Origin of the sequence: Stenotrophomonas sp. STM01 (assembly GCF_014852135.1) — a bacterium.
GTDB classification, from domain to species: Bacteria; Pseudomonadota; Gammaproteobacteria; order Xanthomonadales; family Xanthomonadaceae; genus Stenotrophomonas; species Stenotrophomonas capsici.
In genome coordinates, this window is sequence record NZ_JACVBA010000001.1 from 1,932,192 (window position 1) to 1,989,104 (window position 56,913).

At 68.9% G+C, this 56,913-nt stretch carries 49 protein-coding genes (2 of these 49 running past the window's edge); 17 read left to right on the plus strand and 32 right to left on the minus strand.

Translation table 11 applies throughout. The features are described 5' to 3' along the window. Nucleotides 1–81, minus strand: partial view of a class I SAM-dependent methyltransferase gene (locus IB227_RS08985; protein WP_192287061.1) — the start only. It extends 777 nt beyond the left edge of the window; 81 of the gene's 858 nt are visible here — the first part of the coding sequence; the start codon lies at nucleotides 79–81; the stop codon falls past the left edge of the window. Between the two features lie 186 nt (nucleotides 82–267). On the opposite strand from IB227_RS08985, the gene IB227_RS08990 reads away from it, so the two are divergent. Together IB227_RS08990 and IB227_RS08995 are read left to right on the plus strand one after the other, a co-directional pair. Continuing rightward, a complete protein-coding gene (locus tag IB227_RS08990) occupies nucleotides 268–1,227 on the plus strand; it encodes an aldo/keto reductase (protein WP_192287062.1) in 960 nt (319 codons plus the stop codon). 81 nt (nucleotides 1,228–1,308) lie between these two features. After that, the gene (locus IB227_RS08995; RefSeq protein ID WP_132863803.1) at nucleotides 1,309–1,596 is read left to right on the plus strand and encodes a hypothetical protein; all 288 of its coding nucleotides are present in this window, start codon (nucleotides 1,309–1,311) and stop codon (nucleotides 1,594–1,596) included. 57 nt (nucleotides 1,597–1,653) lie between these two features. On the opposite strand, the gene IB227_RS09000 is transcribed toward IB227_RS08995, so the two are convergent. Further along, entirely contained in the window at nucleotides 1,654–2,556 is a 903-nt protein-coding gene (locus IB227_RS09000; protein WP_132863805.1) for a LysR family transcriptional regulator, read from the minus strand. 123 nt (nucleotides 2,557–2,679) lie between these two features. On the opposite strand from IB227_RS09000, the gene IB227_RS09005 reads away from it, so the two are divergent. Continuing rightward, a complete protein-coding gene (locus tag IB227_RS09005; RefSeq protein WP_192287063.1) occupies nucleotides 2,680–3,894 on the plus strand; it encodes an MFS transporter in 1,215 nt (404 codons plus the stop codon). 63 nt (nucleotides 3,895–3,957) lie between these two features. Next, on the plus strand, nucleotides 3,958–4,761 hold the full coding sequence (dkgB, locus tag IB227_RS09010; protein ID WP_192287064.1) for a 2,5-didehydrogluconate reductase DkgB: 804 nt from the start codon (nucleotides 3,958–3,960) through the stop codon (nucleotides 4,759–4,761). 211 nt (nucleotides 4,762–4,972) lie between these two features. On the opposite strand, the gene IB227_RS09015 is transcribed toward dkgB, so the two are convergent. The 3 genes from IB227_RS09015 to mgtE form a co-directional block, all read right to left on the minus strand. Further along, the gene (locus IB227_RS09015) at nucleotides 4,973–5,671 is read right to left on the minus strand and encodes an alpha/beta fold hydrolase (RefSeq protein WP_192287065.1); all 699 of its coding nucleotides are present in this window, start codon (nucleotides 5,669–5,671) and stop codon (nucleotides 4,973–4,975) included. A 73-nt stretch (nucleotides 5,672–5,744) separates the two neighbouring features. Further along, nucleotides 5,745–8,444 (minus strand): bifunctional acetate--CoA ligase family protein/GNAT family N-acetyltransferase, encoded by a 2,700-nt coding sequence (locus tag IB227_RS09020; RefSeq protein WP_192287066.1) that lies wholly within the window; start codon nucleotides 8,442–8,444, stop codon nucleotides 5,745–5,747. A gap of 145 nt (nucleotides 8,445–8,589) precedes the next feature. After that, nucleotides 8,590–9,960, minus strand: a complete 1,371-nt coding sequence (mgtE, locus tag IB227_RS09025) for a magnesium transporter (RefSeq protein WP_192287067.1) — start codon at nucleotides 9,958–9,960, stop codon at nucleotides 8,590–8,592. 322 nt (nucleotides 9,961–10,282) lie between these two features. Between mgtE and IB227_RS09030 the strand changes: the two genes are divergently transcribed. Further along, on the plus strand, nucleotides 10,283–12,091 hold the full coding sequence (locus IB227_RS09030; RefSeq protein WP_192287068.1) for a monovalent cation:proton antiporter-2 (CPA2) family protein: 1,809 nt from the start codon (nucleotides 10,283–10,285) through the stop codon (nucleotides 12,089–12,091). Nucleotides 12,092–12,352: 261 nt separating this feature from the next. On the opposite strand, the gene IB227_RS09035 is transcribed toward IB227_RS09030, so the two are convergent. Then, entirely contained in the window at nucleotides 12,353–15,691 is a 3,339-nt protein-coding gene (locus IB227_RS09035) for an ankyrin repeat domain-containing protein (protein WP_192287069.1), read from the minus strand. Continuing rightward, nucleotides 15,684–15,959, minus strand: coding sequence for a YcgL domain-containing protein (locus IB227_RS09040; protein WP_132863820.1), 276 nt, complete (start codon nucleotides 15,957–15,959; stop codon nucleotides 15,684–15,686). Before IB227_RS09040 ends, IB227_RS09035 begins: the two co-directional genes overlap by 8 nt. Before the next feature lie 243 nt (nucleotides 15,960–16,202). On the opposite strand from IB227_RS09040, the gene IB227_RS09045 reads away from it, so the two are divergent. From IB227_RS09045 to IB227_RS09055, 3 genes are read left to right on the plus strand one after another with little or no spacing between them, the layout of a single operon-like run. Next, entirely contained in the window at nucleotides 16,203–17,405 is a 1,203-nt protein-coding gene (locus tag IB227_RS09045; protein WP_192287326.1) for a beta-ketoacyl-[acyl-carrier-protein] synthase family protein, read from the plus strand. Continuing rightward, a complete protein-coding gene (locus IB227_RS09050) occupies nucleotides 17,405–18,208 on the plus strand; it encodes a beta-ketoacyl synthase chain length factor (RefSeq protein WP_192287070.1) in 804 nt (267 codons plus the stop codon). The genes IB227_RS09045 and IB227_RS09050 overlap by 1 nt, the downstream gene beginning before the upstream one ends. Beyond that, entirely contained in the window at nucleotides 18,201–18,989 is a 789-nt protein-coding gene (locus tag IB227_RS09055; protein ID WP_192287071.1) for a glycosyltransferase family 2 protein, read from the plus strand. The genes IB227_RS09050 and IB227_RS09055 overlap by 8 nt, the downstream gene beginning before the upstream one ends. Before the next feature lie 11 nt (nucleotides 18,990–19,000). On the opposite strand, the gene fabG is transcribed toward IB227_RS09055, so the two are convergent. The 8 genes from fabG to IB227_RS09095 are packed head-to-tail and all read right to left on the minus strand — an operon-like array spanning nucleotide 19,001 to nucleotide 25,389. After that, nucleotides 19,001–19,726 carry a 3-oxoacyl-ACP reductase FabG gene (fabG, locus tag IB227_RS09060; protein ID WP_192287072.1) on the minus strand — a complete coding sequence of 242 codons (726 nt, stop codon included), beginning with the start codon at nucleotides 19,724–19,726 and terminating at the stop codon, nucleotides 19,001–19,003. A gap of 34 nt (nucleotides 19,727–19,760) precedes the next feature. Continuing rightward, entirely contained in the window at nucleotides 19,761–20,192 is a 432-nt protein-coding gene (locus IB227_RS09065; RefSeq protein ID WP_192287073.1) for a phosphotransferase, read from the minus strand. After that, complete coding sequence (locus tag IB227_RS09070) at nucleotides 20,179–22,539, minus strand: MMPL family transporter (RefSeq protein WP_318639531.1); 2,361 nt, start codon at nucleotides 22,537–22,539, stop codon at nucleotides 20,179–20,181. Before IB227_RS09070 ends, IB227_RS09065 begins: the two co-directional genes overlap by 14 nt. Then, the gene (locus IB227_RS09075) at nucleotides 22,515–23,168 is read right to left on the minus strand and encodes a LolA-related protein (protein WP_225591637.1); all 654 of its coding nucleotides are present in this window, start codon (nucleotides 23,166–23,168) and stop codon (nucleotides 22,515–22,517) included. Before IB227_RS09075 ends, IB227_RS09070 begins: the two co-directional genes overlap by 25 nt. Then, nucleotides 23,080–24,048 carry an acyltransferase gene (locus tag IB227_RS09080; RefSeq protein WP_192287074.1) on the minus strand — a complete coding sequence of 323 codons (969 nt, stop codon included), beginning with the start codon at nucleotides 24,046–24,048 and terminating at the stop codon, nucleotides 23,080–23,082. Before IB227_RS09080 ends, IB227_RS09075 begins: the two co-directional genes overlap by 89 nt. Next, nucleotides 24,045–24,341 (minus strand): beta-hydroxyacyl-ACP dehydratase, encoded by a 297-nt coding sequence (locus IB227_RS09085; RefSeq protein ID WP_192287075.1) that lies wholly within the window; start codon nucleotides 24,339–24,341, stop codon nucleotides 24,045–24,047. The genes IB227_RS09080 and IB227_RS09085 overlap by 4 nt, the downstream gene beginning before the upstream one ends. 50 nt (nucleotides 24,342–24,391) lie before the next feature. Next, entirely contained in the window at nucleotides 24,392–25,114 is a 723-nt protein-coding gene (locus IB227_RS09090) for a ketosynthase (RefSeq protein WP_192287076.1), read from the minus strand. Between the two features lie 5 nt (nucleotides 25,115–25,119). Further along, the gene (locus IB227_RS09095) at nucleotides 25,120–25,389 is read right to left on the minus strand and encodes a phosphopantetheine-binding protein (RefSeq protein ID WP_192287077.1); all 270 of its coding nucleotides are present in this window, start codon (nucleotides 25,387–25,389) and stop codon (nucleotides 25,120–25,122) included. A 199-nt stretch (nucleotides 25,390–25,588) separates the two neighbouring features. Between IB227_RS09095 and IB227_RS09100 the strand changes: the two genes are divergently transcribed. Next, entirely contained in the window at nucleotides 25,589–26,599 is a 1,011-nt protein-coding gene (locus IB227_RS09100) for a pteridine-dependent deoxygenase (protein ID WP_165931144.1), read from the plus strand. Nucleotides 26,600–26,624: 25 nt separating this feature from the next. On the opposite strand, the gene IB227_RS09105 is transcribed toward IB227_RS09100, so the two are convergent. The 3 genes from IB227_RS09105 to IB227_RS09115 all read right to left on the minus strand — a co-directional run bounded on the left by IB227_RS09105 (nucleotide 26,625) and on the right by IB227_RS09115 (nucleotide 30,463). Continuing rightward, nucleotides 26,625–27,965, minus strand: coding sequence for an AMP-binding protein (locus IB227_RS09105; RefSeq protein ID WP_192287078.1), 1,341 nt, complete (start codon nucleotides 27,963–27,965; stop codon nucleotides 26,625–26,627). A 94-nt stretch (nucleotides 27,966–28,059) separates the two neighbouring features. Beyond that, nucleotides 28,060–29,073 (minus strand): cytochrome d ubiquinol oxidase subunit II, encoded by a 1,014-nt coding sequence (gene cydB, locus IB227_RS09110; RefSeq protein WP_192287079.1) that lies wholly within the window; start codon nucleotides 29,071–29,073, stop codon nucleotides 28,060–28,062. A 1-nt stretch (nucleotide 29,074) separates the two neighbouring features. Then, on the minus strand, nucleotides 29,075–30,463 hold the full coding sequence (locus IB227_RS09115) for a cytochrome ubiquinol oxidase subunit I (RefSeq protein WP_192287080.1): 1,389 nt from the start codon (nucleotides 30,461–30,463) through the stop codon (nucleotides 29,075–29,077). 727 nt (nucleotides 30,464–31,190) lie between these two features. Between IB227_RS09115 and IB227_RS09120 the strand changes: the two genes are divergently transcribed. The 5 genes from IB227_RS09120 (at nucleotide 31,191) to hemF (ending at nucleotide 37,188) form a co-directional block, all read left to right on the plus strand. Continuing rightward, nucleotides 31,191–33,557: a S9 family peptidase gene (locus tag IB227_RS09120; protein WP_192287081.1), complete on the plus strand. Its 2,367-nt coding sequence runs from the start codon at nucleotides 31,191–31,193 to the stop codon at nucleotides 33,555–33,557. 72 nt (nucleotides 33,558–33,629) lie between these two features. Next, on the plus strand, nucleotides 33,630–34,052 hold the full coding sequence (locus IB227_RS09125) for an NUDIX domain-containing protein (RefSeq protein WP_132863844.1): 423 nt from the start codon (nucleotides 33,630–33,632) through the stop codon (nucleotides 34,050–34,052). 37 nt (nucleotides 34,053–34,089) lie between these two features. After that, nucleotides 34,090–34,668 (plus strand): hypothetical protein, encoded by a 579-nt coding sequence (locus IB227_RS09130; protein ID WP_192287082.1) that lies wholly within the window; start codon nucleotides 34,090–34,092, stop codon nucleotides 34,666–34,668. Between the two features lie 16 nt (nucleotides 34,669–34,684). Beyond that, nucleotides 34,685–36,241, plus strand: coding sequence for a hypothetical protein (locus IB227_RS09135; RefSeq protein WP_192287083.1), 1,557 nt, complete (start codon nucleotides 34,685–34,687; stop codon nucleotides 36,239–36,241). Nucleotides 36,242–36,285: 44 nt separating this feature from the next. Next, nucleotides 36,286–37,188 (plus strand): oxygen-dependent coproporphyrinogen oxidase, encoded by a 903-nt coding sequence (gene hemF, locus IB227_RS09140; RefSeq protein ID WP_192287084.1) that lies wholly within the window; start codon nucleotides 36,286–36,288, stop codon nucleotides 37,186–37,188. Between the two features lie 203 nt (nucleotides 37,189–37,391). On the opposite strand, the gene IB227_RS09145 is transcribed toward hemF, so the two are convergent. Together IB227_RS09145 and polA are read right to left on the minus strand one after the other, a co-directional pair. After that, nucleotides 37,392–37,865 carry a YetF domain-containing protein gene (locus tag IB227_RS09145; protein WP_192287085.1) on the minus strand — a complete coding sequence of 158 codons (474 nt, stop codon included), beginning with the start codon at nucleotides 37,863–37,865 and terminating at the stop codon, nucleotides 37,392–37,394. A 394-nt stretch (nucleotides 37,866–38,259) separates the two neighbouring features. Beyond that, complete coding sequence (gene polA, locus IB227_RS09150) at nucleotides 38,260–41,028, minus strand: DNA polymerase I (protein WP_192287086.1); 2,769 nt, start codon at nucleotides 41,026–41,028, stop codon at nucleotides 38,260–38,262. Nucleotides 41,029–41,106: 78 nt separating this feature from the next. Between polA and IB227_RS09155 the strand changes: the two genes are divergently transcribed. Then, entirely contained in the window at nucleotides 41,107–41,388 is a 282-nt protein-coding gene (locus IB227_RS09155) for a DUF2782 domain-containing protein (RefSeq protein WP_132863855.1), read from the plus strand. Between the two features lie 253 nt (nucleotides 41,389–41,641). Here the strand turns inward: IB227_RS09155 and IB227_RS09160 are convergent, their stop codons facing one another. The 4 genes from IB227_RS09160 to IB227_RS09175 all read right to left on the minus strand — a co-directional run bounded on the left by IB227_RS09160 (nucleotide 41,642) and on the right by IB227_RS09175 (nucleotide 46,709). Continuing rightward, nucleotides 41,642–42,091 (minus strand): universal stress protein, encoded by a 450-nt coding sequence (locus IB227_RS09160; protein WP_132863856.1) that lies wholly within the window; start codon nucleotides 42,089–42,091, stop codon nucleotides 41,642–41,644. A gap of 84 nt (nucleotides 42,092–42,175) precedes the next feature. Further along, the gene (rtcA, locus tag IB227_RS09165) at nucleotides 42,176–43,192 is read right to left on the minus strand and encodes an RNA 3'-terminal phosphate cyclase (protein WP_192287087.1); all 1,017 of its coding nucleotides are present in this window, start codon (nucleotides 43,190–43,192) and stop codon (nucleotides 42,176–42,178) included. Between the two features lie 48 nt (nucleotides 43,193–43,240). Continuing rightward, nucleotides 43,241–44,467, minus strand: coding sequence for an RtcB family protein (locus IB227_RS09170; RefSeq protein WP_192287088.1), 1,227 nt, complete (start codon nucleotides 44,465–44,467; stop codon nucleotides 43,241–43,243). 694 nt (nucleotides 44,468–45,161) lie between these two features. Continuing rightward, a complete protein-coding gene (locus IB227_RS09175; RefSeq protein WP_225591638.1) occupies nucleotides 45,162–46,709 on the minus strand; it encodes an RNA-binding protein in 1,548 nt (515 codons plus the stop codon). A 186-nt stretch (nucleotides 46,710–46,895) separates the two neighbouring features. Between IB227_RS09175 and rtcR the strand changes: the two genes are divergently transcribed. Further along, a complete protein-coding gene (rtcR, locus tag IB227_RS09180) occupies nucleotides 46,896–48,497 on the plus strand; it encodes an RNA repair transcriptional activator RtcR (protein WP_192287089.1) in 1,602 nt (533 codons plus the stop codon). A gap of 170 nt (nucleotides 48,498–48,667) precedes the next feature. On the opposite strand, the gene IB227_RS09185 is transcribed toward rtcR, so the two are convergent. After that, nucleotides 48,668–48,994, minus strand: coding sequence for a low molecular weight protein tyrosine phosphatase family protein (locus IB227_RS09185; protein ID WP_192287090.1), 327 nt, complete (start codon nucleotides 48,992–48,994; stop codon nucleotides 48,668–48,670). Between the two features lie 6 nt (nucleotides 48,995–49,000). Next, nucleotides 49,001–51,193 carry a DNA helicase II gene (gene uvrD / locus IB227_RS09190; protein WP_192287091.1) on the minus strand — a complete coding sequence of 731 codons (2,193 nt, stop codon included), beginning with the start codon at nucleotides 51,191–51,193 and terminating at the stop codon, nucleotides 49,001–49,003. A gap of 261 nt (nucleotides 51,194–51,454) precedes the next feature. Here uvrD and IB227_RS09195 point away from each other — a divergent pair, with 261 nt between their 5' ends. After that, nucleotides 51,455–51,997, plus strand: a complete 543-nt coding sequence (locus tag IB227_RS09195; protein WP_192287092.1) for a hypothetical protein — start codon at nucleotides 51,455–51,457, stop codon at nucleotides 51,995–51,997. 74 nt (nucleotides 51,998–52,071) lie between these two features. Here IB227_RS09195 and IB227_RS09200 read toward each other — a convergent pair whose 3' ends face one another. The 6 genes from IB227_RS09200 to IB227_RS09225 all read right to left on the minus strand — a co-directional run. Further along, on the minus strand, nucleotides 52,072–53,448 hold the full coding sequence (locus tag IB227_RS09200) for an FAD/NAD(P)-binding protein (RefSeq protein ID WP_192287093.1): 1,377 nt from the start codon (nucleotides 53,446–53,448) through the stop codon (nucleotides 52,072–52,074). A gap of 153 nt (nucleotides 53,449–53,601) precedes the next feature. Further along, nucleotides 53,602–53,769, minus strand: coding sequence for a 50S ribosomal protein L33 (rpmG, locus tag IB227_RS09205; RefSeq protein ID WP_172675037.1), 168 nt, complete (start codon nucleotides 53,767–53,769; stop codon nucleotides 53,602–53,604). A 10-nt stretch (nucleotides 53,770–53,779) separates the two neighbouring features. Continuing rightward, complete coding sequence (rpmB, locus tag IB227_RS09210; RefSeq protein ID WP_132863867.1) at nucleotides 53,780–54,016, minus strand: 50S ribosomal protein L28; 237 nt, start codon at nucleotides 54,014–54,016, stop codon at nucleotides 53,780–53,782. Nucleotides 54,017–54,228: 212 nt separating this feature from the next. Further along, nucleotides 54,229–54,915 carry a hypothetical protein gene (locus IB227_RS18480; protein WP_225591639.1) on the minus strand — a complete coding sequence of 229 codons (687 nt, stop codon included), beginning with the start codon at nucleotides 54,913–54,915 and terminating at the stop codon, nucleotides 54,229–54,231. Between the two features lie 58 nt (nucleotides 54,916–54,973). Further along, nucleotides 54,974–55,606, minus strand: a complete 633-nt coding sequence (locus tag IB227_RS09220) for a cation transporter (RefSeq protein WP_192287094.1) — start codon at nucleotides 55,604–55,606, stop codon at nucleotides 54,974–54,976. 106 nt (nucleotides 55,607–55,712) lie between these two features. Beyond that, on the minus strand, nucleotides 55,713–56,913 hold the 3' portion of the coding sequence (locus IB227_RS09225) for an AAA family ATPase (protein ID WP_192287095.1). Its footprint extends 356 nt past the window's final position; only the last 1,201 of its 1,557 coding nucleotides appear in the window; the start codon falls outside the window, past its right edge; it ends in the stop codon at nucleotides 55,713–55,715.

A 56,913-nucleotide genomic window follows, 5' to 3' on the forward strand; every position in this document is an offset into this window, starting at 1 on the left:
CCTGGCTTCCACCGCGACACTGGACAGCAGTGCGCTCACGCCCAGCAGACAGGCACACAACAACGGGGTTGGCTTGTTCATCACGGACTCCGGCAAGGGGTGTGGCGCGAGCCTAGCACGCGCGCATTTGCATCGATGCACGCCCGGATGTTCACAATGCGTTAGCGCGTGGCCGTGCCGCGGAACGCAGTTTTCAATCCGTTGCCACGGAACCGGAACGTTCAGCCGTTATGCTGCAAGGCTCGGAGAAAAATCAGGGAGATACGCATGCCCCAGTACCGCGAACTCGGCCGTTCCGGCCTGCAGGTCGGCCCCATCGCCTTTGGCGGCAATGTCTTTGGCTGGAGCGCCGACGAGAAGACCTCCTTCGCGCTGCTCGATGCCTTCGTCGAGGCCGGCTTCAACCTGGTCGATACCGCCGACGTCTATCCGGCCTGGGTGCCGGGCAACCGTGGCGGCGAGTCGGAAACCATCATCGGCCGCTGGCTGCAGCGCAGCGGCAAGCGTGACAAGGTGGTCATCGCCACCAAGGTGGCCAAGTGGGCCGAGCACCCGGGCCTGTCGGCGGACAACATCAACGCCGCGGTCGAGGACTCGCTGCGCCGCCTGCAGACCGACGTGATCGACCTGTACCAGGCACACGAAGACGACGATGCGGTGCCGCTGGAGGAAACCCTGGGCGCGTTCGCGCGGCTGATCCAGGCCGGCAAGGTACGCGCCATTGGTGCATCCAACTACAGCGCCACGCGCCTGCGCGATGCACTGAAGGTGTCGGCCGACTACAACCTGCCGCGTTACGAGACGCTGCAGCCGGAGTACAACCTGTACGACCGCGCCGGCTACGAGGCCGAACTGGAACCGCTGGCGCGCGAGCAGTCGCTGGGCGTGATCAGTTACTACTCGCTGGCCAGCGGCTTCCTCAGCGGCAAGTACCGCAGCGCCGACGACGCCGCCAAGAGCAGCGCGCGGGGTGCCAAGGTGGTGCAGCAGTACGTCAACCCGCGCGGGCTGCGCATCCTGGCCGCGCTCGATGACCTGGCCGCCCGGCACAAGGCCACGCCGGCGCAGGTCGCGCTGGCCTGGCTGATCGCCCGCCCCGGCATCACCGCCCCGATCGTCAGTGCCACCGGCGTGGAGCAACTGCACGACGTGCTCGCCGCCGCGCGGCTGGCATTGTCGGCGCAGGAAATCACCCAGCTGGACCAGGCCAGCGCCGAACACACCTGAATGCGCAGGGCATTGGACGCCAGGGAGGGCGCCCAGTAGGATCGGCGGCACAGGGGGTAGACCGCGAATGGAGTCCTACCCATGAAGACCACATCCGCAGCCCAACGCGATTTCAACCGTGACGCCGAACTGGCCTACTGGCGCGGCGTGCACGCCATCGGCCGGCTGGGCCAACATGATTTCGACCATTACCAGCGCCTGCTGGAGATGGGTTACGACGTCTACCAGGCCTATCCGCGCGCCAACGAAGAGCAGCTCTACAAGGTGCTGCAGGACAGCTACCACCGCCACCAGCCGGCCCTGGCCGTGCCGTGGGACGAAGCCCGCTGGCTGGTCAGGCACGCCTGGCACCACGCGCAGCTGCACTGAACCGGTAGCGCCGGGCCATGCCCCGGCGCAGCCTGGCTGCGCGCTACCGGGCGCGGGTCATTGGGCGAACGGGGCGGTGCTGATCGCCTGCGCCAGGTGGTCCAGAAACGAGGTGATCCGCGCCGACACCGCGGTGTTGCGGTAGTACACCGCGTGGATGGGCTGGCCGATGCCCAGGTTCTGCCGGGGCAGCACCTCCACCAGCGTGCCCGCGTCACGGTCACGCTCGGTCATGAAATCGGACAGGCAGACGATGCCCGCGCCTTCCAGTGCCAGACGCCGCAGCGTTTCGCCGCTGGAGACCGCCAGCACCGGGCGCACGTGCAGCGGCCCGCCGTCAGCGCCGCGCACCGGCCAGTAATTGAGTGAATCCGGTTCGTTGAAGCCCAGCAGCGCGTGGGTTTCCAGCTGCGCCACGCTGCGCGGGGTACCGTGCTGCTGCAGGTAGGCCGGGCTGGCCAGCACGCGCAGCCGGCTGTGCGCCAACGGCCGCGCGTGCAGGGTGGAATCGGCCAGCGGGCCGATGCGGATGGCCACGTCGGTACGCCGTTCCAGCAGGTCGATGTAGCGCTCGCTGCTGTTGAGTTCCAGCGCGACCTCCGGGTAGCGCGCACGGTAGCTGGCCACCAGCGGTGCGATCACGTGCAGCACGAACGGCATCGCCGCATCCACCCGCAACCTGCCCGAAGGACGCTCGCGGCGCGCCGCGATCAGCTCCTCGGCCGCCTCCACCGAGGCGACGATGGCGCGGCACTGCGCCAGGAACGCCTCGCCTTCCTCGGTCAGGTGCAGGCGCCGGGTGGTGCGGGTCAGCAGCGTGGTGCCCAGCTTTTCCTCCAGCCGTGCCAGCGCCCGGCTCACCCCGGAGGTGGTCTGGTCCAGCTGCTCGGCCGCGGCGGTGATCGAACCGGCGTCGATCACCGCGATGAAGGCCTGCATCTCATCAAGGGTGGTTTTCACGAGGAATGCGGCCAGCCGGGATAATTATTGACTCTAAATCAACAATCATTGCACCGGGAAGCGGTTTTTCCGCAACAGTGTGGCGCGCAGACTGCGCAGCCTCTTCCTCCACCGGTAATTCCCATGTCCCATGGTATTCCCCTCGCCCTGTGGGCGCTGACGCTGGGTGCCTTTGCCATCGGCACCACCGAGTTCGTCATCGTCGGGCTGATCCCGACCATCGCCGCCGACCTGCAGGTCAGCCTGCCCTCGGCCGGCCTGCTGGTGTCCCTGTATGCGCTGGGCGTGGCGATCGGCGCGCCGGTGCTCACCGCACTGACCGGCCGGGTGCCGCGCAAGACCCTGCTGGTCGCGCTGATGGCGCTGTTCACCGTCGGCAACCTGATCGCCTGGATGGCACCGGGCTACGGGCCGCTGATCGTGGCGCGGGTGCTGACCGGCCTGGCGCACGGCGTGTTCTTCTCGATCGGCTCGATCATCGCCACCTCGGTGGTGCCGAAGGAGAAGGCTGCCAGTGCCATCGCCATCATGTTCACCGGGCTGACCGTGGCACTGGTGATCGGCGTGCCGCTGGGCACCCTCATCGGCCAGCACCTGGGCTGGCGCGCGACCTTCCTGGCAGTGGCGGCACTGGGCGTGATCGCCCTGCTCGGCAGCCTGCTGCTGGTGCCCAACAACCTGCCGCGCAGCGCGCCGGCCACCTTCGGCCAGCAGTTCGCGGTGCTGGCGCAGCCGCGCCTGTTGCTGGTCTACGCGATGACCGCGCTGGGCTACGGCGGCACCTTCCTGTCGTTCACCTACCTGGCCTCGATCCTGCAGGAAGTCAGCGGCTTCTCGGCCAATGCCGTGAGCCTGGTGCTGCTGGTGTACGGCGTGTCGGTGGCGATCGGCAACCTGTGGGGCGGACGCCTGGCCGACCGGCTGGGGCCGATCCCCGCGCTCAAGCGCATCTTCGCGCTGCTGGCGCTGGTGCTGCTGGTGCTCACCTTCACCGCCTACAACCCCGTGCTGGTGCTGCTGACCGTGCTGGCGATGGGCGCGGTGGCATTCGGCAACGTGCCGGGGCTGCAGGTCTACGTGGTCAAGCAGGCACAGCGCTTCGTGCCGCAGGCCACCGACGTGGCCTCGGGCCTGAACATCGCCGCCTTCAACATCGGCATCGCCATCGGTGCCTCGCTGGGCGGGCTGGTGGTGGACCACGTCGGGCTGATGCACACGCCGTGGCTGGGTGCGCTGGTGGTGGTGGGCGCCTATGGCCTGACCGCGCTGAGCGGCCGCCTGGATCGCCGCGATGGCATCGATGCACGCGCCGACGGCATCGCCGCCGCCGCGCACTGAGTGACCGACTTTCCTTCGCGCTGCACGGCATCGCCGGCAGCACCCTATTCCTGGAGATTCCTGATGAACGTTCCTTCCATTGGCCTGGGTACCTACCGCCTCACCGGCCAGGTACTGATCGACTCGGTGCACAACGCACTGGAGCTGGGCTACCGCGCCTTCGACACCGCGCAGATCTACGACAACGAAGCCGACCTCGGCCAAGCCCTGGCCGCCGGCAAGGTGGCCCGCGAGGACCTGTTCCTGACCACCAAGATCTGGATCAGCAACTTCCACCACGACGCGCTGATCGCCAGCCTGCGCGAGAGCCTGCGCAAGCTCGGCACCGACCACGTCGACCTGGCGCTGATCCACTGGCCCTCGCCGAACGATGAGGTGCCGATGCGTGAGTTCCTCGGCGCATTGGCCGAAGCCAAGCAGCTGGGCCTGACCAAGGCGATCGGCGTCTCCAACTTCACCATCGACCTGACCCGCCAGGCCATCGACATCCTCGGTGCGCAGGCCATCGCCACCAACCAAGTCGAAGTGCACCCGTACCTGCAGAACCGTGCGTTGATCGCCTACCTGCGTGCGCAGGGCATCCACGTCACCGCGTTCATGAGCCTGGCCTACGGCGCGGTGCTGAAGGACCCGGTGATCCAGGCCATCGCCGACAAGCACGGCGCCACTACCGCGCAGGTCGCCTTGGCGTGGGCGTTGCAGCAGGGCTATGCGGTGATCCCGTCCTCCACCCGCCGCGAGAACCTGGCCAGCAACCTCAAGGCTGTGGCGCTGCAGCTGGATGCGGCGGACATGGCGCAGATCGCCACGCTGGACCGTGGCGAGCGCGTGGCCAACCCACAGGGCATCGCACCGCACTGGGATTGATGCCTGTTGGTGGTCCCGGGCCATGCCTGGCGTTGGGGTGCGGGTAAAGCAGAAGCGCCCCCTCCCCAGCCCTCCCCTGCTGCGCAAGGGAGGGGGCGGCTCCGCTAGATCGGTCGGATCGCCGCACATCCGCTTCTGTCCCCTCCCTTTGGCGCAGCCAAGGGGAGGGTTGGGGAGGGGTGCCGTTGCTGTTGACGAACACCGCTCGGCGTTACGCCGACAACCACGCCCGCAGCGCGGCGCTGACCTGCTCGGGCTTCTCCAGTGGCGCCAGATGCCCGCAGTCCTCGATCACCACCAGCGTGGCCTGCGGTATCAACGCCGCCATCTGCTCGCTGACCGCCAGCGGCGTGATCGCATCATTGCGTCCGCACACGATCAGCGCCGGGCCCTGCCAGGCGCGCAGCTCGGCGCTGCCATCCACGCGCGCGATGCGGCTCTGGCGCAGGAACACCTCCACGCCCAGCCGCGAGGTCATCTCGCGCACGGTACTGACCAGGGCCTGGTCCTGCAGGCGCGAGGCGTCGATGTAGCTGCGCATGAGCCTGCCGCCAAAGCCGTGGAACGTGCCGGGCAGGCGCACGCTGTTCTGCTGCGCCACGCGCTGGGCCGCGCGTTCCGCGGAATCGGCCTTGTACGAGGTGTCCAGCAACGCCAGCCGCAGCACACGCCCGGGCGCAATGCGCAGGATTTCCTGGGCGACGTAGCCGCCCAGCGAGAAGCCGGCCAGCGCGAAGCGCTCCGGCGCCCTGGCCAAGACGTCCTCGGCGACGGCGCGCAGGTCGTCATGGCCAGTGAGGTCACCGACCTGGCAGTCGGCGATGTCGGCCAGGGCATCGAGCTGGGCACGCCAGAGCGTGGCATCGTTCAACAGGCCGGGGAGCAGCAGCAGCGGGGTTTGTTGTTCCATGGCGCTAGTGTGAACCGGCCATGGGCAATCGTGTGACAACGCGCGTCAGCGGCAGGGTGCTCCCGGCGATGCGTCAGCCTTCGTTGACCGGCAGCGTGACGTTCATGATGGTGGCATCGTCCGGGTCGGCCTTCACCTTGAAGCCCAGGCTCTGGCACATCGCCAGCATCGTGGTGTTCTCGCGCAGCACCTGGCCCTCGACCAGGTTCAGGCCCTGCCAGCGCGCGTACTCGATCATGATCTGCATCAGCTTCCAACCGATGCCGTGGCCCTTCAGGTCCGAGCGGATCAGGATGCCGTACTCGCCGCGGTTGTAGTCGGCATCGGCATGCAGGCGCACCGCACCGAGCATGTCGCCGCTCTTCGGGTCGATGGCGACCAGCGCGATCGAACGCGCATAGTCCAGCTGGGTCAGCCGGGCGATGAACTCATGGCTGAAATGCTTCACCGACTGGAAGAAGCGCAGCCGCAGGTCGTCGTCGGTCACCCGCGCGAAGAACGCGCGGAACAGCGCGTCGTCCTCCGGCCGCACCGGGCGGATGAAGGCCTTGCCGCCATCGGACAGCGCGATGGTGCGCTCCCACTCGGTGGGATACGGGAAGATCGCGAAGCGCGGATGGCCGCGGCCCTTGTGCAGGCGCTTGACCGGGGTGATGGCGATGCGCGCATCGAGCGCGATCACGCCATTGCGGTCGGCCAGCAGCGGGTTGAGGTCCAGCGTGCGCACCTCGGGGATGTCGGCGGCCAGCTGCGCCAGCTTGACCAGCACCAGCGCCACCGCGCGCTCGTCGGCGGCCGGCACGTCGCCGTAGGCCTTGAGGATGCGCGAGACGCGGGTGCGGCCGATCACTTCGTGGGCCAGGCGCAGGTCCAGCGGCGGCAGTGCCAGGGTCTTGTCGTCGATGACTTCCACCGCAGTACCGCCGCGGCCGAACACCACCACCGGGCCGAACACCGGGTCATCGGCGATGCCGGCGATCAGCTCGCGCGCCTTGGGCCGGGTCAGGCACGGCTGCACCATCACCCCGTCGATGCGCGCCTGCGGGCGCAGTTCGCGCGCACGCGCGAGGATGGCGGTGGCCGCGGCCTGCACCGCCGGCAGCGTGCTCAGGTTCAGCCGCACGCCATCGACTTCGCTCTTGTGCGGGATGTCGGGCGAGAGGATCTTCACCGCCACGCTCATGCCCTTCTCCAGCATCGGCTGGGCCAGGTCCATCGCCTCGTGCGCGTCACGCGCGACCATCACTTCCAGCGAGGGAATGCCGTAGGCCTGCAGCAACGCATGGGTGGCCACCGGGTCCAGCCATTGCTGGCCGTTGGCCAGCGCCACGTCGACCAACCGGCGCGCGGCGGCGGCATCGACCACTAGGTCGGCCGGCAGGCTGGGCGGGGTTTCCATCAGCGCCGCCTGCGCCTGCCGGTACTTCACCAGGTGCTGGAAGCCGCGCACGGCCTCGGCCTCGCTGGGATAGGTCGGCACGCGCGCGGTGTTGAGGGTGACGGTGGCGTTCTCGTCGTTGCCCAGCCACACCGCGAACACCGGTTTGTCGCGCAGCTGCCGCGAGCGCAGCCCCAGCGTCTTGGTCAATGCCTGCGCGGCGTCGGCCGAGGAGGTGAAGGCCGTGGGGACGTTGATCACCAGCACCGCATCGTTGGCATCGTCGGACAGCAGCGCCTCGATCGCCGAGGCGTAACGCTCGCCGTCGGCATCGACCACGATGTCGACCGGGTTGTCGCGCGACCAGCCTTCGGGCAGCACCTTGTCCAGCTGCGCGATGGTGGCCGGCGACAGCTCCGCCAACGCCCCGCCCAAGGCCTGCAGCTGGTCCACCGCCAACCGGCCGACGCCGCCACCATTGCTCAGGATGGCCAGGCGACTGCCGGGGAAGGTCCCCAGCCGGCCCAGCGTCTCGGCCGCGGTGAACAGTTCGTCCAGCGCATTCACGCGTAGCAACCCGGCGCGATTGAAGGCTGCGCCATAGACCGCGTCGGAGGCGGCCAGCGCCTGCGAGTGGGTGCTGTTCTCCTCGTTGCTGGCCTTGGGCTGGCGGCCCGACTTGACCACCACCACCGGCTTGGCGCGCGCGGCCGCACGCGCGGCCGACATGAACTTGCGCGCGTCGCTGATCTGGTCGACGTAGAGCAGGATGGCGCGGGTGCGGTAGTCGGTGGCGAAGTAATCGAGCAGGTCACCGAAATCGACGTCCAGCGCATCGCCCAGCGACACCACCGCCGAAAAGCCGATCGAACGCGCCACGCCCCATTCCACCAGCGCGGCGGCGATCGCGCTGGATTCGGAGATCAGCGCCAGGTCGCCGGCCTGCGGTGTATGCGCGGCGATGCTGGCATTGAGCCGCGCATGCGGGGCAATCACGCCCAGGCAGTGCGGGCCGAGCACGCGCATGCCCTTGGGCCGTGCCGCGGCCTCGACCTGCGCGGCCAGCGAACCGGGACCCTTGCCGAGCCCGGCGGTGAGGATGATGGCCGCGGCCACGCCGCGTTCGGCGGCCTGCGCCACCACCTGCGGCACGATGCTGGCCGGCGCGGTGATCACCACCAGGTCCGGGATCCAGGGCAGGTCCTTGAGCCGCTTGACCGTGCGCATGCCATCGATCTCGGCATGGCGCGGATTCACCCAGCCGATCTGCCCGGCGAAGGCCGCCGCCTTGAGGTTGCGGATGACCGCGCGCCCGGCCGAGCGCTCGCGCGGACTGCCACCGACGACGGCCACCGAACGGGGACGGAACACGGTCTGCAGGTGGTAGGTGCTCATCACGGTGCCTGTTGCGGGTACCGGGCAAAGGTACACGGCCCGGAGGTGGTCTGGCTTGCTTTGGATCAAGTGCCGATGAGCGCCAGAGCACAGCCCTGCTGCGCTCTGGCGTGAAGCCCTGCCGGGCACGGCCCGGCACTACCGGCTACAGCAGCGTGCCGCCGAGGATCATCGCCGCGATGCTGAAATAGATGACCAGGCCGGTCACGTCCACCAGCGTGGCCACGAACGGCGCCGAGGCGCTGGCCGGGTCGAAGCCCAGCCGCTTGAGCACGAACGGCAGCATCGAGCCGGACAGCGAACCAAAGGTGACGATGCCCACCAGCGCGGCGCCGATGGTCACCGCCAGTAGCACCCAGTGCGCGCCGTAGTCATGCAGGCCGGCCAGCTGCCAGACGGTGATGCGTACGATCGCCAGCACCCCGAGGATGCCGCCCAGCACCATGCCGGTCGGCAGCTCGCGCAGCGCCACCCTCCACCAGTCGCGCAGGCGCAGCTCGCGCAGGGCCAGCGAACGGATCAGCAACGAGGTCGCCTGCGAGCCGGAATTGCCTCCGGAACTCATGATCAGCGGGATGAACAGGGTCAGCACCACCGCACGCGCCAGTTCATCCTCGTAGTGCTGCATGGCGCTGGCGGTCAGCATCTCGCCGACGAACAGCACGCTCAGCCAGCCGGCGCGCTTGCGCAGCATCTCGAAGAAGCCGATCTGCATGTACGGCTTGTCCAGCGCCTCCACGCCGCCGAACTTGTGCACGTCCTCGGTGGACTCGTCGATCAATGCATCCAGGATGTCGTCGACGGTGACGATGCCCAGCATCTGCAGCTGCGCATCGACCACCGGGATCGCCAGCAGGTCGTGCCGGCGGATCAGCTGCGCGACTTCCTCCTGGTCCAGCAGCGGGCCCACCGTGACCGGCGGGTTGACCTGGGCCACGTCCAGGATCGAATCCTCCGGCGCACCGGTGATCAACCGGCGCATGGTCACCACCTGCTGCAACTGGCGGGTGAGCGGGTCCAGCACGTAGATCGCGTACACGGTCTCGCGGCTGCGCTCGACCTGTCGGATGTGCTGCAGGGTCTGGGCCACGCTCCAGTCGGCCGGCACGCCGACGAACTCGGTGGTCATCAAGGCGCCGGCGGTGTTCGGCGGGTAGCTCAGCAGCAACTGGATCGACTGCCGCGCCTCCGGCGCCAGCAGCGGAATCAGCCGTGCACGCTCGGCGGCGTCCAGCTCGTGGACGATGTCGGTGGCGCGGTCGTCGGCCATCAGCCCGAGCAGGGCCGCGGCGCGGGCCGGCGGCAGCGCGGCGATCAGCTCGCCGGCATGCTGCAGCTCGGGGGCCTCCAGCAGCTTGACCGCGCGTGGCACCGGCAATGCGGCCAAGGTGTCGGCCGCCTGCGGCAGGCCCAGGGTGTTGAGGTATTCCACCGCATCGGCGGTGTTGAAGTCGGCAAGGGGTGCACTCAGGGTGGCCGCGTCGGCCACCGGGCGCAGGAGCTGCTTCTGGTTCATGTGGATTCGCCTGTATGCATTGCGATCACGCAACGCCAGCAACGGCGAATCACCCCACTCAGGCGTTCGTCACCGCTGGCGTCGATCGAGATCGACTTCTACTGTCGCTGGACATGGGTTGGACTCCGGAAAGGTGCTGCGGGCCTGCCGCAGCGGCGCGAGTCTGTGCCTGTTGGCCGCCCGGGTCAACCCCGCGCGCGGGTACCGGCGACAGTGCATTGCGCGCGCATTCCTTTTCGTTGACGGGGCAGCCCCCATAATGAACGCAGCGGCCGGCCCACCCGGGCGGCCGGCCCGGTCTTACCTCAAGGAGCTCCACTTCATGCATGGCGGCGGTCTCGAACTCGCGCTGGTACTGCTGCTGGCCGCAGTGGTGGCGGTGCCCATCTTCAAGAAGTTCGGACTCGGTGCCGTGCTGGGCTACCTTGCGGCCGGCGTGGTGCTGGGCCCGCACGTGCTGGGCTTCGTGCAGGACGCCGACCGCATCCTCAACGCCGCCGAGATCGGCGTGGTGATGCTGCTGTTCCTGATCGGCCTGGAGCTCTCGCCCTCGCGCCTGATGGTGATGCGCAAGCCGGTGTTCGGCGGCGGCACGGTGCAGGTGCTGCTCAGCGCCAGCGTGCTCGGCGGCCTGTTGCTGATGTACCACTTCCACTGGAAGAGCGCGCTGGTGGTCGGCACCGCGCTGGCGCTGTCCTCCACCGCGGTGGGCCTGCAGCTGTTGTCCGAGCACAAGGCGCTGAACAGCGACTATGGCCGCTTCGGCTTCGCCATCCTGCTGTTCCAGGACCTGATCGCGATCCCGTTGCTGGCGGCGATCCCGCTGCTGGGCGGGGTCAAGAACGAAACCCTCACCTGGCAGGACGCGGCCATCGCGCTGGGCGTGCTGGCGGCGGTGATCGTGCTGGGCCGGCCGGTGCTGCGGCGGTTGTTCGCGGTGGTGGCGCGCACGCGCATGCCCGAGGTATTCACCGCTACCGCCCTGCTGGTGGTGCTGGGCACCGCGTGGCTGATGACCGAAGCCGGCCTGAGCGCCAGCCTGGGGGCCTTCGTCGCCGGCGTGCTGCTGGCCGACTCGGAGTTCCGCCACGAGATCGAAGCGCAGATCGAGCCGTTCAAGGGCCTGCTGTTGGGCCTGTTCTTCATCGCCGTGGGCATGGGCATCGACCTGAAGCGGGTCGCCGCCGAACCGGAGGTGATCGCCGCCGGCGTGGCCATCCTTCTAGCGGTGAAGTTCTCGATCCTGGTGGGGCTGGGCCTGGCCGCGCGCATGTCGCTGCGCAGCGCCCTGATGCTGGGCAGCGTGCTGTGGCTGGGCGGTGAATTCGCCTTCGTGGTGTTCAACGAAGCCGAGCGCGCCCTGCTGCTGGGGCGCATCAACCATGACCGGCTGGTGGCCATCGTCAGCCTGTCGATGGCGATCACGCCGCTGCTGTTGCTGGCCCTGCAGCGCGTGCTGCAGCTCAAGCCGGCGCATGCCGCGCCCGAGCGGGCCCCGGACGAAACGCTCAAGGAGGCCGGCGCACAGCGCCCGCAGGTGATGATCGCCGGCATGGGCCGCTTCGGCCAGATCGTGGCGCGCCTGCTCACCGCCCAGCGCATTCCCTACGTGGCGCTGGAGGCCGACCCGGACACGGTGGAAGACATGCGCCGTTTCGGCAGCCAGCTGTACTACGGCGACCCGACCCGGCCGGAACTGTTGCGCTCGGCCGGTGCCGAGCACATCCGCGTGTTCGTGATGGCCATGGACGACCCGGACACCAACCTGCGCGCGGTGCGGCTGGTGCGGCGCCTGTACCCCGATGCCAAGATCCTGGCCCGCGCGCGCAACCGCCAGCATGCGTGGAAGCTGATGGACATGTCGGCCGAACCGTTCCGCGAGGTATTCGGCTCCAGCCTGGAAGCCAGCGAACGCGTGCTGACCGCACTGGGCATTCCGGCGCATGTGGCCCAGGCGCACGTGCAGCGCTTCCGCGAACACGACGAGCAACTGCTCAAGGCCCAGCACCTGGTCTACGACGACGAGGCCGCGGTGATGCAGACCTCGCGCGATGCGCGTGCCGACCTGATGCACCTGTTCGAGGCGGACGTGGAGGAAGCGGAGTTCAAGCGCGAGGGGAATGGGGAGTAGCGGCAACAGCTACCCCTCCCCGGCCCTCCCCTGCTGCGCAAGGGAGGGGGCAGGAGCAACGGCAACAGCTACCCCTCCCCAACCCTCCCCTTGCCCGCGGCAAAGGGAGGGGGCGGTTCTGCCTGAACGGTCAGATCGCGGCACGCCCGCTTCTGCCCCCTCCCTTGCGCAGCAAGGGAGGGTTGGGAGGGGTCCGCTCTTCACCGCGCAAACAAAAAGCCCGGCATCACGCCGGGCTTTTTGTTCAGTTCACCACGCGCCTCAGCCGCGATCGCGCAGGAACCGCGCCATCGACGAGACGCCCGGCACCGCCGGCTCGAACTCGCCGGCCACGTCGACGAAACCGCGCATGATCGCGATGTCGCGCGGGCTGCGGTTGATCGCATCGCGCATGTCCGGATCCGCGCCGGCACGCAGCAGGCGCTGCACCAGCAGGGGCAGGCCATGCAGCGCGGCCAGGTGCAGCGGGCCGAAGCCGCGCGGGTCGCGCACGTCCAGCGCCACGTCCTCGTCGAGCAGGCGCTCGACCGCGGCCAGCACCACGTGCTCGTCGCAGGCAGTGCCCGGTTCGGCGCGCGCACCCAACAGCAGCAACAGCGGCGTGACCGTGCCGGCCGAGGCCTGGTCCGGCTCGGCGCCGGCCAGCAGCAGCGTGTCCAGCAGGGCCAGCAGGCGGGTGCGGTCGCGCGAGGTGAAGCCATACAGCGCCGCGCAGTGCAGCGGCGCCAACTGCTGGTCGTCGCCGGCATGCACGTCGGCACCGGCGGTCAGCAGCCGCGCGACGATGTCCGGCAGGCCCAGCGCGGCGGCCAGCATCAGCACCGTCACGCCACCGGGCAGGCGATGTTCCAGCTTGGCACCGGCCGCCAGCAGCGCGGTCACGATGGCGGTCTGGCGCATGCTCACCGCCGCCGACAGCGGCGTCGCGCCACTGGCCGCGGCATGCTGCGGGTCGGCCCCGCGTGCCAGCAGCAGATCGACCACCGCCGCGTGGCCACCGCCGGCCGCACGCAGCAGGCCGGTGCAGCCCTGCGCATCGACGGCGTCGACCGCGAACCCCAGGTTGATCAGGCGGCGCACGGCATCGGCATCGCCGGCCATCGCCGCGGCCGGCACGTCGGCCTCGCGCAGCGCGCGCAGCGGCAAGGCCCAGCCGCGCCAGTCCAGCCAGTCGGCCAGGTCACGGCGGCCGCTGGACAGCGCCACGCCCAGCGGGGTCTGGCCATCGGCGGCACGTGCATCCGGCGAGGCACCCTGCAGCAGCAGCTGCTTCAGCGAGGCCTCGCGGGCCAGCGCGGTGGCCAGGTGCAGGGCGGTCATGCCGTGGCTGTCACGGGCTTCACGGTCCACGCCGTTGGCCAGCAGCCACAGCTGCAGCTTCAGCCAGCCCAGGCGCACGGCCAGGGACAGCGCCGGGTCACCGGCCGGCGACGCGCCGAACGGGTCGGCACCGCGTTCCAGCAGTTCCACGGCGAATTGTTCGGTGCCACGCGAGGCGTGGTCATGCTGCACGCAGGCCGCGAGCAGGCGGGTCAGGCCACCGCGACCGGCAGGCGAGACCCCGTGCCTGAGCAGCACCTGCAGGGTCGGTACCGCGTCCACGCCGCGCGAAAGCAACGCGAACATCGGCGTGTCGCCGCAGGCGTCGAGCACGTCCGGGCGCGCACCGGCACCCAGCAGCCAATCCACCACGCGCGGTTGCAGCACCAGCTCCGGGTCATGCAGCAGGCCGCCCAGTTCGTCGGCCGAACACAGCTTGGCCAGCGGCGCCATGCCGTCGACGTTGCCGAACACCAGCGCCTCGCGCAGCAGCGCCAACGGCGCGCGGTCGTTGAGCACCGGCGACACCTCGCCCTGGCTGGCGTCGCCGGATGCGGCGGCATCGCTGACCGCGGCCGGCAACGGGTAGCCGGGGTCCAGCAGCGAGACGATGCTCCAGCGGCCGGCGGCGGCGGCGTGGTCGATGGCACGACGTCCATCATTGCCGGCCACGTCTGCGGCAATGCCCAGGTCCAGCAGGCGCCGGACCAGCGCCGCGGACACGTGTTCGGCGCGGCAGGCCAACAGCACCGCGTTGCTGCCGTCGCCATCGACCGCATTGACGTCGGGCTGGTGGGCGAGCAGGCGTTCCAGCACCCCGGCATGGCCCTGCGAGGCCGCGTCCAGCCAGGGCGTGCGGCCGTTGGCATCACGCGGCTCGACGTTGGCGCCGGCGTTGAGCAGGGTTTCGACGATATCGACATGGCCGGCCAGCGCCGACTCGTGCAGCGCGCTGCGGCGCTGGCGGTCGCGCGCGTCCAGCCGCGCCTTGTGCTTGAGCAGCAGCTGCACGCCTGCCGGGTCGTCGTCATCGGTGGCCGCGGCGGCGACCAGCACCGGCACGCCATCGACCGGCTCGACCTTGGCACCGCGCTCCAGCAGGAACTTGGCCAGGCGCCAGTTACCGGACTGGCAGGCCACCGCCAGCGGGCTGTGGCCATCGTTGTTCAACGCGTCGATCTCGGCGGCGGCATCGCGCAGCAGCGCGGCCACGCCCGGGTCCGAGCTGCGCGCGGCATGGTGCAGCGGGGTGTTGCCCTCGGCATCGGTGGCGCGCGGGTCGGCGCCGTTGGCCAACAGCGTCATCACTGCCTCGGGACGGCCGTGCCAGCTGTCGCGGGTCGCCGCCAGCAACGGGGTCATGCCGCGATGGCTCTGGTTGACGCCGACGCCGCGGCTGATCAGTGCGCGCAGCAGGCGCAGGTCCGGCAGTACCGCGGCCAGCACCACCAGGCTGCGCTGGTCGCGCGACTCGGCCGGCGGCTCGGCGTGCGGGTCGGCACCGGCATCCAGCAGCTGCAGCGCGCGGTCGACGCGGCCGCCACGGGCGGCATCGAACAGCTGCGGGACCAGCTCGTCCTGCGCGATCGGTTCCAGCGGTGCCGGCGTGGCGGCGGCCTCGGCGAACAGCTCGACGTCGGTGCGCCGTTCCACCCGTGCCTCGGCCACGGCGGCCGGCGATGCGACCTGCATGGCCTGCAGCAGGTGGTGCAGCAGCGGTGCCAGCACCGCGCTGGCGATGGCCAGCGGCCAACGCAGGGAGGTCGGCAGCAGGCCCGGCCACGCCGGCGCGACGATGGCCGCGCACAGCGCCACCAGGATCGTGGCCGCGCCCAACCCCTGCCAGGAATCCAGGCCGCGCCCGGCCAGGGCGTTCCACTGCGTGCGCAGCGAGCTGTCCTCGCGCTCCATCGCGTGCCACAACGGCCAGGTGCGCCACAGCGCCAGCACCGCCACGCTGACCGCCACGCTCAGCGCCAGCACCGCGGCCAGGCTGCCGCTGTCATGCAGCGCCGCCAGCGGCCAGGACACCAGCACCGCGACCATCGCCGCGCCACCGGCCCACAGGCCGAGCAGGCCGGGCAGTTCACGCTTGAACAGGGCCAGCGACGGCGCCACGGTGCGGCTGCGCCGCCACCAGGACACCGCCAGCGCGTAGGCCGGCTGTGCCAGCACGCCGCACAGTGCCGCGGCCATGCCACCGAAGCCGGTGAGCAGGGTCAGCACCACACCGATCGCCAGGGCGATCGCGACCGCACGGGTACGCAGGGTTTCAGTCATCGCGGCCGTCGATGCGGGCGATCTTCACCGGTGCCAGCGGTTGCGGCGGGAGCTGCAGGTGGAAACCACGCTCGGCCAGGTTGGCGCGCACGAGCGCGGCATCGACCTGGGCCAGGCGACGTTCGGGGGTCAGGGCAACCTCGAGCACGAAGGTGTACGGGGCCAGCGTTGCGCCCAGCGAGGCCGGGATCGCATCGAAATCATCACGCTTGGCCAGGTAGACGTAGGTGTCCTGCTTGCGTTGGCTTTTATAGACGTAGGCTTGCATGCCAGCGGGCTTGGCCCTGCATGGGAAGCTAATGATTGTGTCGGAAATAGGGCGCTGTTGAAAGGCGTAATCCCTGAAACGTCGGGCATTTAGCGCAACCATTGCATTCATTTTCATCAAAACGACGTGCAGGTCGGCACCGTTCCCGGCCGCCGTCGTCAGCTCGTATCCGGGCGGGCGTCTATATACTCGCGCCCCGTTGATCCCCTGGAAGCCCGCGTGCCTATCGCTGCCACCCCGCCCATCGCTGCCCTGGACATCCTGGCCTACACCGCCACCACCGCGCTGGGCGCGGGCGGGGATGCACAACGCGAGGGGCTGCGTGAACGCCGCAGCGGGCTGCGCCGCAACGACTTCGGCAACGCGCCGCTGGACTGCTGGATCGGCCGCGTCGAGGGCGTGGAGGCCGTCGCCCTGCCCGCCCACCTGGCCGAGCTGGACTGCCGCAACAACGCGCTGGCCTGGCTGGCGCTGCAGCAGGACGGCCTGCTGGACGCCGTCGCGCAGGTCGTCGGGCGCCACGGTGCCGGGCGCGTGGCGGTGGTGATGGGTACCTCCACCGCCAGCATCGGGGCCACCGAGGACGCCTATGCGCGGCTGGTCGACGATGCCGACGGCACGCCCCGTTTCCCCGAGGACCTGCGCTACCGCCGGCGCATCCATACCCCGCACTCGCTGGGTGACTTCGTGCAGACCGCCACCGGCCTGCAGGGCCCCTGCGTCACCGTGGCCACGGCCTGTTCGTCCAGCGCCAAGGTGTTTGCCCAGGCCGCGCGCCTGATCGATGCCGGGCTGGCCGACGCCGCCCTGGTCGGTGGCGTGGACACCCTGTGCGGCAGCGTGCTGTTCGGCTTCAACGCCCTGCAGCTGGTCGCGCCGACGCCGTGCCAACCATTCGATGCGCGCCGGGTCGGGCTGTCGCTGGGCGAGGCCGGCGGCTTCGCCGTGCTGGAACGGGCCGGGGCCGGCCCGGGCACCGGCCTGCAGCTGCGCGGCTACGGCGAATCCAGCGATGCGCACCACATGTCCGCGCCGCATCCGCAGGGGCTGGGCGCACGCCTGGCGATGCAGGCCGCGCTGCAGCGCGCCGGCATCGAACCGGCCGCGGTCGGCTACCTCAACCTGCATGGCACCTCGACCCCGGCCAACGACAGCGTGGAGGCCGCCGCGGTGGCCGCGCTGTTCCCGGACAGCCTGCACGCCAGCTCGACCAAGGGCTGGACCGGGCACACCCTGGGCGCGGCCGGCATCGTCGAATCGGTGTTCGCGCTGCTGGCGCTGGAGCACGGCCTGCTGCCCGGCACGCTCAACAGCGAGATCCCCGACCCGGCCTGCGGCCCGCAGATCCGTTTCGACAATGCACAGGCCGACATCCACTACGCAATGAACAATTCCTTCGGCTTCGGCGGCAACAACTGCTCGCTGGTCTTCGGCAGGGCGCACTGATGCAGGCGCTGCAGGCAACCGTGGAAGGCATCGGGTTCTGGGGCAGCGGCCTGCCCGACTGGGACAGCGCCTGCGCCTGGGTCCGCACCGGGCAGCGCCCGGACGCCCCGCCGGCACGGCCGGCCCCGCAGCTGCTGGCCGCCAACGAGCGCCGGCGCGCGCCGGGCACCGTGGTGGTGGCGCTGGAGGCGGCGCTGGCCGCCTGCCAGGCCGCCGACCGCGCGCCGGATACGCTGTCCTCGGTGTTCACCTCCACCCACGGCGAGCTGTCGATCACCGACTACATGTGCGCCACGCTGGCCGACGACCCGCGCGCGATCTCGCCCACCCGCTTCCACAACTCGGTGCACAACGCCGCGGCCGGCTACTGGACCATCGGCGCCGGCGCGCATGTCCCGGCCACCGCGATCACCGCCGGGCCGTACAGCTTTGCCCAGGGCCTGCTGGAAGCGCTGGTGCAGCTGCATGCCGGCGAGGAGGCGGTGCTGCTGGTGGCCTATGACGGCAGCGCCAGCGGCCCGCTGGCCGAACCGGCGCCCAGCGAAGGACTGCTCGGCGCGGCGCTGGTGCTCTCGCGGGTTGCCTGCGCCGGCCTGCCCTCGCTCACCGTCCAACTGGACACCTGCGCCGACGCCTCCGTCGCCGACGCCGACGCCGCGCCCGGTCCGCTCACCGCGCTGCTGCACGGCAATGCCATGCAGCCGATGCTGCCGCTGCTGGAAGCCCTGGCGATGGAAAGCGAACAGGTCCTGCTGCCGGCCGGTCGGCAGCAACAGCTGAGGATCCGCCTGGGCCATGAATGACCCCGTGCCGCTGTCCCCGAACGATGTCGCGGTACTGATCCCGGCACTCAACGAGGCGTTGCGCATCCGCGAGGTCGTGCAGGGCGCGCTGGCGCTGTTCCCGCACGTGATCGTGGTGGACGACGGCTCGGACGATGACACCACCCAGCGCATCGCCGACCTGCCGGTCATCGTGCTGCGCCACCGCCAGCGTCGCGGCAAGGGCGACGCGCTGCGCACCGGGTTCCTGGAAGCCACCCGGCGCGGCCTGCGTGGCGTGCTGACCATGGACGGCGACGGCCAGCATGCCGCCACCGACCTGCCCCGCCTGCTGGCCTGCGCCAACCGCCACCCCGGCTGCATCATCATCGGCGCACGCCTGCGCAAGCGCGCCGCGCAACCGCTGTACCGACGCCTGGCCAACGCCTTCGGCGACTGGGGCATCGCCTGGGGCACCCATTACCAGGTGGTCGACAGCCAGAGCGGGCAACGCTTCTATCCGGCTCAGGTGATCGCGCTGCGTGACATCCCCGCCGAGGGCTTCGTGTTCGAGGCGCAACTGCTGATTTCCGCCGCGCGGCAACTGGGCACGCGCTGCGTGTCGGTGCCCATCGACTCGCGTTACCGCTGCGCCGGCAGCGACGAACAGTTCCGCCCCAGCCACTTCCGGCCGCTGCAGGACCTGTACCGCATCACCCGCCACATCGTGCTGTTCGCGCTGCGCCATGGCCACGTCTGGCGCGTGTACCGCACCATCCGCGCCAACCCGCCGCTGATCGACGACGCCGACAGCCGCGCCTGAGCCGCCGGGCCTCAGCCCATGCCGCCGTTGATGCCGATCACCTGGCCGTTGATGTAGCCGGCCGCATCGCTGCACAGGAACGCCACTAGCGCGGCCACTTCCTCCGGCTTGCCGGCACGCGCGGCCGGCACCGCCTGCTTGATCATCTCCGGCGGGAACGCCTCGGCAGCCATCTCGCCTTCGATCACGCCCGGGGCGACCACGTTGGCGCTGATGCCGCGGCTGGCCATCTCGCGTGCCAGCGAACGGGTCGCGCCATGCAGGCCGGCCTTGGCCGCGGCGTAATTGCTCTGGCCGCGGTTGCCCAGCACCGCCGCCACCGAGGACACGCTGACGATGCGACCCCAGCGCGTGCGTGCCATCGGCAGCAGCAGCGGCTGGGTGACGTGGAAGAAGCCGTGCAGGCTCACGTCGACCACCCGCTTCCAGCGTTGCGCGTCCATGCCGGCCATCGGCGCATCGTCATGGATGCCGGCGTTGTTGACCACGATCTGGATCGGCCCATCGGCCAGCAGGGCCTCCAGCGCCGCCGCCACCGCCTGGCCATCGACCACGTCGAAGGCCACTGCCTGCGCGCTGCCACCATCGGCGTGGATCTGCTCCACCACCGCCTGCGCGCGCGCCAGGTTGGCGTTGGCATGGACGATGACATGCACGCCGTCGGCGGCGAGCCGGCGGCAGATCGCGCCACCGATGTCGCCGCTGCCGCCGGTTACCAGAGCACGTCGTTGGGTCATGGGTAGGGGTTCCTGCAGAAAGGTAAGAAGGGAATCACGGCAACCGCAGCATCACCGCCGCACGGCCTTCGGCCAGCAGCCGCTCGCCATGGTGCACGGTGAAGGCGTACTGCTGGCTGCCATCGGCCTCGACCAGCACCTGCGCGTGGGCCAGCAACGGGCCATCCAGATCATCGATGCGGGCCACGTGCAGCTGCACGTCACGCAGTGCCACCAGCACGCCTGGGGTCACCGCACCGCCACGCGCCTGTGCACGCAGGCCACCGTGCACGGCCATTGCCTGCGCACCGTACTCGCACAGGTGGATCGCCCCCAGCTGCCCGCCGTTGCGCAGCGGGTGGGCGGGATCGCGGTGGTTGAACGCACGCAGCCTGATCTGCTGCGAGGACCAGTCCAGCACCTCATCCCACAGGCACATCCCGCCCTGGTGCGGCACCAGTTGCAGGATCTGCTCACGCCCGATCATCGGCCTGCTCCTGCAGTGGATGGCGCGACACCAGCAGCGCCAGCACGAAATTGCACACCACGCCCAGCGCCACCGTGCTGCCGATCGCGCGCAGCACCGGGATCGAGGACAGGCCCAGCAGGCTGAACACCAGCAGCGTCATCACGCTGCACACCAGCAGGCCGTGCAGCGTGCGCAGCTGGTCGGCGTGGCTGTCGCCGGCATGCTCGAAGAACAGCCCGTAATCCAGGCCCAGCCCGGCGGCCAGGATCAACCCGATCAGGTGGAACAGGTTCAGCTCCACGCCCAGGCCACGCAGCACCGCCAGCACCAGCAGCGTGCTCAGCGCCATCGGCAGCAGTACCCGCACCACCCGGCGCGGCGTGCGCAGTGCCGCCCACACCGTGGCCGACAGCAGCAGTACCGCCACGGCCAGTGCAGCGAGCACGCGCCCGCGGTAGTCGGCCACCAGCGATTCGGAGGCGTTCTTCAGGTCCAGCAGCTCACCGCCCTGGGTGCGTGCGGCGGCGGCCAGCGCGGCGATATCGTGCAGGCCACTGAGCGAGACCAACGCGGTGCTGTGCTGTTGCCCCTGCACCAGCAGGCCGCCCACGGCGGTGGCCAGCGGCGTGCCCTGCAGGTCCTGCGGCTGCAGCGCCGGCGCGGCGCGTGCATGTGCGACATCGGCGAGGAACGGCGCGAACGCATCGCTGCGGAACGGCGTATCGGCGACCGCTTCGGCCAGCGCGGTGCGCAGCGTGGCCGCGTCCGGCAGCTGCCGTTGCCGCTGCTGCTGGGTGGCGGCGCTGGGCAGGTAACGCGCGGCCATGTCGTAGCGCTCCAGCGCACCCCTGTCGACCAGTGCATCCAGTGCCGGGCGCAGTCGCTCGCTGGCCTCCAGCGCGGCCTGCACGTCATTGCCGCGCAGAGCGATCACGTAGCGCACGTCCGGCGCGCCCAGCTCGCTGCGCAACTGGGCGTCACGCTGCAGGTCCTGCGGGTCGACCGGGGTCAGCCGGCCCAGGTCGTTCTGCCAGAACGGGCCCGGCGCCCACGACACCACCGCGCCGGCCAGCAGTGCCAGCGCCAGCAGCGACCAGCGCGGCTGTGGCAGGTGCCGGGTGTAGGCCCACACCCGCGCCAGCGGTCTGGAATCGGCGAAGTCGCGCGTGGCCGGGTCGACCAGCGCCGGCAGCACGAACCGGGTGGCCAGCGCCGCGGTGGCCAGGGCGGTGATGGTGAACACCGACAACTGCTTGAGCCCTTCCACCCCGGAGAACAGGAAGGTCAGGTAGGCGATGCAGGTGGCGATCACGCCGGTGCCCAGGGTTGGCCACAGCGCGCGCACGTTGTCCCAGGACGAGCGCCCCGGGCGCTCATGGCTGAAGAAATGGATGGGGTAGTCCTGCACCACGCCGATCAGGGTGAAGCCGAAGGCGATGGTGATGCCATGCACGCCATCAAAGCCCAGTGCCACCGCCGCCAGGCCGGCCAGGCCGGCGCTGGCCAACGGCAGGAAGCCCAGGATCGGCATCTTCCAGCTGCGGTAGGCCAGCCACAGCAGCAGGACCATGCCGATCGTGTCGAGCGTGCCGATGGTGCTGGCTTCCCTGGCGGTGCGGTTGCCGATCTTCACCGAGAACGCGCCCGGCCCGCTGAGCTCGATGCGGCTGCCGCTGGTCCCGGCCGCGTGCGTGAACGCCGCCTGGATCGCGTCCACCGCCGCCTGTTGCGCGCCCGGGTCGAAGCCGGCGGCGCGGGTCTGCACCAGCAGCAGTGCCTGGGTGCCGGTGTGGTCGAACCAGACCTCGTCGATGCGTTGCGGCGCGGTGGCCGGCTGCAGCGCTTCGGCCACGCGCAGGAGCTGCAGGGTGGGGTCGGAGGGCAGCAACGGTTCGATCAGGCCGCCGGCCGGCGAGCCCAGGTCCTGCAACCGCGCCTGCAGCTCATCGCCCAGCGTGGCACGGGAGAACGCATCGGCCGGCAGCGCGTGGATCAGGTAGCGATACGGCAACAAGTGTTCGGGGAAGGCCTCCAGCCCGGCCTGCTCGCCATTGGCGACCAGCTCGAACTGCGTGTCGGCGGCCAGCGTGGCGCGCAGTTCGCGCGACTGCGCGGCCAGCTGTGCCGGGCTGGCCCCGGACAACGCCACCAGCAGCAACCGCGCGCCCGGGCCTTCGCCCAGTTCATCGAGCAGCAGCTTCTGCGCGGGGGTGCGCGCATCGGGCATGAACTTGCGCAGGTCGCCGCTGACCTGCATGCGCGAACTGATCCAGGCCGTCAGCAAGCCCAGCAACAGCAGCCAGCCAATCGCCAGCCCGATGCGTTGCGGCGCGGTCAGCTTCAACGCGCACCACCGGCCTGGCACAGCGCGGCCAATGCGTCGGCCTGGCGCAGGTTGGCCGCCGCCGCGGCGGCACTGCCCAGCAATGTGCGCTGCAGGTCACCGCGTGCCGGCTGGGTCTCGATGCAGCGCAGCTCCTTGCCCTGGCCATGCAGCGTCACCGCGCGCACACGCCGTGCCAGCGCCTCGGCGCGCGGCGTCAGCACCAGCTGCCACTGCTGCGCGCTGCCGGAGGCCTGCAGCCGGTAGGCCTGCTCCAGCCTTGCCAAGTCGCCGGACAACAGCGCGCCGAAACTGGCCTGCAGGTCGGCCAGCTCGGGCACCCGCTGCAGCGAGAACACGCGCGGCGGCTTGCCGCTGCGGTCGATGCTGACCTGACCATTGGCGATCGTGGTGGTCTCGGCATAGGGCGCGCGCACCTGGCGGACCAGCGTGGCCGCATCCGGGCGACGGTACTGGCCTTCCACGCGCAGCGGCTCCTTCAGCAGGGCCGAACCCCGCAGCTCGACGAAGCCGGTCTGGCTCGGCGCCGGCTGCGCGAGCTGGCGCAGGATCCAGCCGGCATCAACCTCGCTGGCCAGCGCCGGTGTCGCCAGGCTCGCCAGCAGCAGGCCGAGCAGGCGGGGACGGAGTTTCGGTTTGCCAGAAATCATAGAAGTTGAACCAGTTGTAGGGAGCACCGTGCAGGTGATGCTCCAGCCTGTCGACGTAACGCTGGATAAGCGCTGTGAGGACGTCTGCGCGCTGCGCGCGCGGGATGTCCACGCGCGCATCGAACGGCTCGAAGCACAGATCGTAGCGATTGCCGCCGCGGTACAGGCCGAAGGCGAGCATCACCGGCGCCTTCAGCACGCTGGCCAGCAACCACGGTGCGGCCGGGAATGGCGCCGGGCTGCCCAGCAGCGGCACCTTGACCACGGCCTCGCCCGGACGCGCGCGGTCCACCAGCAGCGACACCATCGCCCCTTCCTGCAGCGCCTGCTGGATGGCCAGCGCGATGCTCGGCCCGTCCTGCCCGGCATCGATGATGCCGGCGGCCAGCGCCGGGTCCAGCTCGGCCAGCAGCTCGCTGATGGCCGCGTTGTGCGAGATGTCCAGCAGCACCCGCAGCTTCAGGTCCGGGCGTTGCCGCGACAGCGCGCGCAACGCGTCGAAGCTGCCCAGGTGCGAGCCGAACAGCAGCACCCCGCGACCCTGGTCGATCTGCTCCAGCAGCTGCGCGGTGCCTTCGGTACGGATGTCGAACAGCCGCGTGCGCCCGGCCAGCAGGAACACCCGGTCCAGGATGGTCGCAGCGAAGGTGTGGATGTGGCGGGCCACGTCCCAACGGTGCGCGGGCCGGCCCAGCGCCCGCTGCAGGTAGTCGCGCGAGGCGCGCCGTTCGCTGCCGCGCACGCAGAAGAAGTAGGCGGTGATCGGGTACAGGCAGGCGCGGGCGATGCCACGCCCGCCGCGCCGGGCGATCAGCCCGATCAGGCGGATGGCACGGCGCCCACCGCCTTCCGGGCGCTGCTTCCAGTCGGCGTCACTCATGCAACGGCCTCGTCAACCAGCACCAGCTCGCCACGCACCAGCACGGTGTCCTCGCGCAGCACGCGGAACTTCCAGCGCGGCGCCTGCCCGTCCAGTTCCACCCGCGCACACTCGCCCGGCAACAGCGGTGCCATGAACTTGACCTGCGGCAGCCGCAGCGCCGCCGGTGCCCGCCCGCTGTCGCGCGCGATGGCCTGCAGCACCTGTTCCAGCACCACCACGCCCGGCACCAGCGGCCGGCCCGGGAAATGGCCGGGCAGGCAGGGATGGTCGGGGGCAATCACGAACTGCATGGCGTCCAGTCGACGGGCCGGGCCGCACAGGATAACGACAGGGCCGCCACTCAGCGCAGCAGGTCGCGCCAGAACACCGGCCCCAGCTGGCCCATCTGGCGCATGAAATCCAGCGCGTTGCGGTACGGGCGCGTGGGGAACAGCCGCGAGCGCACCGCGTATTCCAGCGCGAAGAAGCCGCCGATCAGGCCCCAGTCGGCGATGTTGGCGCACCAGGACCACTGCTCGTGGGTGACCGGCCACCACGGCTGGAGGCCGAAGGCCGCCAGCAGCCCGTCGGGGACGGCGCTCATCGCCAGCCCCAGGTTGATCGCCGCCAGCAGGCTCAACACCACCGCCCAGGCCGCGGTCAGCCGCCGCGTGTAGCGCTCCAGCACCGCGGTGACCGGCATGCCGGCGCGCTGGTACAGGGCCTGCACGATGCGGCCGATCAGCGGCACCCGGCCGGGCAGCAGCGAGCGGGCAAACCCCCAGGCCACCAGCAGCGGGAACATCACCGGCGGGGCCAGCAGCAGCATCCAGGCCCAGCGCGAGGCCCCCACCCCGTACAGCAGCAGGCCGGAGGCGAACAACGCCAGCCAGGCCGATGCGCGCCGCCGCGCCAGCGGCTCCAGCAGGCACAGCAGTACCAGGCCGAACAGCGCCAACGCCGCCCAGGCCCCCTCGCTGCGCAGGCTGGCCACGTGCGAGAGCACCGGGTAGGCCAGCAGCAGGATCACGCGCAGTGCCAGCGCCACCGGCCCGTGGCCGGGTTCATGGCTGGCCGGGTTCATCGTGCTCAGGCGGCCTTGTTGGCCTGCACGTGCGCCGACAGCGCGCGCAGCGAGGCGAAGATGCGGCGGTTGTCGTCGTTGTCCGAACGCAGCTGGAAGCCGTAGCGCTTGCTGATGGCCAGCGCCAGCTCCAGTGCATCGATCGAGTCCAGCCCCAGCCCGTCGTTGAACAGGGCCGCTTCCGGGTCGATCTGCGCCGGGTCCACGTCTTCCAGGTTCAGGCTCTCCACCAGCAGCCCTGCCAGTTCGCGTTCGGCTTCGGTTTGTTGCGACATTTCCACTTCCACGACCAAATGAAGCCGCAACGATCCGGCATCGCCGCGCCCAGCGCAACCATGGCCGCAGCGGCGCGCAGGCTATCATTGGCCCCTCTGCAAGCCTGATCCACCGTGCAATGACGTCCAAGCTCCGTCCCCGCCCCGCCTTCATGTCCCACCTCCCGTCCCGCCCCGCGGGGCGACACGGCGGTGCGCGATGAACGCACGCACCACACCGGCCCAGGTGGCGGCACTGGACGTGGATTACGTCGACCCGGCGCGCCTGCCGGAGCTGCTGGCCGACGAGCACGTGCTGGCGATCTTCGGCTTCCAGGCCGGCGACACGGCACCGCCGACCGACGACCCGCGCTACCTGCAGGTCGGCCTGCAAGCGGTGGGAACGGCACTGCTGGAGGTCTGGCGCAGCCCGTACCCGGTCAGCCGCGGCCGCGATGCCGAGGGCATGGCCTGGGCCAGCGATGGCGCGCTGATGTTCGGCGCGATGCAGGTGGTCGAAGCCGCGCACGGCGGCATCCGCAACGCCGCCGAGCATGCCTACACGCACCTGCTGGCGGCCCTGCCCGCACAGGGCTACCCGCACCTGCTGCGCATCTGGAACTACATGGATGCCATCATCGAGGGCGAGGGCGACCAGGAGCGTTACCGCCAGTTCTGCGTGGGCCGCGCCCGGGGCATCGGCACGATCGATACCGGCACCCTGCCGGCCGCCACCGCCATCGGTCGCGTCGATGGCGTGCGCGTGCTGCAGGTGTACTGGCTGGCCGCGCGCGTGCCCGGCACGCCGCTGGAGAACCCGCGCCAGGTCAGCGCCTACCACTACCCGCGCCAGTACGGCCCGCAGTCCCCGAGCTTTGCCCGCGCCATGCTGGCCGCGGCCGGTAGCCGGCTGCCGCTGCTGCTGTCCGGCACCGCCAGCGTGGTCGGCCACGCGACCCTGCACGGCGACAGCACCGAGCGCCAGCTGCAGGAAACCTTCAACAACTTCGAGGCGCTGATCGGCGCGGCGCGGCGCCATCGTCCGGGCTTGCCGGAGCAGTTCGGGCACGGCAGCCGGCTCAAGGTGTACGTGCGCAACCTTGAGGAGGTTGCCGATGTGCGCCGGATGCTGGCGCAACGCCTGCCCGCCGACCTGCCCTACCTGGTGCTCAATGCGGTGGTGTGCCGGCACGACCTGCGCGTGGAGATCGACGGCGTCCACGACGCCTGAGGGTTGTCACCCGGGGCGGCGCAGGTCACTGCCCCAGCAGCGCCAGCACCGCATCGCGCGGCAGCTTGCCGGTTTCATTGCGCGGCAGCACGTCCACCCTGCGCAGCGGGCGCGGCAGGAACACCGGGTCCATCAACGCGCGCAGATCGCGCAGGATGTCCGCTTCCTCGCGCTCGGACACCACCAGCGCGGCGATGCGGCCCACCGCGTGGCCGGGTTCGGCGGCCAGTTGCACCACCACCGCGTCCCGCACGCCCGCCACTGCCTGCAGCTTGCGGGTCAGGTCGCCCAGCGAGGCGCGCTTGCCGGCGATTTCCAGCAGGTCCGCGCGCCGGCCACGCAGCACGAAACGCTGCGCCGGCAGCAGCTCCACCAGGTCGGCCAGCTGCACCGGCGTGGCCAGGTGCGCGGCCTGCACCAGGGTGCCGTCCGGTTGCGGGCTCAGCCGCACGCCCGGCAGCAGCTGCCAGGCCTCCTCCAGTGCGGTGCGGCGGCGCGCGATGATGCAGGTTTCGGTCGAGCCGAACATTTCCCGCACCTCGGTGCCGAAGCGCTGCTCGGCGGCGATGGCCAACGCCTGCGGCAGCGGTGCGGTGGCGGTGACGATGCCGGCCAGCGGCGGCAGCGACACGCCCGATTCCACCAGCGCCTTCAGGTGCACCGGGGTGGTGACCAACAGGCGCGGGGCGGCCACCCCGGCCAGCGCCTGCGCCACGTCCTGCGGGAAGAACGGCCGCCCGGCCTGCAGCGTCGCCGGTGCCAGCAACGGCATCAGCACCGCCATCTCCATGCCGTACATGTGCTGGGACGGCACCGTGGCCACGATCGACGGCTGCGCCTGGCCCCACAGGTCCTGCAGCGCGGCCAGGTTCTGCGCGGTGCCGGCCACGAATGACCCCCAGTGCTTGGGGTTGGCCGTCGGCACGCCGGTGCTGCCGGACGTGAAGCCGATCGCCACGCGCTGGTCGGCGGCCAGCGCCGGCGGCGCGCCCTCGGCCACCGGCAGCACCTCGGGCAGCATGACGCAACCCTCGGGCAGCTGCCCGGTATCGGTATCGGCCAGGCAATAGGCATCGGCGTGGCGCTGCATCACGTCCTCGACCACCGCCCGCGCCCGCGACGGCGGCAACAGGTTGACCTGCCCGCGCACGGCCACCGCGCAGAACGCGACCAGGAAGCGATAGCGGTCCTCGCACAGGTTGACCACGTGCGCGCCGGCCGGCAGCCGCGCGGCCAGGCCGCGCACCTGCGCCAGGAAGGTGTCCAGGTCCACCTGCATGCCGGCATGGGCGGCGATCAGGCGCCCGCCGTCACCCACGGCAAGCGGTAGGGACGGACGCGGAACGGACACCGGGACATGCGACATGCGACTGCGACAACCTCTGTGGTGACACGGGCGCGGTGCGCCCGGCGGGCGGCCAGCTTGGGCGCAGCCCGCCCCGCTGGCAAGCCCGCGCGGTTCAGTGGTAGCCGGTGCCGGCGGTGACCTTGCCGCGGAACACGCGATACGACCACACCGTGTAGCCCAGGATTACCGGCAGCAGCAGCACCAGCCCGACCATGCTGAAGCCCAGCGACGAGGTCGGTGCGGCGGCCTGCCACAAGGTCATCGACGGCGGCAGCAGGTAGGGCCACATGCCCAGCACCAGGCCGATGAAGCCCAGCACGAACAGCGCCAGCGTCAGCAGGAACGGCGGCAGGTCGCGGCGCGGGTGCATCACGCTGCGCCACAGCGCAACGGCCACCCCCAGGGTCAGCAACGGCACCGGCGCCAGCCACCAGAAGTTGCCATCGCTGAACCAGCGCTCCATCACCCCGGACTGCAGGAACGGCAGCCAGGTGCTGACCAGGCCCATGAACACGATCACCGCCACCGTCAGCGGCCGCGCCAGCGAGCGTGCCAATGCCTGCTCCCGGCCTTCGGTCTTGAGGATCAGCCAGGTGCTGCCGAGCAGCGCGTAGCCGGTGACCACCGCCGCGCCGGTCAGCATCGAGAACGGGCTGAACCAGCCGAACGCACCGCCAACGTAGTGGCCGTCCTCCACCGGCAGGCCCTGCACCAGCGCCCCGAGGATCACGCCCTGCGCGAACGAGGCCAGCAGCGAGCCCAACGCGAACGACACGCTCCACAAGCGCCGCGAGCGATGCGCCTTGAAGCGGAACTCGAACGCCACCCCGCGGAACACCAGCGCCACCACCAGCAGCAGCACCGGCAGGTACAGGCCGGACAGCAGCACCGCATAAGCCTTGGGGAACGCCGCCAGCAGGCCGGCGCCACCGAGCACCAGCCAGGTTTCGTTGCCGTCCCAGATCGGCGCGGCGGTGTTCATCATCACGTCGAGCTGTTGCTCGTCTTCGGCGAACGGCGCCAGCACGCCGATGCCGAGCACGAAGCCGTCCAACACCACGTACATCAGCACACCGAAGCCGATCACCGCGAACCATGCCACCGGCAGCCAGGTCGTCATGTCCATGTCAGCGGCCCTCCAGCGGTTCGTCGGCACCGGACAGCGGGCGCGCCGGCGTCGGCAGCGCCTCCTCGCCGCGCGGATGCGTGTCCGGCCCATGGCGCAGGATCTTGACCAGGTACCAGATGCCCCAGCCGAACACGAACAGGTAGCCGACCACGTAGACCGCCAGCGACAGCACCGTCATCCACACGCTCTGCGGCCCGACCGCATCGGCGGTGCGCAGCAGCCCGTACACCACCCACGGCTGCCGGCCCATCTCGGTGACGAACCAACCGGCGACCAGCGCGACGAAGCCGCTGGGCAGCATCCAGTTCCAGCCACGCACCAGCCACCTGGACTGCAACAGCCGGCCGCGCCACAACTGCAGCGCCGACAACCAGGCCACCACCAGCATCAGCGTGCCGATGCCGACCATGATGCGGAACGCGTAGAACACCGGCACCACCGGCGGCCGCTCGCTGGCCGGCACCGAGGTCAGCGGCGCGAACGTGCCATCCACGCTATGGGTCAGGATCACGCTGCCGAGCTTGGGGATGGCGACTTCGAAGTCGTTGCGTTCTTCCTTCTCGTTGGGCACGGCGAACACCACCAGCGGCACGCCTTCGCCGGGCGGGGTGTCGTGCCAGTGCCCTTCCATCGCGGCGATCTTCATCGGCTGGTGCTCGAGCGTGTTCAGCCCGTGCATGTCACCGGCCAGGATCTGCAGCGGCACCGTCAATGCGGCGAACACCACCGCCGCGGTCAGCATCTTGCGGCCGGCTTCGAGGTGCACGCCGCGGCGCAGGTACCACGCGCCCACGCCACCGATGACGAAGCAGGTGGTGATGAACGAGCCCAGCGCCATGTGCGCCAGCCGGTACGGGAAGGACGGGTTGAACACCACCTGCCACCAGTCCTGCGGATGCACGATGCCATCGACCAGCGTGTAGCCGGCCGGCGTGTGCAGCCAGCTGTTGGAGGACAGGATCCAGAACGTGGAGAACAGCGTGCCCAACGCCACCATGCAGGTGGAGAAGAAGTGCAGGCGCGGCGACACCCGGCCCCAGCCGAACAGCATCACGCCCAGGAAGCTGGCTTCCAGGAAGAACGCGGTGAGAACTTCATAGGTGAGCAGCGGGCCGATCACGGTGCCGGCCACTTCGCTCAGGCGCGGCCAATTGGTGCCGAACTGGAAGGCCATGACGATGCCGCTGACCACGCCCATGCCGAACGACACGGCGAAGATCTTCTGCCAGAAGAAGAACAGTTCACGCCACACCGTGTTGCGCGTGCGCAGCCAACGCCATTCGACGAATGCCAGCCAACTGGCGGTGCCGATGGTGAAGGCCGGGAACAGCACATGGAAACTCACGACGAACCCGAACTGGATCCGTGACAGCAATAGCGCGTCCACGCCGGCCTCTCGCTTCTGGAAACTGGTCCATTTTGGTCCTGTATTCGTGAAGACCGGATGTGACCGGTTGTCGCAGTGCGTCAATCGGTCGCAGCGAGGCCCGTTTCCACGCTCCCCTTTTTTTGCGAAGCAAATCCCGCCTCTTCCCCCCTCACTTCTGTGAAGCAACCCCGCTTCTTCCCCCTCCCTTTTGCGAAGCAAAGGGGAGGGCTGGGGAGGGGTGCTCCCCTGCGACCCGCCCCAAACAGCAACATCAAAAGCGCCCCCTCCCCAACCCTCCCCTGCTGCGCAAGGGAGGGGGCCCTTCCCCGCGATCCGAACGCCCCCGGCAAACCCCGCTTCGGCTCCCTCCCTTTTGCGAAGCAAAGGGGCGCGCCGGGGAGGGGTGCTCCCCGCGACCCGCCCCAAACAGCGACATCAAAAGCGACCCCTCCCCAACCCTCCCCTGCTGCGCAAGGGAGGGGGCCCTTCCCCGCGATCCGAACGCCTCCGGCAAACCCCGCTTCGGCCCCCTCCCTTTTGCGAAGCAAAGGGGAGGGCTGGGGAGGGGTGCTCTCCCCCGCGGCCTTCCCCTGCCGCACAAGGGAAGGCGTCATCCCGCACAACCTTGCAGACCTTGCCGATTCCGGCAGCTCCCGCGCCGGAATCCGGCCGCCATGACCTGTGGCCCAGCCCGGCAAAACCGCTGCCTGCTACGCTTGCCCGGTTTTCTCCACCGGTGCCCGCAATGCCCAGAATCCTGCCCCTGTCCCTGCTGTTGTTGACTGCTTTCGGCAGCGCCCACGCCGCGCCCACGCCGATCACCATCGAACAGGCGATGGCCGACCCGGACTGGATCGGGCCGCCGGTGGAATCGGCCTGGTGGTCGTGGAACGGCCAGCAGGTCGAATACACCCTCAAGCGCAAGGGCAGCGCGGTGCGCGATACCTTCCGCCTGCCCAGCGCCGGCGGCGTCGCCCAGCAGGTCGCCGACGACCAGCGCGGCACGCTCGATGCCGCCAGCCGCGTCTACGACAGCAGCCGCCAGCGCATGGCTTTCGTGCGCAACGGCGACGTGTTCGTGCGTGACCTGCGCAGCGGCGCGCTGACCCAGCTCACCCGCAGCAACGAACGCGCCAGCGGCGTCAACTTCGCCACCGACGGCGGCGTGATCTGGAACGTGGCCAACAACTGGTTCCATTGGGACGCCCGCAGCGGCGTCACCCGCCAGGTCGTCCAGCTCAAGGCCGACAAGAACCCGGCCGACCCGCCCAAGGCCGACACCCTGCGCGACCAGCAGATGCGTACCCTGGCCACGCTGCGCAACGACCGCGCCCAGCGCGAGGAACTGCGCGACCAGGGCGAGCGCTGGCGCCAGGCCGACCCGACCCGCGCACCGGCGCCGGTCTTCCTCGGCGGCGACGTCGAGATCGTGGACAGCGTGCTCTCGCCCGATGCCCGTCACCTGGTGGTGGCGACCAAGCCCAAGGGCTACGACGAGGGCCGCGGCGGCAAGATGCCGTTGTACGTCACCGAATCCGGCTACGAGGAAGCCGAGGACACCCGTACCCGCGTCGGCCGCGACGATCCGGCGCCGAATAGCTTCTGGCTGGTCGATGCGGCCACCGGCAAGGTCCAGCCACTCGCGCTCGACGGCCTGCCCGGCATCACCACCGACCCGCTCGCCGAGCTGCGCCGCAAGGCCGGCAAGGACGCGCTCAAGGGCAATCGCCCGGTGGAAGTGATGAGCGAGTTCATGGGCGGCGGCATCCGCTGGAACGCCGACGGCAGCCAGGCCGCGATCATGCTGCGCGCCATCGACAACAAGGACCGCTGGATCGCCACCACCAGCGCCACCAATGCCCGCCTGGAAACCCGCCACCGCCTCACCGATGGCGGCTGGATCAACTGGAGCTTCAACGATTTCGGCTGGCTGCCCGATGGCCGCACGCTGTGGCTGCTGTCCGAGGAATCGGGCTATTCGCACCTGTACACGCAGAGCGGCAGCGCCAGGCCCAGGGCGTTGACCTCGGGCAACTGGGAAACCTCGGCACCGGAGGTCAGCGCCGACGGCCGCAGCTTCTACTTCCTGTGCAACCAGAAGTGGCCCGGCGACTACGAAGTCTGCAACGTCGACGTCAACGGCGGTGCCGTGCGCGAAGTGACCGCGCTCGACGGCGTGGAGGACTTCAGCCTGTCGCCGGATGGCCAGCAGCTGCTGGTGCGCTACTCGGCCCCGTACCTGCCGGCGCAGATCGCCGTGCAGCCGGCCGCCGGCGGTGAAGCCCGCACGCTCACCGACACCCGCAGCGCCGAGTTCAAGGCACGCCAATGGATCCAGCCGCAGATGGTGCAGGTGCCCTCGCGGCACGGCGCCGCACCGGTGTGGGCCAAGTACTACGGCCCGGAAACACTGGAGCCGGGCAAGCAGTACCCCATCGCCATGTTCGTGCATGGCGCCGGTTACCTGCAGAACGTGCACGCGCGTTACTCCAACTACTTCCGAGAGCAGATGTTCCACAACCTGCTGGTGCAGCAGGGCTACATCGTGCTGGACATGGACTACCGCGGCAGCGCCGGCTACGGCCGCGACTGGCGCACGGCCATCTACCGCAACATGGGCCACCCGGAACTGGAGGACTACCTGGACGGCCTGGACTGGCTGGTCACCACCAAGCAGGGTGACCGCGCCCATGCCGGCATCTACGGCGGCTCCTACGGCGGCTTCATGACCTACATGGCGCTGTTCCGCTCGCCGGGCACGTTCAAGGCCGGCGCCGCGCTGCGCCCGGTCGGCGACTGGAACCAGTACAACCACGCCTACACCAGCAACATCCTCAACACCCCGGACATCGACCCGGAGGCCTACCGCATCTCCTCGCCGATCGAGTACGCCGAAGGCCTGCAGGACACCCTGCTGATCGCCCACGGCATGATGGACGACAACGTGTTCTTCCAGGACTCGGTCAACATGACCCAGAAGCTGATCGAGCTGCACAAGGACAACTGGTCGATCGCGCCCTACCCGCTGGAACGCCACGGCTACACCCGCGCCGACTCCTGGCTGGACCAGTACAAGCGCATCCTGAAGCTGTTCGAGCAGGAGCTGAAGTAAGCACCACGCCAAGGGCGCCGCAAGGCGCCCTTGGGGTTCTACCCCCGGCCACTCCCCGATCCCCGACCGTCCATGTCCCCCATCCAGATCGTCACCGCCATCCTCCTCGACGCCGAACAGCGCGTGCTGGTGGTCCGCAAGCACGGCTCGGACACCTTCATCCAGCCCGGCGGCAAGCGCGAGCCTGGCGAAACCTCGCTGCAGACCCTGCAACGCGAGTTGTTCGAGGAACTGGGCGTGCAGCTCGACGTCGACAGCGCGCAGCCGTTGGGCGTGTTCGAGGAGGACGCGGTCAACGAGCCCGGCCGCCGCGTGCAGGGTGAGGCGTTCCTGGTCCGCGTCAGCGGCCAACCGCAGGTGAAGGCCGAAATCGCGGAGCTGGCGTGGGTTCCGCTGCAACCGCCGCATGGCGTGACGCTGGCCCCGCTCAGCGCGCGACACCAGCTCCCGGCTGCACATGCGTGGCTGGTCAAGGCTGGGCATACCGGCACATAACGGCGATAGTGGCGCCACTTTCCAAGCGCCGCCGACCGTGAGCCCACCCGACCTGCCCACCGCCCCGCCCCGCCGTTCCAGTGCCGACCGCTTCATCGACCTCACCGCCAAGCTGTCACTGGCACTCGGGGCGCTGGGCATCGTCTGGTGCCTGTTCCAACTGCTGATGGTGGTCCTGCTCGGGCGCCTGGACATCGTCGCGCTGATGCAGCGCGACGGCCTGGTCATCCCGGACTGGATCCAGTGGACCGACGCGCATGCCTTCAGCCTGAGCGTGGCGCTGCTGCTGTTCTGCATCGCCTTCGTCGTGGTGTGCTGGGCCATGCTCAAGCGCCATGAATGGGGCCGCATCGGCTTCATCGTGTTCCTGCTGCTGGTCGCGCTGGGCAACTTCGCCTTCATCCCGGTGATGGACAGCATGTTCAACAGCATGCTGACGATCTTCCCTGCCGACTTCCTCAGCTCGCCGCAGGGCGCCGAGATGCGCGCGCAGATGGCCTTCAGCCGCTGGAGCCTGCTGATCACCCTGCTGGTGAGTTCGCTGGCGATCGCGGCATTGCATGGTTGGCTGGCGATCAAGCTGCAACGGCGCGACGTCCGCGACCTGTTCCACTGAGTTCCCCGGAGTTCCCATGTCGCACTCGTTCCGGACGCGCCTGCTGGCCCTGCTTGCCGCGCTGCTGCTTCCCACCCTGCCGGCGATGGCGGCTACGCCACTGGCCTGCGGCATCTACCAGGCCGTCGATGGCGGTGCCCGCTTCATCGTGGAGAGCAACCACCAAGCCGTGCGCATCTACGACGGCCAGCCACCGACCCGCTACCTGATCCGCCAGCAGGGCCAGACCCTGCATGCGGCCGACCTGTCCAACGGCTTCAGCGCCGACTACACGCTCAGCGCCGATGGCAAGCGTATCGGCGGCCTGCTCGGCGACTACGTGCTGGAAAGCACGGCGCGCTGCAACGCCTCCCCCGCCGCGCCGGCCAACAGCTGCCGCGCCGACATCGACGGCTGCATGGACAGCGCCTACAGCGCCCCCCCGGTGCAGTTGAAGCAATGGTGTCAGGAGGACCTTCCGTTCGCCTGCGAACGCCTGCTGTCCAGCTACGTCGAGCAGGCGCGTACCGGCCAGCCGTCGAACCTGCCCGAGCCGGACCTGGCCGAGCCGGCGGTCTGCAGGGAAGGCACACCGGCCTTCGACGAAGCCGCCTGCCGTGCCGCCGCGCGCGAGGCGCTGGGCCTGGCGCTGGCCAAGGCCATGGCCGGCACGCTGGCCGGTGGGCCGGCGCCCGCGCTGCCCGCCGTGCAGCTGGACGAGGTGCTGCAGCTGTGCCAACGCCACCCCGACGCCGGTTTCTGCGGCAAGGTGGCCGACGCGCATCTGGATGCCGGCCGGTACCCGGGTGCCCGCGAGGCGCTGCAGCAGGCCTGCGCCGCTGGCGGCGAGGAACGCACCTGCCGGCGCGCCCAGGCGCTGGCCGCGGTGGACGTCGCCGACCTGACCGCGGTAGCGGCAACGGCCCTGCCGTGCGGCGACTATGCCGCCAGCACCGGCCTGATGGATGCCCTGTCCTTCGCTGACCAGGGCCTGGTATCGATGTCCGGCAACAGCGTGCTGCGTGCCCGCCTGGAAGGCGGTGCGGTGCGGATACGCCACGACAAGGGCGGCGACTTCGTGCTGCAGCCCCTGGCCAGCGGCCAGCTGCTGGGCGTGGACGAATGGAACCGCTACGCGCTGTACCAGCGCACCGGCGGCGCCACCCACTGCAGTGCCCCGGTCGCATACGCCGAAACCCCGCTGCAGCAGGATTGCCCGGCCGGTACCGATCCACAGGCCTGCTGCGCCGCCGGCAAGCTGCAGGGCTGCAACACGCTGGGCCATCGCAAGGCGCTGGCCGGCGACTGGGCCGGTGCCGCCCCGTACTACCAGACGCTGTGCCGGGCAGGCGTCCGCGCCGGGTGCGAGAACCTGCGCAGCGTCTACGAGCACACCGGCGATGAGGACATCCCCGGCAAGCTGCTGGCCCTCTGCAAACAGGACGGCACCGGCAGGCACGTGGCCTGCGACCTGTACGAAACCACCGATTGGGCCATGCTTGGCATGGGCGCGCGGCTGATGCAGGCCGTCGAGCCCGCCGCGGCGGATGACGCACCGGCACAGGCCGGCAACCGCACGTCCCATCGCAAGTAAACTCCGCCCGCCAGCCCGTCGGCAGCCCGCACCCGAGTACCCACATGAACGATTTCGACCGCGTACGCGACTACCTCACCGGCCTGCAGGACCGCATCTGCGCCGCCATCGAGCAGGCCGACGGCCAGGCCCACTTCATCGAGGACCGCTGGCAGCGCGCCGAGGGGGGCGGTGGGCGCACGCGCGTGCTGCGCGAAGGCGCGGTGTTCGAACAGGCCGGCATCGGCTTTTCCGACGTGGCCGGCACCCGCCTGCCGCCGTCAGCCTCGGCCAGCCGCCCGGAGCTGGTTGGTGCCTCGTGGCGCGCCTGCGGGGTGTCGCTGGTGTTCCACCCGCGCAACCCGTACCTGCCCACCACGCATGCCAACGTGCGCTACTTCCAGGCCGAACGCGACGGCGAGAAAGTCGCCGCCTGGTTCGGCGGTGGCTTCGACCTGACCCCGTTCTATCCGTTCGACGAGGACGTGCGGCAATGGCACGGCGTGGCCCGTGATCTGTGCGCGCCCTATGGCGACACCCGTTACGCCGAGCACAAGCGCTGGTGCGACGAGTATTTCTTCATCAAGCACCGCAACGAGACGCGCGGCGTGGGCGGGCTGTTCTTCGACGACCTGCACGCCGATTTCGACACCGACTTCGCCTACCTGCGTGCGGTCGGGGACGGCTTCCTCGATGCTTACCTGCCGATCGTCGAACGCCGCAGGGACACGCCGTACGGCGAACGCGAGCGCGAGTTCCAGCTGTATCGCCGTGGCCGCTACGTCGAGTTCAACCTGGTCTACGACCGTGGCACGCTGTTCGGCCTGCAGAGCGGCGGCCGCAGCGAGAGCATCCTGATGAGCCTGCCCCCGCGCGTACGCTGGGAGTACGGCTTCCAGCCGGAGACCGGCAGCGACGAGGCACGCCTGGCCGAGTACCTGGTCCCGCGCGACTGGCTGGCCGGCTGAGGCTACAGCCCCGGCGGCGCGTCCGGCGCGAACCTCGACAGCACCCCTCCCCAACCCTCCCCTGCCGCGCAAGGGAGGGGGCAGAAGCAGAGTGCGCGGTGACAGGTCGCACGGTGATCTGATCGATCGCATCGAACCGCTCCCTCCCTTGCGCAGCAGGGGAGGGCTGGGGAGGGGTAGCTTCTGCTTCTGCCCGCACCACCTCAGGCCTTGCGCAGGAAGGTGATGTGCCCATTGATCTCCAGCAGCGCCAGGTCCACCTCGTCGATGTTCTCGCAGCCGGCATCACGCATGGCCCGCGAGAAGTCCGCCTTGCTCACCAGCTCGCGCTGCAACACCCTGTGCAGCACCTGCCCATGCCGGGCCAGCACCACCGGCTCGCCATCGATCACGCGCTCCACCGCCGGGCTGCGGGTGGTCACCCAACCCACGAAGTAATTGAGCACGATCAACGTCGCGGCCAGGATCAACCCACCGCCCAGCGACGTGTCCTGCCCCAGCAAGGCGTTCTGCACCGCGTTGCCGAGCAGGATCAGCAGCAGCATGTCGAACGGGGTGAACTGCCCCAGCGCGCGCTTGCCGGCCACCCGCACCATCGTCAACACGACCACGTACACCACCACCGCGCGCAGGATGAACTCCCACCACGGCATCGACAGCGCGAACAGGTCCGGCATTCCTCGTCTCCCGACTATGCGTCGCCCCCATGCTCGGGCGATGCCCATCAACACGGTGCGACGACCGGCACCGGAGCAGGCCGGCGGTTCCAGGATCGCCAAAAAAGAAGCCCCGCCGACCAGGGGGGGGTCGACGGGGCCGGGGAGCGGGTATTTGGGGAGGAATCCCCGCTCCGAGATCTGCTCCAGGGGATGGGAGAGATCCGCGACAGGTATTGCGCCTGTCGAGGGCTATATCACCACTACGAACCTTGACGGTTCGTGAAGAATCCAAGCCTTTTCAAAACAAATTAAGGATGGATTCATCGCATTGACGCCAAACGGTTTTTTGAATGCGCAGGGATATAACGAAGTGTTTCAATTGAATCGAGATTCGAGTTAATAATTTGGAAAATTAGTGAGCTTCGTCCCAGTTTTCCCCGATGCCGGTATCCACCACCAGCGGCACACGCAAATTCGCCGCCGCTGACATCCGGGCCTCCACTTCGGCCTGAAGTGTCTGGATGAATGCGCTGTCCGCCTCGAACACCAGTTCATCGTGCACCTGCAGGATCATCTTGGCGCGGTCGGCATGGTCGGCCAGCCAGCCATCCACGCTGACCATCGCACGCTTGATGATGTCCGCCGCGGTGCCCTGCATCGGGGCGTTGATCGCCGCACGCTCGGCACCGGCACGCAGGCCCTGGTTGCGCGCGTGGATGTCGTTGAGGTACAGCCGGCGGCCGAACAGCGTCTCCACGTAGCCCTGCTCGCGTGCCTGCACGCGCATGCGCTCCATGAAGTCGCGTACCGCCGGGTAACGGCTGAAGTACAGCGCCACGTAGTCCTGCGCCTGGCCACGGTCGATGCCCAGGTTCTTGGCCAGGCCGAACGCGCTCATGCCGTACATCAGGCCGAAATTGATCGCCTTGGCGGCGCGGCGCTCGTTCGGCGTCACCTCCTCCAGCGCGCGCCCGAACACCTCGGCGGCGGTGGCGCGGTGCACGTCGGCGCCCTGCTCGAAGGCACGGATCAGGCCCGGGTCCTCGGACAGGTGGGCCATGATCCGCAGCTCGATCTGCGAGTAGTCGCAGGCCATCAGCTTGCGCCCCGGCGGGGCGACGAAGGCTTGGCGGATGCGGCGGCCGTCCTCGGTGCGGATCGGGATGTTCTGCAGGTTCGGGTCGGACGAGGACAGCCGCCCGGTCGCCGCGCCGGACTGGTGGTAACTGGTGTGCACGCGGCCGGTGTCCGGGTTGACCATCTCCGGCAGCTTGTCGGTATAGGTACTGCGCAGCTTGGCCAGCCCGCGGTACTCCAGGATCACGCGCGGCAGCTCGTGCTGCTCGGCGATCGCCTCCAGCGCCTCCTCGTTGGTGCTGGGCTGGCCCTTGGGCGTCTTCACCAGCGCCGGCAGGCCCAGTTCGTCGAACAACACCGCCTGCAGCTGCTTGGGCGAGTCCAGGTTGAAGGTGTGCCCGGCCAGCTCGGTGGCTTTCTGCTGGGCGGCCAGCATGCGCGCGGACAGGTCGCTGCTCTGCCGCTTCAGCTCGGCCGCGTCGATCGCCACGCCATTGGCCTCGATGCGCGCCAGCACCGGTACCAGCGGCATCTCGATCTCGCGGTACACCTTTTCCAGCGACGGCTCGGCCGCCAGCTGCGCCGACAGCACGCGGTGTAGGCGCAGGGTGATGTCCGCGTCCTCGGCCGCATAGGCGCTGGCCTCGTCGATGCCCACCTGCGAGAACGGGATCTGCTTGGCCCCCTTGCCGGCGACCTCCTCGAACTTGGTGGTGGTGTAACCCAGGTAGCGCTGCGCCAGCGAATCCATGTCGTGGCGGGTGGCGGTGGAATTGAGCACGAAGCTTTCCAGCATGGTGTCGTCGGCATAGCCGCGCACCTCGATGCCATGCCTGCGCAGCACGTGGATGTCGTACTTGCCGTGCTGGCCGAGCTTCTTCCTGCCGGCGTCCTCGAGCAACGGACGCAGCGCATCGAGCACCTGCTGCATCGGCAGCTGCGCCGGCGCGCCCGGGTAGTCATGGCCGACCGGGATGTAGGCGCCCTTGCCCGGTTCCACGGCCAGGCTGATCCCGACCAGGTTGGCGCGCATCGCATCCAGCGCGTCGGTTTCGGTATCGAAGGCGAACTCCTCGGCACCCTGCAGGCGTTCCACCCAGGCCTGCAGCTGCCCGGCGGTCAGCACGGTCTCGTACTCGCCCTTGGCCGCCAGCGCCGGGTCGGTGCCGGCGGCCGGCGCCGTGTCACCGGCCTTGGCGTAACCGGCGGCGGTGCCGCGCAGGCTGACCTTGGCATCGTCGGCGGCGGCCGGGGCGGCCACGCCACCGAGGTCACGCAGCGCCTGGGTGAAGCCATAACGCGCGTACAGCGCGCGCAGGCTGTCCGCGTCCTGCTCGCGCAGCTGCAGGTCGCGCGGGCCCTGTCCCAGTGCCACGTCGGTACGGATGGTGACCAGCTCGCGGTTGAGCGGCAGGCGCGGCAACGCGGCGCGCAGGTTCTCGCCGATCTTGCCCTTCATGGTCGGGGCGGCGGCGATCACGCCGTCCAGGTCGTTGTATTCGGCCAGCCACTTGGCGGCGGTCTTGGGGCCGCACTTCTCCACGCCGGGCACGTTGTCCACGGTGTCGCCCATCAGCGCCAGGTAATCGACGATCTGGTCGGCGCGCACGCCGAACTTGTCCATCACCGCCGCATCGGAATCGGTGCGGCTGCCGGTCATGGTGTTGACCAGCACCACGCCCGGACGTACCAGCTGGGCGAAATCCTTGTCGCCGGTGGAAATGGTCACTTCCAGCCCGTCCCTGGCCGCGGCCAACGCCAGCGTGCCAATCACGTCGTCGGCTTCCACGCCGTCCACGCGCAGGATGTCGATGCCCAGCGCCTGCACGATGTCGCACATCGGCTGTACCTGCGCGCGCAGGTCGTCGGGCATCGGCGGACGATTGGCCTTGTACTCGGCGTACATCTCGTCACGGAAGGTCTTGCCCGGTGCGTCGACCACGAAGGCGACGTACTCGGGCTTTTCCTTCAGCGTGGCACGCAGCATGTTGACCACGCCGAACAGCGCCCCGGTGGGCTCGCCGGCGGCGTTGGACAGCGGCGGGAGCGCGTGGAACGCGCGGTACAGGTAACTGGAACCGTCAATCAGGACTAATCTGCTCATGTGCCGATTCTACGCGGCGGACCGTTTTCCGACGTGCACGGGCATAATCGAATCCACGCCGAAACAAGGAATCCCGTCATGAAGCAGCTGCTGTTGATCCCCCTGCTGGCCCTGGCCGGCTGCGCCACCCTGGGCGCCGGCTCCCCGCCGGTGGACGTCTCAGGCGCCGACGTGACCAGCAAGGCCATGGACAACGGCGACACGGTCGAGGAATACCGGGTCGGCGGCGTGCTGCGCATGGTCAAGGTCACCCCGGCGCGTGGCGCACCGTTCTACATGTACGACCGTGACGGTGACGGCCGCATGGACAGCGACAAGGACGGCACCAAGCCGGTGTACTGGAAGCTGTACAGCTGGTAATGACGGGCACGGATCGCCGCGTCGCCTGCCTGCGGCAGGAGCGGCGCGGTGGCCATGCGATCACGGTGGTGGGACTGCGGCCCTGGCACGGCTGAGGGGCGAAACAGCGCCTCGCGGGCTTGCCCGGCTGCAGTTTCGCGGGGACCGGGGCTTGCCCCTCCCCAGCCCTCCCCCGCTGCGCAGGGGAGGGGCAGAACGCCCCGCGACGGCGGGGCCGCAGGCCGGGATGCACTCCCGGCCCCTTGCACATGACTCAGCGGATCACCAGCACTGGCACGGTGCTGCGCGCCAGCACTTCGGCGGTCTGGCTGCCGAGCAGCACGCGGGTGACGCCGCGACGGCCGTGCGAGGTCATCACCAGCAGGTCGCTGCCACAGGCCGTGGCGGTATCGATGATGCCGTCGGCTGCGTAGCGGTCCAGCACGTGGTGCGGCTGCACGTTGGCCACGCCGGCCGCACGTGCGGCGGCAACCGCCGGCTCCAGGATCTTCTGGGCGCCGGCCTCACGGTCCTTCTTGTACTCGGGGCTGGCCTCGTAGCCGGCGCTCCAGCCCATGGCGTCGTACATGCCCACCGCCCACGGCTCGGACACGGTGACGATGTCGACCTGGGCGCCCAGCTGGGCGGCCAGTTCCAGGCCCTTCTGCAGGCCCTTGGCGGCCAGCTCGGAACCGTCGGTGGCAATCAGGATGCGCGTGTACATGGCAGTTCTCCTCGGTGAAGGGTGGACAGTTACCATTGCACATCGGATGTTGCGGTTCCGCATTGAGCCAGATCAAACATTGCCTCACTGCAGCACATTCACCCGCCAATGCGCCCCCTCCGGCTGCCAGTCGAACGCGACCGGCAGGAACTTCTCGATCAGGCGCGCATTGCTGTGCAAGTGCGCGCTGATCTGCCCGGTGCTGAAGCTGCCGCCCCCGGCCAGCGCCATCGGCAGCAGCAGCTGGTCGGACAGGTGCTCGCCGACGCAGGCCTCGCCCTGCAGGTAGGCCTGCACGGCATCGGCCAGGCGCATGCCGACCTGCTCGGCCGACAGCCCACGCTCGCCATGGCCATCGAACAGCTCCACGTGCGCGCCATGCCGCACCGTCACCGCCGCGACATTGCCCGGCCCCAACGCCGGCCGCACCACCTGCAGGTGGCGCGGATGGGTATCCACGCCCAGGCGCCTGCCCAGCACGTCCAGCTCGCGTTGGCCGATGGCCGCCGCCAACCCTGAGACCAGCACCGATGCCTCCATTGCCTGCAGCGGCCCGCGTTGCTCGAACGCGCACGCGGACAATCCCGTGCAGGGCTGCACCTCCAGTTCCAGCTCACCGCCTCCGGCCGGGAAGAACCCATGCCGCTGCAGCTGCAACTGCGCCTGCACGCCCAGGCGTGCCAGCGCCGGCAGGTAGCAGCGGTCCAGGAAGTCCGCGCTCGGTGCCAACGGGTTATGGGTGCCACCCTCCACGCGTATGCGCGAAGGCGCCGGTGCCTGCCACAAGGCCGGCAGCAGGGTCTGCAACACCAGCGTGGCCGAGCCCGCGCTGCCGATGGCGAAGTGGTAGTCACCGGCCTGCACCTCGCCCGGTTCGAAGCGCAGCGTGGTCGCTCCCAGCGTGGCACCCTCCACCCGCGCATTACCCACTCGCGCCGCCGCGGTCACCGCGGTCAGGTGCTGGCGCATCAGTCCCGGGCGCCTGCGCATGGCGCGGATGCCCTGCAGGGTGAAGCCAGTGCGGGTGCACAGGCTCAGGCTGAGCGCCGAGCGCAGCAACTGCCCGCCACCCTGGCTTCCGTCGATTTCAATCATGTCCATGTTCCTGCCTTCCTTCGGCGCCCCACCGTAGTGGGGCGCACGCGCCTTTCATCCCTTCACGCAGACCACCTGACGCAGGGTATGCATGATCTCCACCAGGTCACGCTGCGCCTCCATCACCGCCTCGATGGGCTTGTAGGCGGCCGGTGACTCGTCCACCACCTCGGCGTCCTTGCGGCACTCCACGTGCGCGGTGGCCTTGATGTGGTCCTCCACGCTGATCAGCTTGCGCGCCTGGGTACGGCTCATCACGCGGCCGGCGCCGTGGCTGCAGCTGTGGAAGCTGTCCTCGTTGCCCAGCCCGCGCACGATGAAGCTCTTGGCCCCCATGCTGCCGGGAATGATGCCCATCTCGCCCTTGCGCGCACTCACCGCCCCCTTGCGGGTCACCAGCACATCCTTGCCGAAGTGGTGCTCTCGGTTGACGTAGTTGTGGTGGCAGTTGACCGCCTCGGCCTGGGCCTCGAACGGCTTGCCAATCACCGTGCGCGCCGCGGCGACCACGTTGCGCATCATGATCTCGCGGTTCATGCGCGCGAAGCGCTGCGCCCAGTCCACCGCGAACACGTAGTCACCGTAATGCACGCTGCCTTCCGGCAGGTAGGCCAGGTCCTGGTCGGGCAGGTTGATCATCCAGCGACGCATTTCCTGCTTGGCCAGCTCGATGAAGTAGGTGCCGATGGCATTGCCGACGCCACGCGAGCCGGAGTGCAGCATGAACCACACGCGCTGCTCCTCGTCCAGGCACACCTCGACGAAGTGGTTGCCGGTGCCCAGCGTCCCCAGGTGCTTGAGGTTGTTGGTGTTCTTCAGCTTGGGGTGACGCTCGCAGATCAAGGCGAAGTCAGCAGCAAGCTGCGACCAGCCTTCGATGGCCAGCGCCGGTGGCGTATCCCAGCTGCCCTTGTCACGGCCGCCACGGGTCACGCTGCGACCATGCGGCACGGCCCGCTCGAGCGCACTGCGCAATGCCGAGAGGTTGTCGGGCAGGTCGCTGGCGGTCAGCGTGGTGCGGGTGGCGATCATGCCGCAGCCGATGTCCACGCCAACCGCGGCCGGGATGATCGCGCCGATGGTCGGCACCACCGAGCCCACGGTCGCGCCCTTGCCCAGGTGCACGTCCGGCATCACCGCGACCCACTTGTGGATGAACGGCAACCGCGCGATGTTCTGCAGCTGCTCGCGTGCCTGCTCCTCCAGCGGCACGCCGCGCGTCCACAGCTTGATCGGTGCCGCGCCCGGCTCCTGGATGACGTTGTAGTTGAGAGTGTTCATGCAGGTGTTCCTGTCATCTTCAAATTCGAAAAGGTGCGGTGACAAAGGGTGGTGGAACCGTAAGCAGTGCCGGCATGGCCGACGCTGTCACCGGGAGTTGAACCCGACCCCGAAGGGTTATCCATGTAGTTCCACCGGCATTCACCGCGTGCAACGCTTGCCACGGGTGCCGGCCCGCGCGACGAGGGGTGAAGGAACATCCTGCTCTACCGGACTGAGCTACCACTGCGTTTCCACAGCGGGCGGGATTCGAACCCGCGACACGGAGCTTAAGAGGCTGTAGTTCCTTCGGCATTCGCGCATGCCGGCATTGAAGCAACTCCATGCTTCTGCATGAAGCCTTACGACGGGTGCCGCTGTGCACGACAAGGGTGATGGAACGTCTCGCTGCCATGCCACGCGGGCATGGCAGCGTTCCTGCTCTAACCACTGAGCTACCGGTGCATCGCGGCACCGGGCGGGAGTCGAACCCGCGACCTGGAGCGTCAAAGGCTGTAGTTCCATCGGCATTCATACACACCGACATTGAAAGGGTGGAAGCAGACGGCAAGGGGTGGAATGACGTCCGGAGTCGAACCGGAAGAACCCATGTAGTCAGACCGGCATCCGCCTTCTTCCATGAAAAATCCTGTTATCCAGGCCCGGCTGGCCCCATTGCCAGCCGGGCATCATTGCGACGACCTCCGTGTCGTCCCTACAAAGGCATTGCGGCCACCCGCTCCACCCAACGCGGGCGCTGTCCGGCGGGCAGGCTGGCATTGGCCAGCAACTCGAACACCGCATCGCTGAAACCGCCCACGTGCAGCACGTCCTCCCGCTCGACGGTCTGGCTGGTCGCCACCGGCTGCAGGTCGATGCAGACCAGCTGCGCCTGCGAGCAACGCGCCTTCAGCGCGGCCCACTCACGCAGGGTGGCGGTCGCACCGCTGCCACGGGTGTCACGCCAGCTTTCGTTGTCGGACACCAACACCAGCAGTTCCACCTGCGCACGCTTGCGGTTGAGGTAGGCCAGCGGTGCGCTCACCGACGTCCCCCCGCCATTGATGGCCAGCTGGCGAGCCAGGGTCATCACGCTGTCGCGCGGGTTCAGCGGCTGCGGGCGGACGTCCGTATCGAACGGCAACACCTGTGCCTGCGGGTGGCCACGCAACACGCAGGCCGCGATCAGCGCCGCCACGTCCACGCAACGCGCAGCCGAGGTGGCACCCTTGCGGTAGCCGGTGACCGGCGACTGCATCGACCCGGACACATCCACCGCCACCACCACGTTGCCCTGCAGCGCCGGCACCGATGCCGTGGCCAGTTCCATCGCATCCTGCAGCGCGTCCAGGATCGGACGCGGCAACGCAGCGGCGGCGTGGTAAGCCATCAGCAACTGGTACGGCAGCACCCGTGAACGGGCGATCTGCTGCGGGTCACGCAGCTTGGTGGCGACCACCTCCACCATCGCCGGGTCCTCGAACACCCCATGACGCGCGAACGTGTTGAGGTTCATGCGCAGCTGCTGCCATGACGCGTTGCGTGCCAGCATCGCCCACTGCGCGGCATCCAGCGGCAGCGCGGTGTAGTACTGGAACGGCAGGTCCGGCAACGCACCGCGCGGGTCACGCTTGAACGCCTCGTAGGCCTGCAGTTCCACCGGCAGCAACGCCTCGTCGTGCGGCCGCCCGATCACCCAGGCATACAGTGCTTCACGCGCGGCATCCTGCGGCTTGGGGTGGACCATGCGGATCACGTCGGCCAGCGACGGCTGCTGGCCGATCGCGGCATGGATGATCGCCTTCGGCGAGGCCTGTTCCAGCCACTGGCGCAACAGGCGCTTGGGCAGCGAGCCCAGCGAACGACGCCCCACCTGGCCACTGCGCATGATCTGCACGAACGTACGAAGCATGCGGCCGCTGTCGATCACCTGCGGGAAGGCCGCGGCGAAGGCGGCGCCATCGCGCACGCTCAGCGTCGCCAGCAGCAACGCCGGCATGTCCTTCATGTGGGCCACGGCATGTGCGTACACCGCGGTGCGGGCGACGAAGTCGGCATCCACCTCGGCGCACAGCGCCAGCACCTGTTCCAGCTGCGCCTCGGCGTCCCCGTAGAACGTGCTGCTGAGGCAGCCGGTGGCCGCAAACAGCGCCAGCGCCGCACGCGGGTCACGGGCATAGGCCAGCCCACCGGCTTCGTTGCGCGCCTGCGCCTTCGGCAGCAGCGCACCACGCAGGGATGCGAAAAGGGTTGCGTTGGCCATCTGGTACTCCTTGGCGGGAATGCCCGCGTCTTGTCCTGGCCCTATAAACGCAATCGCCGTGCCAACTTTTCGAAAATTATCTCAACTGATTGATTTAAATATCTATTTATTCATTTCAGGCGCTATCCCGTGCGCCACAAGCAATCCATTTCGTATACTTCCATATCGCTACTTATAGGAATGGATATGTCCAAGCGGCAGGTGGTGTTTGGCATGCTCGGCACCCAGCTCGATGCCGGCAGCGGACCGGGCCGCTGGGAGAAGTGGCGCCCCACCGTGGCCCTGGGCATGCACGAGGACTTCCAGCTCGACCGGCTGGAGCTGCTGCTGGACCAACGTCGCTTCGGCAAGCTGGCCCAGCAGGTCAAGGACGATCTGGCGCAGGTGTCGCCGGCCTCCGAGGTGCGTCTGCACGACAACTACCTGGTCGACCCGTGGGAGTTCGAGGGCGTGTACGCCCGCCTGCACGACTTCCTCGCCAGCTATCCGTTCCTGCCGGACGAAGAGGACTACTACGTCCACATCACCACCGGCACCCACGTCACCCAGATCTGCTGGTTCCTGCTGACCGAGAGCCGCCACTTCCCCGGTCGCCTGCTGCAGACCTCGCCGCCGCGCAAGCAGGCCAGTGGCGACCCCGGCAGCCATGCGGTGATCGACCTGGACCTGTCGCGCTACGACCACATCGCCCAGCGCTTCGCCCAGCAGCAGCTGCAGGACCGCGACCTGCTCAAGGGCGGCATCGCCACCCGCAACCCGGCGTTCAACCGGATGATCGAGCAGATCGAAACCGTGGCCACGCGTTCGCGCGCACCGATGCTGCTGATGGGGCCGACCGGCGCCGGCAAGAGCCAGCTGGCCAAGCGCGTGTTCGAGCTGAAGAAGAACAAGCATCAGCTGCCAGGCCGCTTCGTCGAGGTGAACTGCGCCACGCTGCGCGGCGATGGCGCGATGAGCACGCTGTTCGGGCATACCAAGGGGGCCTACACCGGCGCCAGCAGCGACCGCGCCGGCCTGCTGCGCTCGGCCGACAAGGGCCTGCTGTTCCTCGATGAGATCGGCGAACTCGGCGCGGACGAGCAGGCCATGCTGCTGCGCGCACTGGAAGAGAAGCGCTTCCTTCCGGTGGGCAGCGACCGCGAGGTGGAGAGCGACTTCCAGCTGATCGCCGGCACCAACCGCGACCTGCAGGACGACGTCCGCCAGGGCCGCTTCCGCGAAGACCTGCTGGCACGCCTGAACCTGTGGACCTACCAGCTGCCCGGGCTCGCCGAGCGCAGCGAGGACATCGAGCCAAACCTGGAGTTCGAGCTGGAGCGCTGGTCACGCGAACAGCACGAGCGCGTGCGCTTCAACGTCGAGGCACGTGCGAGATACCTGTCGTTTGCCACCAGCAGCGAAGCCACCTGGCGCGGCAACTTCCGCGACCTGGGAGCGAGCGTGGTGCGCATGGCGACCCTGGCCACGGCCGGACGCATCCAGATCGACGGCGTGGATGCGGAGATCACCCGACTGCGCGCGCAATGGCGAGGCGGCAATACGGCCTCGCCACTGGATGAACTCGTGGGGGAAGCAGCGGCGGCGCTGGACCGCTTCGACCGGGTGCAGCTGGAAGACGTGATCCGCGTCTGTCGGCGTGCCCCCTCGCTGTCGGCGGCGGGGCGCGAGCTGTTCGCCGTGTCGCGCACCCAGCGCGCAAGCACCAACGATGCGGATCGGCTGCGCAAGTACCTGGCGAAGTTCGGGCTGGATTGGGAGCAGGTGCGCGAACGCACCATTGGAAAATGAGGGGCGGCGTGAGGCATGAAGCGGAAGGCCTTACCCCTCCCCAACCCTCCCCTGCTGCGCAAGGGAGGGAGCAGTACGTGCAGTTCGATCCGATCGCCACAAAGCCACGCTCTTACCCCCTCCCTTTGGCGTAGCCAAGGGGAGGGCTGGGGAAGGCTAGCTTCTGCCCCTCAACCCAACAACGGCGGCACTTTCTGCTGCAACAGCCGTACCAACGCCGGTGCCATGAAGTCGTAGTCATCTGGAATTCCCAGGACGGCCACCCGCTTGTCGCGCAGCCAGCGCTGGAAGCGCTCGCCCAGCCGGCGCTTGTGCACCGGCTCCATCACCACGATCAGGTCCGCCCACTCCAGCAACTCGGGCGTCACCGGGTTCTCCGCCTCCGGCTTCAATCCGGCCGAAGCCGTCTCGATGCCGGGCCAGTCGGCAAACACCTGCTCGGCCGTGGGGCTGCGCAGCCGGTTCTGGCTGCACACGAACAGGACGTGACGGACCATGCAGCCTCAGATCACCGTCAGGTTGGCGTAGGCCATTACCAGCCACTTGCTGCCGGCATCCGCAAACTCGACCTGTACACGCGCGTGCGCACCGTTGCCTTCGTAGTCGGTGACCATGCCTTCGCCGAACTTGGGATGGTTGACCAACGCGCCGAGCTTGATCGGCGGCGCCTCGATCGCGGCATGCCCCATCACCCGGCTGGTGCCCAGCGAGGCCGGCCGCGAGACCTGCACCTTCGGGCGCACTTCGTTCAACAGCTCACGCGGGATCTCGCGCAGGAAGCGCGAGGGCAGGCTGTAGTTGTCCTGGCCGTGGATGCGGCGCGACTCGGCATAGCCCAGGATCAGCTTCTGGCGCGCGCGGGTGATGCCGACGTAAGCCAACCGGCGCTCTTCCTCCAGCCGCCCGCTTTCCTCCAGCGAACGCGCGCTCGGGAACAACCCTTCTTCCATGCCGGCCAGGAACACCAGCGGGAACTCCAGGCCCTTGGCCGAGTGCAGCGTCATCAGCTGCACGCCTTCCTCGCCTGCCTGCGCCTGGCCTTCGCCGGCTTCCAGTGAGGCATAGGACAGGAAGGCCACCAGCTCGCTCATGTCCTCGGCGCCCTCCTCGATGTCGTCATCGCGACGCACGAAACGCGAGGCCACCGAGATCAGTTCATCGAGGTTGTCGGTGCGCGACTCCGAATCCAGCGCGTTGCGGCTTTCCTTGCTCCAGTGCTCGCGCAATGCCGAACGGGTCAGCACATGCTCGATGCGCTCGGCCAGGTTCATCGGCGCCGTTTCGACGGTGATCTGCTGCACCAGGTTGATGAAGCCGGCCAGCGCATTCTTGGCACGCGAAGTCAGGTCATTGCCCTGCGTGGCCAGCATCGACGCTTCCCACAACGACAGCGATTGCTGCCGTGCGATGCGACGAACCTCATCCAGGGTGCGCTCGCCAATGCCACGCGTGGGCGTGTTCACCGCGCGCTCGAAGGCCGCATCATCGTTACGGTTGGTCATCAAGCGCAGGTAGGCCAGCGCGTCCTTGATTTCGGCACGCTCGAAGAAGCGCATGCCGCCGTACACGCGGTACGGCACCTGCTCGCTGAGCATCGCTTCTTCGAAGGCGCGCGACTGCGCGTTGCTGCGGTAGAGCACGGCGATGTCGCCATAGCTGCCGCCATCGCGCACCCACTGCCGCGCACGCTCGACCAGGTAACGCGCCTCGTCCATCTCGTTGTAGGCGGCAAACAGGTCGATCGGGTCGCCGTCGCCGCTGTCGGTCCACAACTGCTTGCCGATGCGGTCCGGATTGTGCGCGATCACCGCATTGGCCGCGCCCAGGATGTTGGCGCTGGAGCGGTAGTTCTGCTCCAGGCGGATGGTCTCGGCACCCGGGAAATCCTTCAGGAAGCGCTGTACGTTCTCTACCTTCGCGCCGCGCCAGCCATAGATGGCCTGGTCGTCGTCGCCGACCACGAACACATGCCCGCTGTCGCCGGCCAGCACGCGCACGAAGGCGTACTGGATGGCGTTGGTGTCCTGGAACTCGTCCACCAGGATCTCGCGGAAACGCGCGCGGTAATGCGCCAGCAGCGCAGGGTTGTCGCGCAGCAGCTCATGCGCGCGCAGCAGCAGCTCGGCGAAGTCGACCAGGCCGGCGCGGTCGCAGCGCTCCTGGTAGGCCGCATAGGCCTGGCGCAGGGTTTCGCCCCACTGGTCGTGCGGCTCGGGCTGGATGTGCTGCGGGCGCCGGCCTTCGTCCTTCTGCGCGTTGATCCACCACATGATCTGCTTGGGCGGGTACTTGCCGTCATCCAGCTCCAGCTGCTGCACCACGCGCTTGACCAGCCGCAACTGGTCGTCCGAATCCATCACCTGGAAGGCTTCGGGCAGCTTGGCCTCAGCCCAGTGCAGGCGCAGCAGGCGGTGGGCCAGGCCGTGGAAGGTGCCGATCCACATGCCGCGGCTGCCGTTGCGCAGCTGCAGGTCGATGCGGTGCCGCATCTCACCGGCGGCCTTGTTGGTGAACGTCACCGCGAAGATGCCGTGCGTCGGCACGCCGAAGACTTCGTTCAGCCAGGCAATGCGATGGGTGAGCACGCGCGTCTTGCCGGAACCGGCGCCGGCAAGGATCAGGTGGTGACCAAGAGGCGCGGAAACGGCCTCGCGCTGGGCCGCATTCAGCCCGTCGAGAAGGTGGGAGACATCCATCCGGCCATTTTACGCCAGACCGTCTCAATGACTGATCCCTCGATTGATCGAGTACGACGATGGGGTGGCATACATGCGTATCGCACGGATGTCGGGCGCTGAAACGCAGGGTTTGTCCCGGGTTTGGACCGTGCAACAGGAAGCTCTCACGGCCTTGGTGCGTCATTTGACAGCGCAACCGGCACCCCAATAGAGTGTCATCGGCATTACGGTAGTTGCACTGCACGGATCAGCGGTAAGTCAACTTTCAGGAGAAGGATCATGGGAAAGATGATCAATGCACTCGCGGGCACGCTCGCGCTGATGGCTGTTCATGGCACGGCACTCGCCGAGTCGGCCTCCCCGTCCGTACAGGATGTCGATCACCGCCAGGTGCTTCCTGTCCTGGTCAAGGTGGATGCCAAAGGCCGCATATCCGGCGTCAATCCCGCCTTTCGCCTTTCTCCCAGGCTGAACCGCCTGCTGGAAGACAACCTGCAGGAAATCGTCACTGCTCCCGCCAACAACAAGGACGGCCGCGCAATCAGCAGTCAGTTCATTGCCAACATGGCCTTGACCACACTGACCGCCGAAGACGGCAGCCAGGCCGTCCAGTTCACTTACGTCTCCTCGCAGAGCATCCCGCGCGGTGAATGGTCGTGGGCGCATGTCGACAATCGACGCCTTGCCCTGATGAACCGGGACCAGCCGGTTCGCGGAGGCGAACGCTTCGAGCCATCATTCCGCTCGATGAATCCCCCCAAGGCACCCAACACCGGCGGATCCGAACCGCCCCCTGCTGGCGGCGGCCAAGGGAAGTCCTGAAACAACAGAGGGGCGCCAACGGCGCCCCTCTTCATTCCCCCGCCAATCATTCCCTGCCCCGCAGGGGTGACGGTTCAGCCCAGCGCCACAGCCGCCTGCGCCGCCTGGCCACGCAATTCCGGAATGGCCAGGCTTTCCCACAGCCGGCCGATGCGCAGGCTGCCCAGTACCTGCACGCGCGGCTCGACCACGCCGTCGGCGTCGATCAGGCTGCCGTCCGGCGCACTGTCGATACCCATGCCGTGCGGCCCCGGGCGCGCCAGCCCGCTGCCCAGCAATTGCTGCAGCAGGGGGTTGCGCATGGCTTGGGCGCGCATCTCCACGCCGGTGGCGTTGACCACGCAGTGCACGTCCAACGGCAACGGATGACGGCGCAGGTCCATGGCGGTCAGCCGCACGCAGGCACCCTCGCTGACCGCGGTCTCCAACCGGCCGCGATGCAGCACCAGCCGCTTTTCCTGCTGCAGCTGCACCAGCTGTGCATGCACGGAGCCGGCGATGCGGTGGCGGTGGATGTCCCAATAGCGCACCACGTGGCGCAGGAAGCGCCGCTGGTCATCGCAGGACAGCGTCTGCCACAGCGCCTGGCCCATCGGCCGGATCCGCTCCATCACGTTCTGCCAGGGGATGCCGCGCGCGGCGGCCGCGCGCGCATGCCCGCGCAGGGCATGCAGGCGCTGGCGCAGGTTCATCGCCAGCAGCGGCTCCGGGTCGTAGTCGGCGGCCGGCCCCTTGGCATGTGGCAACGGCATCAGGGCATGCCGTGACAGCACGTGGATACGCCCGCGGTGGCCGCTGGCCAGCAGCGACACCACGGTGTCGGCCATGCTCAGGCCGGAGCCGATGATCGCCACGTCGGCATGCTCGGCGATGCCACGTACCGCCGCGAAATCCCATGCCTCCACGCGCTTGCCCTCGGGCAGCGAGCCAGCGCCACGGGCCGGCAACGGGCGCAATGCATTGCCCGAGGCCAGCACCACGCGCCGGGCCTGCACCGCCTGCCCGGAGGCCAGGACCAGGCGCAGGCCATCACCGTCACGGTCCAGCTCAAGCACGCGTTCGGCGCGGATCTCCAGCTGTGCGGCGCTGCTGTCCACGGCCTGCTGCAGGCACGCACGCAGGTACTCGGCGTACCGCCAGCGCGGCACGAAGCTCGCGGCCAGCGTGTCGCGTGCCACCCCGGGGAAGGCCTGGGTGTGGATCAGGTAATCGAGGAAGTCCTCGACCTGGTCGGGGAAGCCGCCCATCTTGCCGGCCGGCACGTTGAGCAGGTGCTCGTCGTAGGGCGTGGCGTAGGCCACGCCGCGCGCCAGTGGCAACGAGGGCTCCAGGATCAGGATGCGCAACGCCGACCGCGCGCCGCGCAGCAGGCCGATGGCGGTGAGGACGCCGGCGGCACCGCCGCCGATGATGGCCACGTCACACGGCCCGGGGGTATCAAGAACGCTCATCCGCCCGATTGTAGGCGATGCCATCCCCCTGCCTGATGCCCTGCCGGCATGTGTTCATGGGCGATGCGCCGGCGGGCTTTCACACGCCTGAAACACAGAACCCGCCTTGCGGCGGGTCCTGGGTGGAACGGTAGACCAGGCAATCCGGGCGGATTACTTGATCTTGCCTTCCTTGTACATCACGTGCTTGCGCACCACCGGATCGTACTTCAGGAATTCCATCTTCCCCGGGGTGTTCTTCTTGTTCTTGTCGGTCGTGTAGAAGTGGCCAGTGCCGGCCGAGGAAATCATACGGACCTTATCGCGCTTACCTGCCATGATCGTTTACTCCTCAGACCTTTTCGCCGCGGGCACGCAGCTCAGCCAGAACGGAATCGATGCCGTTCTTGTCGATGGTGCGCAGTGCATGCGCGGAAACACGAAGCTTGACCCAGCGGTTCTCGCTGGCGACCCAGAAACGACGCTCGTGCAGGTTCGGCTGGAAACGACGACGGGTCTTGTTGTTGGCGTGCGAGACGTTGTTACCCGTCTGCACTCGCTTGCCGGAAACTTGGCATACGCGGGACATTGCGCACCTCGGTAATGTTGGTGACTTCCTTAGCCAGGAAGACGGCGGCCCCGGCGGTTGCCCGCCACGTGTCATGGGAATCAAAGGGTTACGCTGACAAGGGTGGGCGAATGACACGTTCCCGACCACCAATCCGGAGGTTTCCGGACACAGCGAGCCGGTAATTATGCCGCGCCAAGGCCCCGAGTGCAAATCACCGGCCGCAGCGGGCCCTACTGGGGGGCGAAGTCCAGCGTGCGGCGCCAGCGCAGCGGCGTGCCGGCCCGGCGCGGGTCCGGCGGGAACAGGCTCAGGTAGCCGGCGGCGATGGCGCGATCACGCAGGCGTTCACCCACGCCCTCGGCCACTTCCACCTCCACATGGGTGACCTTGCCTTGCGGGTCGACGTCCATCGCCCAGACCAGCCGGCCCGACCATTGTTCCGGCGGGATCGAGGCATCGTAGTTCGGGCGGCCGGCGACGTAGGGAATGCCACGCTCCTGGAACAACGGCGAGTCCTCCAGGCTTGGATCGACGCGGATCGTCGCGGTGTTGGTGCCGCCGTCACCGAGGAGGACATGCGCCGTCCAGTCTCCCGGCCTGCCACCGATGCCCAGGTCGGCCCGGTAGCACCGTTTGGCACCGCGGTAGTCGTCATAGCGGTGCAGGGACACCTGCTTGCCGTCGGCATCGCGCAGCTCCAGCTGCAAGCCGCCGACATCGTCGGTCGTGGCATTGGCGGCCACGCAGACCTGGTGCTCGTGATCGCCCGTCATGACGAACTGCCGCGTCTGCTGGCGGGCAATCGCGTCAGCCGGTGTCCTGGACCACAGGAACTCGATGTAGATGGGGCTGTCCTGCGCGGCGGCCGGGCCACACAGCGACAACAGAACCGGCACGGCAAGATGGTGCATACGCATGGGCCCGCTCCCTGAATGTACCTCCCGACTCTAGCCAGCCCGGCGCACGCACATCAAGTCAGGCCGCACGTGCCTGCGCGCCACGCAGCTCACGCCACGCCGCCCGCGCCACCTTCCACGCCGAGCGCAGGAACAGCAGCAGCAAGGCCGCGCCGATCAGCAGGTCCGGCCAACCGGCGCCGAACGCCCACACCGCCAACGCGGCCAGGATCACGGCACTGCCTTCGTACACATCGTTCAGCGAACACGCCCAAGCCGAAGCCAGGTTGATGTCGCCCTGTCGGTACGGCCACAGCAGGCGCAGGCACAGCAGGTTGGCGGCCAGATTCAGCAGCGCGGCGATGCCCATGCTTTCGAACAGCGGCAGGTGCGGATGGGCCAGCTTCCAGCCGATGCCCACGGCCACCGCGATGGCCGCGCACAGGATGAACACCGCCTTGAGCAGGGCCACGCGCGCCTTGGCGGCGAGGCTGGCACCGACCACCGCCAGGCTCAGCGCATAGGTCAGCGCGTCGCCGAGATTGTCCAGGCTGCCGGACAGCAATGAGGCCGAGCCGCTGTGCCAGGCCGCGCCCATCATCATCACGAACGTCAGCAGGTTGATGACCAGCACCTGCACCAGCACCCGCCGTTGGCGGGCCTGCATGCGTTCGACTTCCAGGGTTTTGCCGCAGCCGCAACACTCGCTCATGGGGACACCATTATCCGTCGTCGCCATTATCACGCCGAGCATGGCCGGATGCATCTGGCCAGGACCTCGCCGAGGTACTCGGCCGCGATCCACTATCACCCCGCTCTCAGGCCAACACGGCCCGACGCGGTCTCCCGGCCTGCGCGGCACCCGATGCAATCGGCTCGCCGGAAGCGGGAACCGCTCGCTCCCTGCCCCATGCCCGGATTCCCTCGATCTGTTCCGGCGCGGTTCGCGAGAGTGGCACCACGTTGTGGAAGCTGCGTCGGAACAATTCCGGATTCACCACGCCATCCCCGTGCAGGTAGGCCTCCTTGACGACCTCCCTCACCGCCGATTCCAGATCCGAGCCAGCAAAGCCTTCGGACAACTCCACCAGTTCGTTCAGCAACGACGCATCCAACACCCCATCCGGCAGCCCGCGTCGGGCATAGATGCCGATGATGTCCCTGCGCTCCTCCGCGGTCGGCAAGTCGACGAAGAACAGTTCGTCGAAGCGTCCACGACGCAACAGCTCAGGCGGCAACCGGGACACGTCGTTGGCCGTCGCCACCACGAACACGCGCGTGCGCGCCTCCTGCAACCAGTAGAGGAACTGCCCTACCAGACGCGTCGAAGTCCCACCGTCACCACCACCGGTCGCACCGGCCAGACCCTTCTCGATCTCGTCAATCCAGAGCACGCAGGGCGCCACGTGGTCGGCGGTGGCCAGCGCCTCCTTCAGCCGCCCTTCGCTTTGGCCCAGGTACTGACCATGGATGGTCGACAGGTCAAGCCGATACAACGGAAGCTGCCAGTCATGCGCGATCGCCTTGGCGGAAAGTGACTTGCCACATCCAGGCACGCCCACCAACAGCACACCGCGTGGCGGACGTATGCCGCGCTCGCGCAGGTCCGCCGTGAGCAGCGGGCGTTCGCGCTGCAGCCAGGCCTTGAGCCCGCCCAGTCCGCCCACCGTCATCTCGGCGCTGCGCACCGAAACGCGCTCGATACCACTGATGTCGGCGAAGATCCGATCCTTGGCCGACATCAGCTCGACCATGTCGGCCTTGGCAATGCGACCATTGACCAACAGCGTGGCAATGATGTTTTCGGCCTCAAGACGCGATACACCGGCCAGGATCGCAGCAGCACGCGACACGTCCTGCTCATCCCACTCGATCGGGAACTGGCTGCGGTAGGGGTCGATCTGCTCGCGGATGATCGCCGCCATCTCATCCTCATTCGGCGCAGACAACTGCACCGACATACCCAGCCTCTGCAGCTGCCCGAAGATAGGCTTGCTGGTGACCACCACCAACGAGCCA

What these genes read in the sequence shown, in the direction of transcription:
- IB227_RS09075 (WP_225591637.1), bottom strand. Translation starts at nt 23,168, where the DNA reads ATGATTTCTGGCAAACCGAAACTCCGTCCCCGCCTGCTCGGCCTGCTG.
- IB227_RS09175 (WP_225591638.1), bottom strand. Translation starts at nt 46,709, where the DNA reads ATGGCCAACGCAACCCTTTTCGCATCCCTGCGTGGTGCGCTGCTGCCG.
- IB227_RS09100 (WP_165931144.1), top strand. Translation starts at nt 25,589, where the DNA reads ATGAACGCACGCACCACACCGGCCCAGGTGGCGGCACTGGACGTGGAT.
- cydB (WP_192287079.1), bottom strand. Translation starts at nt 29,073, where the DNA reads ATGGACATGACGACCTGGCTGCCGGTGGCATGGTTCGCGGTGATCGGC.
- IB227_RS09170 (WP_192287088.1), bottom strand. Translation starts at nt 44,467, where the DNA reads ATGAACACTCTCAACTACAACGTCATCCAGGAGCCGGGCGCGGCACCG.
- IB227_RS09085 (WP_192287075.1), bottom strand. Translation starts at nt 24,341, where the DNA reads ATGCAGTTCGTGATTGCCCCCGACCATCCCTGCCTGCCCGGCCATTTC.
- IB227_RS09185 (WP_192287090.1), bottom strand. Translation starts at nt 48,994, where the DNA reads ATGGTCCGTCACGTCCTGTTCGTGTGCAGCCAGAACCGGCTGCGCAGC.
- IB227_RS09125 (WP_132863844.1), top strand. Translation starts at nt 33,630, where the DNA reads ATGTCCCCCATCCAGATCGTCACCGCCATCCTCCTCGACGCCGAACAG.
- IB227_RS09160 (WP_132863856.1), bottom strand. Translation starts at nt 42,091, where the DNA reads ATGTACACGCGCATCCTGATTGCCACCGACGGTTCCGAGCTGGCCGCC.
- IB227_RS09005 (WP_192287063.1), top strand. Translation starts at nt 2,680, where the DNA reads ATGTCCCATGGTATTCCCCTCGCCCTGTGGGCGCTGACGCTGGGTGCC.
- IB227_RS09055 (WP_192287071.1), top strand. Translation starts at nt 18,201, where the DNA reads ATGAATGACCCCGTGCCGCTGTCCCCGAACGATGTCGCGGTACTGATC.
- IB227_RS09220 (WP_192287094.1), bottom strand. Translation starts at nt 55,606, where the DNA reads ATGAGCGAGTGTTGCGGCTGCGGCAAAACCCTGGAAGTCGAACGCATG.
- IB227_RS09135 (WP_192287083.1), top strand. Translation starts at nt 34,685, where the DNA reads ATGTCGCACTCGTTCCGGACGCGCCTGCTGGCCCTGCTTGCCGCGCTG.
- IB227_RS09080 (WP_192287074.1), bottom strand. Translation starts at nt 24,048, where the DNA reads ATGAGTGACGCCGACTGGAAGCAGCGCCCGGAAGGCGGTGGGCGCCGT.
- IB227_RS08995 (WP_132863803.1), top strand. Translation starts at nt 1,309, where the DNA reads ATGAAGACCACATCCGCAGCCCAACGCGATTTCAACCGTGACGCCGAA.
- IB227_RS09145 (WP_192287085.1), bottom strand. Translation starts at nt 37,865, where the DNA reads ATGCCGGACCTGTTCGCGCTGTCGATGCCGTGGTGGGAGTTCATCCTG.
- IB227_RS09040 (WP_132863820.1), bottom strand. Translation starts at nt 15,959, where the DNA reads ATGCAAGCCTACGTCTATAAAAGCCAACGCAAGCAGGACACCTACGTC.
- IB227_RS08990 (WP_192287062.1), top strand. Translation starts at nt 268, where the DNA reads ATGCCCCAGTACCGCGAACTCGGCCGTTCCGGCCTGCAGGTCGGCCCC.
- mgtE (WP_192287067.1), bottom strand. Translation starts at nt 9,960, where the DNA reads ATGAACCAGAAGCAGCTCCTGCGCCCGGTGGCCGACGCGGCCACCCTG.
- rtcA (WP_192287087.1), bottom strand. Translation starts at nt 43,192, where the DNA reads ATGGACATGATTGAAATCGACGGAAGCCAGGGTGGCGGGCAGTTGCTG.
- fabG (WP_192287072.1), bottom strand. Translation starts at nt 19,726, where the DNA reads ATGACCCAACGACGTGCTCTGGTAACCGGCGGCAGCGGCGACATCGGT.
- IB227_RS09065 (WP_192287073.1), bottom strand. Translation starts at nt 20,192, where the DNA reads ATGATCGGGCGTGAGCAGATCCTGCAACTGGTGCCGCACCAGGGCGGG.
- IB227_RS09020 (WP_192287066.1), bottom strand. Translation starts at nt 8,444, where the DNA reads ATGAGCACCTACCACCTGCAGACCGTGTTCCGTCCCCGTTCGGTGGCC.
- IB227_RS09035 (WP_192287069.1), bottom strand. Translation starts at nt 15,691, where the DNA reads ATGACTGAAACCCTGCGTACCCGTGCGGTCGCGATCGCCCTGGCGATC.
- hemF (WP_192287084.1), top strand. Translation starts at nt 36,286, where the DNA reads ATGAACGATTTCGACCGCGTACGCGACTACCTCACCGGCCTGCAGGAC.
- IB227_RS09120 (WP_192287081.1), top strand. Translation starts at nt 31,191, where the DNA reads ATGCCCAGAATCCTGCCCCTGTCCCTGCTGTTGTTGACTGCTTTCGGC.
- IB227_RS09195 (WP_192287092.1), top strand. Translation starts at nt 51,455, where the DNA reads ATGGGAAAGATGATCAATGCACTCGCGGGCACGCTCGCGCTGATGGCT.
- IB227_RS09200 (WP_192287093.1), bottom strand. Translation starts at nt 53,448, where the DNA reads ATGAGCGTTCTTGATACCCCCGGGCCGTGTGACGTGGCCATCATCGGC.
- IB227_RS09090 (WP_192287076.1), bottom strand. Translation starts at nt 25,114, where the DNA reads ATGAACCCGGCCAGCCATGAACCCGGCCACGGGCCGGTGGCGCTGGCA.
- IB227_RS09030 (WP_192287068.1), top strand. Translation starts at nt 10,283, where the DNA reads ATGCATGGCGGCGGTCTCGAACTCGCGCTGGTACTGCTGCTGGCCGCA.
- rpmB (WP_132863867.1), bottom strand. Translation starts at nt 54,016, where the DNA reads ATGTCCCGCGTATGCCAAGTTTCCGGCAAGCGAGTGCAGACGGGTAAC.
- IB227_RS09095 (WP_192287077.1), bottom strand. Translation starts at nt 25,389, where the DNA reads ATGTCGCAACAAACCGAAGCCGAACGCGAACTGGCAGGGCTGCTGGTG.
- IB227_RS09015 (WP_192287065.1), bottom strand. Translation starts at nt 5,671, where the DNA reads ATGGAACAACAAACCCCGCTGCTGCTGCTCCCCGGCCTGTTGAACGAT.
- IB227_RS09105 (WP_192287078.1), bottom strand. Translation starts at nt 27,965, where the DNA reads ATGTCGCATGTCCCGGTGTCCGTTCCGCGTCCGTCCCTACCGCTTGCC.
- polA (WP_192287086.1), bottom strand. Translation starts at nt 41,028, where the DNA reads ATGAGCAGATTAGTCCTGATTGACGGTTCCAGTTACCTGTACCGCGCG.
- IB227_RS09155 (WP_132863855.1), top strand. Translation starts at nt 41,107, where the DNA reads ATGAAGCAGCTGCTGTTGATCCCCCTGCTGGCCCTGGCCGGCTGCGCC.
- dkgB (WP_192287064.1), top strand. Translation starts at nt 3,958, where the DNA reads ATGAACGTTCCTTCCATTGGCCTGGGTACCTACCGCCTCACCGGCCAG.
- uvrD (WP_192287091.1), bottom strand. Translation starts at nt 51,193, where the DNA reads ATGGATGTCTCCCACCTTCTCGACGGGCTGAATGCGGCCCAGCGCGAG.
- IB227_RS18480 (WP_225591639.1), bottom strand. Translation starts at nt 54,915, where the DNA reads ATGCGTATGCACCATCTTGCCGTGCCGGTTCTGTTGTCGCTGTGTGGC.
- rtcR (WP_192287089.1), top strand. Translation starts at nt 46,896, where the DNA reads ATGTCCAAGCGGCAGGTGGTGTTTGGCATGCTCGGCACCCAGCTCGAT.
- IB227_RS09050 (WP_192287070.1), top strand. Translation starts at nt 17,405, where the DNA reads ATGCAGGCGCTGCAGGCAACCGTGGAAGGCATCGGGTTCTGGGGCAGC.